Annotated in this window: 46 protein-coding genes and 1 riboswitch (2 of these 47 cut by a window edge); of the genes, 29 read left to right on the top strand and 17 right to left on the bottom strand. The window is 55.2% G+C overall.

Annotated features, from left to right (window positions below; translation table 11 throughout):
• The 3 genes in view from M2108_RS05310 to pgmB are tightly spaced (at most 25 nt apart) and all read left to right on the top strand, a layout consistent with a single transcriptional unit that may run on beyond the window.
• A protein-coding gene (locus M2108_RS05310) for a carbohydrate ABC transporter permease (protein WP_277468052.1) crosses the window boundary here: on the top strand, positions 1–124 show its 3' portion. The gene continues 992 nt to the left of window position 1, outside the view; only the last 124 of its 1,116 coding nucleotides appear in the window; its start codon lies beyond the left edge, outside the window; the stop codon is at positions 122–124.
• Positions 125–1,216, top strand: coding sequence for a carbohydrate ABC transporter permease (locus tag M2108_RS05305; RefSeq protein ID WP_277468053.1), 1,092 nt, complete (start codon positions 125–127; stop codon positions 1,214–1,216).
• A 25-nt stretch (positions 1,217–1,241) separates the two neighbouring features.
• A complete protein-coding gene (gene pgmB / locus M2108_RS05300; protein ID WP_277468054.1) occupies positions 1,242–4,271 on the top strand; it encodes a beta-phosphoglucomutase in 3,030 nt (1,009 codons plus the stop codon).
• 901 nt (positions 4,272–5,172) lie between these two features.
• On the opposite strand, the gene M2108_RS05295 is transcribed toward pgmB, so the two are convergent.
• Complete coding sequence (locus tag M2108_RS05295) at positions 5,173–6,150, bottom strand: LacI family DNA-binding transcriptional regulator (protein WP_277468055.1); 978 nt, start codon at positions 6,148–6,150, stop codon at positions 5,173–5,175.
• Positions 6,151–6,472: 322 nt separating this feature from the next.
• On the opposite strand from M2108_RS05295, the gene M2108_RS05290 reads away from it, so the two are divergent.
• Entirely contained in the window at positions 6,473–9,427 is a 2,955-nt protein-coding gene (locus M2108_RS05290) for an ABC transporter substrate binding protein (protein WP_277468056.1), read from the top strand.
• A gap of 88 nt (positions 9,428–9,515) precedes the next feature.
• On the opposite strand, the gene M2108_RS05285 is transcribed toward M2108_RS05290, so the two are convergent.
• Together M2108_RS05285 and M2108_RS05280 are read right to left on the bottom strand one after the other, a co-directional pair.
• On the bottom strand, positions 9,516–10,907 hold the full coding sequence (locus tag M2108_RS05285) for an aldehyde dehydrogenase (RefSeq protein WP_277468057.1): 1,392 nt from the start codon (positions 10,905–10,907) through the stop codon (positions 9,516–9,518).
• A 29-nt stretch (positions 10,908–10,936) separates the two neighbouring features.
• Positions 10,937–11,644, bottom strand: a complete 708-nt coding sequence (locus M2108_RS05280) for a Crp/Fnr family transcriptional regulator (RefSeq protein ID WP_277468058.1) — start codon at positions 11,642–11,644, stop codon at positions 10,937–10,939.
• Positions 11,645–11,800: 156 nt separating this feature from the next.
• Between M2108_RS05280 and hcp the strand changes: the two genes are divergently transcribed.
• Positions 11,801–13,444, top strand: a complete 1,644-nt coding sequence (gene hcp, locus M2108_RS05275; RefSeq protein ID WP_277468316.1) for a hydroxylamine reductase — start codon at positions 11,801–11,803, stop codon at positions 13,442–13,444.
• An 82-nt stretch (positions 13,445–13,526) separates the two neighbouring features.
• Here the strand turns inward: hcp and M2108_RS05270 are convergent, their stop codons facing one another.
• Both M2108_RS05270 and M2108_RS05265 read right to left on the bottom strand, forming a co-directional pair.
• Positions 13,527–14,501 carry an aldo/keto reductase gene (locus M2108_RS05270; RefSeq protein WP_277468059.1) on the bottom strand — a complete coding sequence of 325 codons (975 nt, stop codon included), beginning with the start codon at positions 14,499–14,501 and terminating at the stop codon, positions 13,527–13,529.
• Positions 14,502–14,515: 14 nt separating this feature from the next.
• Positions 14,516–15,415, bottom strand: a complete 900-nt coding sequence (locus M2108_RS05265; RefSeq protein ID WP_277468317.1) for a LysR family transcriptional regulator — start codon at positions 15,413–15,415, stop codon at positions 14,516–14,518.
• A 97-nt stretch (positions 15,416–15,512) separates the two neighbouring features.
• Here M2108_RS05265 and M2108_RS05260 point away from each other — a divergent pair, with 97 nt between their 5' ends.
• Positions 15,513–16,406 carry a DMT family transporter gene (locus tag M2108_RS05260; RefSeq protein ID WP_277468060.1) on the top strand — a complete coding sequence of 298 codons (894 nt, stop codon included), beginning with the start codon at positions 15,513–15,515 and terminating at the stop codon, positions 16,404–16,406.
• A 104-nt stretch (positions 16,407–16,510) separates the two neighbouring features.
• On the opposite strand, the gene M2108_RS05255 is transcribed toward M2108_RS05260, so the two are convergent.
• Both M2108_RS05255 and M2108_RS05250 read right to left on the bottom strand, forming a co-directional pair.
• Entirely contained in the window at positions 16,511–18,382 is a 1,872-nt protein-coding gene (locus tag M2108_RS05255; protein WP_277468061.1) for a flagellar assembly protein A, read from the bottom strand.
• Between the two features lie 31 nt (positions 18,383–18,413).
• A riboswitch (cyclic di-GMP riboswitch) is annotated at positions 18,414–18,504 on the bottom strand.
• Positions 18,505–18,836: 332 nt separating this feature from the next.
• Positions 18,837–19,937 (bottom strand): FUSC family protein, encoded by a 1,101-nt coding sequence (locus tag M2108_RS05250; RefSeq protein WP_277547155.1) that lies wholly within the window; start codon positions 19,935–19,937, stop codon positions 18,837–18,839.
• A gap of 296 nt (positions 19,938–20,233) precedes the next feature.
• Here M2108_RS05250 and M2108_RS05245 point away from each other — a divergent pair, with 296 nt between their 5' ends.
• The 4 genes from M2108_RS05245 to M2108_RS05230 are packed head-to-tail and all read left to right on the top strand — an operon-like array spanning position 20,234 to position 24,047.
• Entirely contained in the window at positions 20,234–21,355 is a 1,122-nt protein-coding gene (locus M2108_RS05245; protein ID WP_277468063.1) for an ABC transporter ATP-binding protein, read from the top strand.
• Positions 21,348–22,160 carry an ABC transporter permease gene (locus tag M2108_RS05240; RefSeq protein ID WP_277468064.1) on the top strand — a complete coding sequence of 271 codons (813 nt, stop codon included), beginning with the start codon at positions 21,348–21,350 and terminating at the stop codon, positions 22,158–22,160. The genes M2108_RS05245 and M2108_RS05240 overlap by 8 nt, the downstream gene beginning before the upstream one ends.
• A complete protein-coding gene (locus M2108_RS05235; protein ID WP_068728673.1) occupies positions 22,150–22,977 on the top strand; it encodes an ABC transporter permease in 828 nt (275 codons plus the stop codon). The genes M2108_RS05240 and M2108_RS05235 overlap by 11 nt, the downstream gene beginning before the upstream one ends.
• The gene (locus M2108_RS05230) at positions 22,974–24,047 is read left to right on the top strand and encodes an ABC transporter substrate-binding protein (protein WP_277468066.1); all 1,074 of its coding nucleotides are present in this window, start codon (positions 22,974–22,976) and stop codon (positions 24,045–24,047) included. The genes M2108_RS05235 and M2108_RS05230 overlap by 4 nt, the downstream gene beginning before the upstream one ends.
• An 860-nt stretch (positions 24,048–24,907) precedes the next feature.
• Here the strand turns inward: M2108_RS05230 and M2108_RS05225 are convergent.
• The 4 genes from M2108_RS05225 to M2108_RS05210 form a co-directional block, all read right to left on the bottom strand.
• Positions 24,908–25,582, bottom strand: a complete 675-nt coding sequence (locus tag M2108_RS05225; protein ID WP_277468067.1) for a DUF559 domain-containing protein — start codon at positions 25,580–25,582, stop codon at positions 24,908–24,910.
• A gap of 131 nt (positions 25,583–25,713) precedes the next feature.
• Positions 25,714–26,535 (bottom strand): class I SAM-dependent methyltransferase, encoded by an 822-nt coding sequence (locus M2108_RS05220; RefSeq protein WP_277468068.1) that lies wholly within the window; start codon positions 26,533–26,535, stop codon positions 25,714–25,716.
• Positions 26,536–26,661: 126 nt separating this feature from the next.
• A complete protein-coding gene (locus M2108_RS05215; protein ID WP_277468318.1) occupies positions 26,662–27,507 on the bottom strand; it encodes a 1,4-dihydroxy-6-naphtoate synthase in 846 nt (281 codons plus the stop codon).
• Between the two features lie 20 nt (positions 27,508–27,527).
• Complete coding sequence (locus M2108_RS05210) at positions 27,528–28,238, bottom strand: futalosine hydrolase (protein WP_277468069.1); 711 nt, start codon at positions 28,236–28,238, stop codon at positions 27,528–27,530.
• A 474-nt stretch (positions 28,239–28,712) separates the two neighbouring features.
• Here M2108_RS05210 and M2108_RS05205 point away from each other — a divergent pair, with 474 nt between their 5' ends.
• From M2108_RS05205 to M2108_RS05165, 9 genes are all read left to right on the top strand, one after another.
• Entirely contained in the window at positions 28,713–29,183 is a 471-nt protein-coding gene (locus M2108_RS05205; RefSeq protein ID WP_277468070.1) for a MarR family winged helix-turn-helix transcriptional regulator, read from the top strand.
• 232 nt (positions 29,184–29,415) lie between these two features.
• Positions 29,416–29,817, top strand: coding sequence for a DoxX family protein (locus M2108_RS05200; protein WP_277468319.1), 402 nt, complete (start codon positions 29,416–29,418; stop codon positions 29,815–29,817).
• A gap of 113 nt (positions 29,818–29,930) precedes the next feature.
• Entirely contained in the window at positions 29,931–30,881 is a 951-nt protein-coding gene (locus tag M2108_RS05195) for a ring-cleaving dioxygenase (RefSeq protein ID WP_277468071.1), read from the top strand.
• Positions 30,878–31,486, top strand: a complete 609-nt coding sequence (locus tag M2108_RS05190; protein WP_277468072.1) for an alpha/beta hydrolase — start codon at positions 30,878–30,880, stop codon at positions 31,484–31,486. Before M2108_RS05195 ends, M2108_RS05190 begins: the two co-directional genes overlap by 4 nt.
• Before the next feature lie 1,085 nt (positions 31,487–32,571).
• Complete coding sequence (locus tag M2108_RS05185; RefSeq protein WP_277468074.1) at positions 32,572–33,390, top strand: AAA family ATPase; 819 nt, start codon at positions 32,572–32,574, stop codon at positions 33,388–33,390.
• Between the two features lie 173 nt (positions 33,391–33,563).
• Complete coding sequence (locus M2108_RS05180; protein WP_277468076.1) at positions 33,564–34,802, top strand: multidrug effflux MFS transporter; 1,239 nt, start codon at positions 33,564–33,566, stop codon at positions 34,800–34,802.
• Positions 34,799–35,692 carry a DMT family transporter gene (locus M2108_RS05175; RefSeq protein ID WP_277468077.1) on the top strand — a complete coding sequence of 298 codons (894 nt, stop codon included), beginning with the start codon at positions 34,799–34,801 and terminating at the stop codon, positions 35,690–35,692. The genes M2108_RS05180 and M2108_RS05175 overlap by 4 nt, the downstream gene beginning before the upstream one ends.
• Positions 35,693–35,793: 101 nt before the next feature.
• Entirely contained in the window at positions 35,794–36,144 is a 351-nt protein-coding gene (locus M2108_RS05170) for a FlxA-like family protein (protein ID WP_277468078.1), read from the top strand.
• Between the two features lie 397 nt (positions 36,145–36,541).
• Positions 36,542–37,405, top strand: a complete 864-nt coding sequence (locus M2108_RS05165) for a nitroreductase family protein (protein WP_277468079.1) — start codon at positions 36,542–36,544, stop codon at positions 37,403–37,405.
• On the opposite strand, the gene M2108_RS05160 is transcribed toward M2108_RS05165, so the two are convergent.
• Positions 37,398–39,146 (bottom strand): ATP-binding cassette domain-containing protein, encoded by a 1,749-nt coding sequence (locus M2108_RS05160; protein WP_277468080.1) that lies wholly within the window; start codon positions 39,144–39,146, stop codon positions 37,398–37,400. The genes M2108_RS05165 and M2108_RS05160 overlap by 8 nt on opposite strands.
• Complete coding sequence (locus M2108_RS05155) at positions 39,143–39,955, bottom strand: ATP-binding cassette domain-containing protein (RefSeq protein WP_277468081.1); 813 nt, start codon at positions 39,953–39,955, stop codon at positions 39,143–39,145. Before M2108_RS05155 ends, M2108_RS05160 begins: the two co-directional genes overlap by 4 nt.
• Before the next feature lie 126 nt (positions 39,956–40,081).
• Here M2108_RS05155 and M2108_RS05150 point away from each other — a divergent pair, with 126 nt between their 5' ends.
• Positions 40,082–40,690 carry a biotin transporter BioY gene (locus M2108_RS05150; protein ID WP_277468082.1) on the top strand — a complete coding sequence of 203 codons (609 nt, stop codon included), beginning with the start codon at positions 40,082–40,084 and terminating at the stop codon, positions 40,688–40,690.
• A gap of 86 nt (positions 40,691–40,776) precedes the next feature.
• Here M2108_RS05150 and M2108_RS05145 read toward each other — a convergent pair whose 3' ends face one another.
• The 3 genes from M2108_RS05145 to M2108_RS05135 all read right to left on the bottom strand — a co-directional run bounded on the left by M2108_RS05145 (position 40,777) and on the right by M2108_RS05135 (position 45,282).
• A complete protein-coding gene (locus tag M2108_RS05145; RefSeq protein ID WP_277468084.1) occupies positions 40,777–42,294 on the bottom strand; it encodes an alpha-amylase in 1,518 nt (505 codons plus the stop codon).
• Positions 42,295–42,327: 33 nt separating this feature from the next.
• The gene (locus tag M2108_RS05140) at positions 42,328–43,173 is read right to left on the bottom strand and encodes a DUF72 domain-containing protein (RefSeq protein ID WP_277468085.1); all 846 of its coding nucleotides are present in this window, start codon (positions 43,171–43,173) and stop codon (positions 42,328–42,330) included.
• Between the two features lie 519 nt (positions 43,174–43,692).
• The gene (locus M2108_RS05135) at positions 43,693–45,282 is read right to left on the bottom strand and encodes a histidine kinase N-terminal 7TM domain-containing diguanylate cyclase (protein ID WP_277468086.1); all 1,590 of its coding nucleotides are present in this window, start codon (positions 45,280–45,282) and stop codon (positions 43,693–43,695) included.
• A gap of 442 nt (positions 45,283–45,724) precedes the next feature.
• Here M2108_RS05135 and M2108_RS05130 point away from each other — a divergent pair, with 442 nt between their 5' ends.
• The 6 genes from M2108_RS05130 (at position 45,725) to M2108_RS05105 (ending at position 52,427) form a co-directional block, all read left to right on the top strand.
• A complete protein-coding gene (locus M2108_RS05130) occupies positions 45,725–46,507 on the top strand; it encodes an ABC transporter ATP-binding protein (RefSeq protein WP_277468087.1) in 783 nt (260 codons plus the stop codon).
• Positions 46,508–46,509: 2 nt separating this feature from the next.
• A complete protein-coding gene (locus tag M2108_RS05125; RefSeq protein WP_090716237.1) occupies positions 46,510–47,322 on the top strand; it encodes an ABC transporter permease in 813 nt (270 codons plus the stop codon).
• Positions 47,319–48,218: an ABC transporter permease gene (locus tag M2108_RS05120; RefSeq protein WP_277468089.1), complete on the top strand. Its 900-nt coding sequence runs from the start codon at positions 47,319–47,321 to the stop codon at positions 48,216–48,218. Before M2108_RS05125 ends, M2108_RS05120 begins: the two co-directional genes overlap by 4 nt.
• Before the next feature lie 142 nt (positions 48,219–48,360).
• On the top strand, positions 48,361–49,467 hold the full coding sequence (locus M2108_RS05115) for an ABC transporter substrate-binding protein (protein WP_346780537.1): 1,107 nt from the start codon (positions 48,361–48,363) through the stop codon (positions 49,465–49,467).
• 91 nt (positions 49,468–49,558) lie between these two features.
• Positions 49,559–51,022 (top strand): CoA-acylating methylmalonate-semialdehyde dehydrogenase, encoded by a 1,464-nt coding sequence (locus tag M2108_RS05110; protein ID WP_277468090.1) that lies wholly within the window; start codon positions 49,559–49,561, stop codon positions 51,020–51,022.
• Positions 51,023–51,059: 37 nt separating this feature from the next.
• A complete protein-coding gene (locus M2108_RS05105; protein ID WP_277468091.1) occupies positions 51,060–52,427 on the top strand; it encodes an aspartate aminotransferase family protein in 1,368 nt (455 codons plus the stop codon).
• On the opposite strand, the gene M2108_RS05100 is transcribed toward M2108_RS05105, so the two are convergent.
• Positions 52,393–54,081, bottom strand: a complete 1,689-nt coding sequence (locus tag M2108_RS05100) for a PucR family transcriptional regulator (protein ID WP_277468092.1) — start codon at positions 54,079–54,081, stop codon at positions 52,393–52,395. The genes M2108_RS05105 and M2108_RS05100 overlap by 35 nt on opposite strands.
• A 329-nt stretch (positions 54,082–54,410) precedes the next feature.
• Here M2108_RS05100 and M2108_RS05095 point away from each other — a divergent pair, with 329 nt between their 5' ends.
• The 3 genes from M2108_RS05095 to hydA form a co-directional block, all read left to right on the top strand.
• Complete coding sequence (locus M2108_RS05095) at positions 54,411–55,802, top strand: NAD(P)-dependent oxidoreductase (RefSeq protein ID WP_277468093.1); 1,392 nt, start codon at positions 54,411–54,413, stop codon at positions 55,800–55,802.
• Positions 55,803–55,885: 83 nt separating this feature from the next.
• Positions 55,886–57,175, top strand: a complete 1,290-nt coding sequence (preA, locus tag M2108_RS05090) for an NAD-dependent dihydropyrimidine dehydrogenase subunit PreA (protein WP_277468094.1) — start codon at positions 55,886–55,888, stop codon at positions 57,173–57,175.
• A gap of 1 nt (position 57,176) precedes the next feature.
• Positions 57,177–57,671: the 5' end (the start) of a dihydropyrimidinase gene (gene hydA / locus M2108_RS05085; RefSeq protein ID WP_277468095.1), read on the top strand. 933 nt of this gene lie beyond the right edge of the window; only the first 495 of its 1,428 coding nucleotides appear in the window; it begins with the start codon at positions 57,177–57,179; its stop codon lies beyond the right edge, outside the window.

Here is a 57,671-nt window from a genome sequence, read left to right as displayed (position 1 = left end):
CCGGCAGTTTTTCATGTACCGCAATTTCGGGTACGGCTCGACGCTGGCCATTGTGCTCCTGATCGCAGTACTGCCTGTCATCCTGATTAATCTGCGCCAGTTCCGCAAGCAGGGGGGATTTTAAATGGTCGGTAAAAAGAAAAGAAAAGGCGGCAAAACCCTCGTTAACATCGTCCTTGGCGTAATCTGTTTCCTCTGGCTGCTTCCGACACTGGGGCTGTTTATTTCCTCCTTCCGCCCGGCGGCGGATATTCTGCAGACCGGCTGGTGGAAGGTATTCCCCCATCAGGAGTGGACGGCGGGCGAGACGCTGCAGCTGTCCAAGGATGTGGATCTGCGTGAGCCGATTGAGGTGAACGGCAAGACCTACAGCGATGATGAGTTAAAAGCGGGCGTGAAGGCGGACGACAGCCGCCTGATCTGGGAAAACCGCCGGGCGCGCACCGTTAATGTGCAGGAGCAAGGCTGGAAGACGGTTCCCGAGCTGACGCTCGACAATTACAACAATGTCCTGTCCGGAAAAGAGTACACGCTGAAGGAAGCGGACGGCAGTGAAACGAAGCAAAAGGGTACGGGCTTATCCCAGGCCTTCTGGAATACGCTGACGATTGCCGTGCCGGCGACAGTCATCCCGGTGCTGATTGCCTCTTTTGCCGCGTATGCCTTCGCTTGGCTGCGTTTCCCGGGCCGCAAAACCCTGTTCGTCATCATTATTGCGATGCTGGTTATTCCAATTCAGGTCGCGCTGATTCCGGTGCTGAAGGATTACACGGCGCTGGGGCTGAACGGCAGCTATCTGGGGATCTGGCTGGCGCATACCGCCTTCGGCCTGCCGCTGGTTACTTATTTCATGTACAACTTTATCAGCCAGCTGCCCAAGGATTTGTTCGAGTCGGCATTTATTGACGGTGCGAGCCACTTTACCATATTCAGCAGACTAATTCTGCCGCTGTCCGTTCCGGCGCTGGCTTCCATTGGCATCTTCCAGTTCCTCTGGGTGTGGAACGATTATCTGGTGTCGCTGATCTTTATCGGCAACCAGCCGTCGGTGCAGGTTATGTCGATGAAAATCGCCGATCTGGTCGGCTCACGCGGCAATGATTGGCATCTGCTGACCTCCGCCGCCTTTATCTCGATGCTGATGCCGCTGGCGATTTTCTTCCTGCTGCAGAAGTATTTTGTGAGAGGGCTGATGGGCGGTTCCGTGAAAGGCTAACAGCGAATGGAGGAGAAGGACAGTCATGAAGATGAAGCCGTATGAGCATCCGCCCGCGCTTTACCCGTACCGGGAATGGAGTCTGGGCGAGGATACCTATGAGGAGGAGCATAATCAGCGCAGCGAGAGTGTGTTCGCGCTTGGCAACGGATATATCGGGATGCGCGGGAACTTCGAGGAGGGCTATCACGGGACGGCCGGCACCACGGTGGCCGGCAATTATCTGAACGGCTTCTACGACTCGGAGCCGATAGTATATCCGGAGGGCGCCTACGGGCTGCCTGCGGTTAACCAGTCGATGCTGAATGTGACGGAGGCAAGAATTATCGGGCTGGAGATTGAGGGCCATGCGTTCCGGATGGACAGCGGAAAGGTGCACAGCTTCCGGCGGTGGCTGGATATGCAGACCGGTCTGCTGCACCGCGAGGTGGAATGGGAATCGCCCGCCGGGCAGCGGGTGAAGCTCGCGATCCGGCGTATGGTTTGTCTGCGGCACAAGCATCTGGCCGCGATTGATTACGCCGTGACGGCGCTGAACTTCGCCGGCACGCTGAGGTTTGAATCGGCGCTGGACGGGGAGATCCGCCGGCCCGAGGCCAGCGATGATCCGCGGCTCGGCTCCGGCGGTGCCGAGCCGAGCCTGCTGCCGGAGGACAGCGGCTATGATGAGGCCGCTGGGGTGTTGTGGATGCGGCAGCGGACGCGGCATACACGTTTTGCGCTGTACACGGCGGCCAGCCACAGGCTGCAGGCGGCGTCAGGCCGTGCGCTGGCGCTGCAGCTGGGCGGCCAGCGCATCTCGGCCGGCTATGCAGCCGAGGTGCAGCGCGGGGAAACCGTTATATTGACCAAATATATAACGTACCACACCTCGAAGGATTACCCGGAGAAGGAGCTGCGCGACCGGAGTGCCGGTGTGCTGGAAATGGCGGAAGGCTGCGGATTTAACGGACTTGCGGAGGAACAGCGCGCGTATCTCGATCAATTCTGGGCGCACACCGATGTGGAGATTAAGGATGATCCGGCGCTGCAGCAGGGCATCCGTTTCAATCTGTTTCAGCTGCTGCAGTCCACCGGCCGGGACGGCGTAACCAACATTGCCGCCAAGGGCCTGACCGGCGAAGGGTATGAGGGCCATTATTTCTGGGATACGGAAATGTACATGCTGCCATTCTTCACCTACACCCAGCCGGAGATTGCCCGGAAGCTGCTGGAATTCCGCTATGCCACGCTGGATAAGGCGCGGGAGCGGGCGGCCGTGCTGTCACAGAAAGGGGCGCTGTATCCATGGCGCACCATTGACGGAAGCGAGAACTCCGCTTACTTCCCGGCGGGAACGGCCCAGGCGCATATTAATGCCGATATTGCCTACGGAATTAAGCAATATGTGCAGGTGACAGGGGATGTGGAGCTCCTGGTCAGCCAGGGAGCGGAAATCCTGTTTGAGACCTCGCGCTTCTGGGCAGATCTGGGGTTCTTCAATCCGGCGCGTGGCGGGGCCTTCTGTATTAACGGAATCACAGGACCGGATGAGTATACGGCGATTGTTAACAATAATGCCTATACAAATCTGCTGGTCCAGGATCAGCTTAACTATGCCTATGAGACGGTTCACCTTCTGAAGAGGGAGTATCCGTCTGAATACGAACGGCTCCGGCAGGCGATCGGATTGATTGATGGAGAAGCGGACATGTGGAAGGAAGCCGCTGACCGGATGTTTATCCCTTTTGACGAGGAGCTGGGCATCTATGCCCAGGATGACACCTTTCTGAGTAAGCAGAAATGGGATTTTGAGCATACGCCCGCAGATAAATACCCGCTGCTGCTGCATTTTCATCCGCTGGTGATCTACCGTCATCAGGTGCTGAAGCAGGCGGATCTCGTTATGGCCATGTTCCTGCTCGGAGACAAGTTCCGTCTGATCGATAAAATCCGGAACTATCAGTACTATGAGCCGCTGACGACCCATGATTCCTCGCTGTCGCCCTGCATACACAGTATTATTTCGGCCGAGATCGGCGATCTGGCTGCGGCCTACGGTTATTTCGACCGTACGGTGCGGATGGATCTGGATGACATTAACCGCAACGCCAAGGACGGGCTGCATATGGCTGCAATGGCCGGATCGTGGATGTCAATTGTGAACGGGTTCGGCGGTCTGAGGCAGGCACGCGGTATGCTGTGCTTTGACCCGGCGCTGCCGGAGCAGTGGCAGAGCTTCCGCTTCAAGGTTACCGCCCGCGGCCGGCTGCTCGATGTCTTCATCGGCAGCGAAGCAGTGGTTTATACACTGCTGGAAGGGGAAGATCTGCAGATCAGGCACAGAGGCCAGCCTGTGCTGCTGCTTCCGCAGCAGCCGGTGAGCCTGCCGCTGGCCCGGCAGCTGGAGGCGGTAATCTTCGATCTGGACGGGGTTATCACCGATACCGCCGAGCTGCACTATCAGGCCTGGCAGGCGCTGGCCGATGAGCTGGGCATCCCGTTCAGCCGGGCGAAGAATGAACGGCTGAAGGGCATCAGCCGAATGCAATCGCTGGACATTGTGCTGGAGGACAGCCCGCTTAGGCTGACGGCTGCCGAGCGGCTGGCGCTGGCGGAGAAGAAGAACGCCAGCTACAGGCAGCTGCTTGAGCAGCTGACACCGGCAGATGTCCTGCCGGGAATCCCGGAGCTGCTGGACTCCCTTGCGCAGCGGGGCATCGCCTGCGGGCTGGCCTCGGCCAGCCTGAATGCGCCGCTGATTCTGCAGCGGCTCGGCATCGCCGGCCGGTTCCAGGCCATCGCCGATCCGGCTGCGATGCAGAAGGGCAAGCCCGATGCGGAGATCTTCCTCACCGCAGCGGAGCTGCTTGGTGTCCCGCCGCGCAGCTGTGTCGGTGTAGAAGATGCGGCGGCCGGCATCACCGCCATCAAGGCCGCCGGCATGCAGGCTGTCGGCATCGGCAGCCGGGAGCAGCTGGGCGCAGCCGATCTTCTCCTGACTTCCACAGCAGAGCTGACGGTGGAGAAGCTCCTGGTGCTGTTCAGAGATAGCGGGCTGGGAAAGCAGCAGTAAGTGGCAGTAAGTGGCAGTAAGTGGCAGTAAGTGGCAGTAAGTTGGAGTTAGTAACAGCACTGAATGAGACAAAGTAGCACCAAGCATTACTATGTGAAGAATCAATAAGTAGATTAAAGGGCCGGCTCTCCACCTGATTGTGGAGGGCTGGCCCTTGTTTACACACTGTCACTCCGTAATATACACACGTCGCTCTGCCATTCCACTTTGCAGTTTCGATCCGCGTCACGTCATTGCCCTCACTCATCCCCCTCATTCCTCTCTCTCACTCATCCCCTCCCTCTTTCTTTACAGCTTGTTTCCCCTGCTCACCGGGAGATTAGTTGGAAATTCGGCACTTAATCTGTCGCTTTTGGATTGATTAAGAAAACTAAGTGGATTTTCGTCATCTAATTTGGCTGATTTTTGGCTTTTGGGCTGTGATAGGGGCTTTTAAGTGACCTTTTTCCACTTAGTTCTAGGATGCAAGGGGAAACCGGGAATTTAAGTGCTGGTTTTCCACTTAGATTCTTCAGTGAACCGGAAGAGGCGTCAAACAGAGCGGCTCAACAGACCATTTTCTGTCTGAGCTCTGATTTTTCGCCAGAACCGGCGATTAACGTGTATTACCTGCTACTAATCCAACCGAAGCCGTCCTGCGCATTGCTCCCCTCCGCGCTCACTTTCCCGCACGTCAGCCGTTTCAGGTCATTTGGCCTAAGCGGGAGTGTTCCAGACCATCCAGGTGCCCTGTTACTCAGGCAACCACTCCTAATAATTAGGAGTGGTTGCGAAATGTACGACTAAAGATCATATGCTGTCGAAACAAGCAGCGGTGTGTCATATCCAGTACATCCGCGGTTAGAACCGCTGCGCCTCCGCCAGATTATCCTGCATCAGCCCGCCCGCAGTCCGGCAGCCCTTAAGCCGTCGCCCCTTCCTCCAGCTCGACCGGAAGGACGTACTGCGGGGAGACCGGGCCGCCGTGGACCTGGCGGATGATCAGCTCGACGGCCAGCTTGGCCATGGCTTCGATCGGCTGGCGGATGGTGCTGAGTGCGGGCCTGAGCATGCTGCGCAGGGCAATGCCGTCATAGCCGACAATCCGCACATCCTCCGGCACCCTCCGGCCGCGCTCGCGGCAGGCCTTGAGCGCATAGGCCGCGATGATGTCGCTGCCGGCGAAGATGCCGTCCGTGCCGGGCTGCTCGCGGAACAGCTGTGCCAGCAGCCGCCCGTAGGCCTCGACATCGAAGCTGTTGTCATCCGTATGCAGCAGGGTATACGGAATATTGTGTGCCCCGGCTGTAGCGGCGAATGCCTCAAACCGGAGCCCTGACAATATATTCAGGCCGGGATGGCCGCCGATATGCGCCAGCTGCCGGCAGCCTTTTTCAATCAGAAGAGTAGTGGCAAGCACGCCGCCCTGGTAGTTGTTGGAGCAGACGTAAGGGATGCCCGGCGAAATCTGCCGGTCGAAGGTGACGAGCGGCAGATTCATCTGCTGGTAGGCCTCTACCTCCAGCGTATGGCTGCCCATGATAATGCCGTTAACCCGGCTTGCGCGCAGCATATTAATGTACTCCAGCTCCTTGTGCTTGTCCTGCCTGGAATTGCAGAGCAGCAGCTTGCAGCCGTTACGGTAGGCATGCTCCTCTATGTACCCGGTGTGTTCCCCGAAAAAAGGATGCGCAACGCTGGGAATAATCAGTCCGATAATATTCGACCGTGAACGGCTGAGTGAACGAGCCAGCTCATTAGGGCGGTAGTTCAGCTCGTCCATGGCCTGGAGTACCTTTTTCTTCAGTTCCTCGCTTAAATATCCCCTGTTGTTCAGCACCCGGGAGACGGTGGTGACCGAGACGTCCGCTTTTAGCGCCACGTCTTTAACTGTAGGCATGTTAAGCCTCTTGTCCTGTGCGGTTCTTAGCAGCTTTATTCTATCGTGATGCCGGGGCTGGTGTCTAATGAAGCCTGCCATTTTTCGCGCTTTTCTTTATTTCAAAAATTAGTGTTTCACCCTATAATTAAAGATAAGAAAGTCATAAAATGCCGCACAAATCATCTACTCTCAATTAGCCTATACATAAGTGGAATTTCCTGAACATAGTGGCTTTTAACGTTTTCCCGAACGAAAGAGGATGAGGGAAGGGGTCCGGCGAAAGAGATATTGTCGAAGCCTTCCGTTTTTAACTTTGAGATGGATGAATGGGAGTGTGCAAATGGACTTAAAGCAAACCGATCTCAAGGTGTTCAAAAGCCTCCTGCTCCTGATGTTGCTCTGCGGGATCTTTTATCAGCCTGCGCAGGCAAGTGCAGAAGAGCTGCCACCAAAAAATGTGCTGGTGCTCCATTCCTATCACAAAGGGTTTGCCTGGACGGACGATCAGGGTGCCGGTATTGAACAGACCCTCAAGAGTGCGCTCGGACAGCCGCTGATCTACAGTGAGTATATGGATTGGAAACGTTATCCTGACCAAGACAATCTTGAGCACTTTTACCAGACTATCAAGCTTAAGTATCAGTCCGTACGCATTGATGCGATTATAACCACGGATGATGCTGCGCTTAGCTTTGCAATCAAATACCGCAGTGAAATTCTGGACAATGCACCGATTATCTTCAGCGGCATCAATGAACTGGGTGTGGAAAACCTGGGGAAGCCCGGCAATATTACCGGTGTAATCGAAAAGATCAGCCCGGCACGTACTATTGAAACGGCACTCGAGATTAACCCGGAAATTAAAAATGTATATATTTTATATGACAATACCGAAAGCGGCCTGTCTACCGGCAAAATGGTGATGGAGCAAATTTCGTCACTGGATCCGGCTCTGCAGCTGTATCCGTTAAACCGTCTCTCCAAACAGGAGATTATTGACCAGGTATCCGCGCTTTCCTCTGACAGTATTGTTCTGATGACTACATATTACAGCGATTCGACAGGACGCACGGTTGAATTTGACCAGTTTTCCAGTGAGCTGGGTGAGCGCAGCAGTGTTCCGGTATACCATATTTACGATTTCGGGTTAAATCACGGTGCCTTCGGCGGGAGCCTGACCAGCGGCTTGATCCAGGGTCAGACTGCAGCCGGGCTGGCCGTACGGATTCTGGAGGGGGAACGGGCCGATCAGATCCCTATCGTTAATAACAGCAGTGTACGCAGTGTGTTTGATTATAACGAGCTGCAGCGGTTCGGGGTCTCTGTCCAAAAGCTGCCGGAAGGCAGCGAAGTGATCAATAAGCCGTTTTCTTTTTATGATACGTATAAGGGCCTTGTGCTGAGTATTATCGCCGCGTTTGCCGTTCTGGTGTCCTTTATTCTGATCCTGTTGTTTTATGTACAGCTTGTGAAGAAGATCCGCAGCAATCTGGAAAAAAGCAATGAGCGCTTTGCCCTGGCGACCTACGGCTCGGATGCAGTAATCTGGGATCTCGATATGTCGAATATGGTCTACTATTTCTCGGACAGCTGGTATGAGCTGCTCGGATATGAACGGGATGAAGTGAATGAAGCCCACGGCGGCTGGAGGGACCTCATACACCCTGAGGATACAGAGGAGGAGAGCCGCCAGCGTACGAATCATCTCGAAGGCAGGACTTCTTACTACTATTGTGAATTCCGGCTGCGGGGCAAATCGGGGGAATACAAGTGGTTCCAGACCCGGGGCAAGGTGCTGCGTAATGCGGAGGGCAGATTTGTCCGGTTTGCCGGCTCTATGGTTGATGTGACGGACCGCAAGGGATATGAAAGCAAGCTGCAGATGAGCTATCAGGAGCTGGAATCCACCTATGAGGAGCTTACCGCGCTGCAGGATGAGCTTTTGGAGCAATATAACAAGGTAGTCGAAAATCAGTCGCTGCTGCAGACCAGTGAGGAAAAGTACCGGCAGCTGGCTTACAATGATGTGCTCAGCGGATTGCCGAACCGCCTGTCCCTGGCGGAAGCGCTGGAGCTGTTCATTAAGGAGAACGCCGGCGGGCATGCTGCCCTGTTCTTTCTTGATATCGATAACTTCAAATATATCAATGATACTCTGGGGCATACCTTTGGCGATGAGCTGCTGGTAAAGGTCGGTGAGCGTCTGCTGCAGCTGGGAGATGAACGCAGCAGGCATTTCCGTTTCGGTGGAGATGAATTCGTCATTCTGTTCCAGGATAACAGGGGATTCAGTGAGGTTATCGCCTATGCGGAGTCCCTCGTACAAGGCTTCAGGGAACCTTTCGAGCTGCATGCCAGCATCGTACATATCTCTACGAGCATCGGGATTGCCCAGTATCCGGAGAACGGGGTGAACGCCGAGGAGCTGCTGAAGAATGCGGACATCGCGATGTATAAGGCGAAGGAGGCAGGCAAGGGAACCTATGTGGTCTATGGCCGGGACATGCAGCAGCATTTCGACGAACGGATGGTTATCGAATCGCATCTGCGCAGCGCGATAACCAATCAGGAGCTGGCGCTGCATTATCAGCCGCTGGTGGATACCGCCTCCGGAGAAATCTGGGGATTCGAGGCGCTGATCCGCTGGAACAGCCCGGCGCTTGGCTTTGTTTCCCCGCTATCCTTCATCAAAATCGCCGAGGACTGCCGGCTGATTGTGCCTATCGGTGAATGGGTGCTCCGTACCGCCTGCCGCTTCATTAAAGAGCTGAACAGCCAGAGCCAGGGACGTTACCATATTTCCGTGAATATTTCGGTCATTCAGCTGATGCTGGAGGATTTCCCCGATATGGTGCTGGGTATTCTGCAGGAGACCGGCCTTGCGCCGCAGTATCTGGAGCTGGAGATTACCGAGTCCATCTTTATGGAATCCTTCGAGGCGATCAGCTCGAAGCTGGAGGCGCTCAAGGAGAAGGGGATCGGCATAGCCCTGGATGATTTCGGGACAGGCTATTCGTCCCTCAGCTATCTGAAGCAGCTGCCGATCACCACACTGAAGATCGACAAGTCCTTTATCGACAGTATTGATACACCCAATAACATGTCACTTGCCCGTTCAATTGTCACCATCGGACATGATATGGGGCTTAACGTTACAGCTGAAGGGGTGGAGACACCGGAGCAGCTTGCTTTTCTGGAACGGACCCGCTGTGACAAGATTCAGGGCTACTTCATCAGCCGGCCGATCCCGCAGAAGGATGTGGCGGACTGGGTGAAGGAGAGACGGGCGGGCTGAGGCCGGATTGCCTATAACAGTTGAATATTGATAGCCACGCATAATAGATAAAAGGCTGCTGTCCCTCTGAAAAGAGACAGCAGCCTTACTATTTCAAAAGCCTGCGCACCAGACTAACCTTATTGCCATAAGGCGGGTATACGATGCCCGGATCAACCTTCGCGCTTCGTTTCACAACGCTCTTGCGGTGTGAGAACAGGTCGAAGCTGTGCTTGCCGTGGTACCCGCCGATGCCGGAGTGACCGACGCCGCCAAATGGGAGACGGGAGCTGGCGACGTGACTGATCGTGTCGTTCACACAGCCTCCCCCGAAAGAAACGCTGTCCAGCACCTTCTGCTCCACCTGCTTGTCTTCGGTGAACAGATAAAGCGCCAGCGGCTTGGGCCGTTGTTTAATGCTGCTGATGGCCTCCTCCAGCCGGTCGAATGTCAGGATCGGCAGCACCGGTCCGAAGATTTCGTCCTCCATCAGGGCATCATTCCAGTCAGCCGGATAGAGCAGGGTCGGCTCAATGTACAGGTCTGCGGCGTCTACCGTCCCGCCCATAATAACCTTGGAGCGGTCCCTGTCAATCAGCCCGGCGATCCGCTGCAGCTGCCGGTCGTTAACAATCCGCCCGTAATCCGGGCTTCTGCGGGCATCCTCCCCGTAGAAGGCGGTGATCTGCTGCTTCATCAGCTCGATCAGCCGGCCGGCGACCCCGCTGTGAACGAGCAGGTAATCGGGGGCAATGCAGGTCTGCCCGGCATTAATCAGCTTGCCCCAGACAATCCGCTTCGCCGCTGTTTCCAGGTTGGCGCTTTTGTCAACGATTACCGGGCTTTTGCCGCCCAGCTCCAGGGTTACAGGTACAAGCTGCTTGGCGGCAGCTTCCATGACAATTTTGCCGACAGGGACGCTGCCGGTAAAGAAGATGTAGTCGAATTTGGCGTGAATCAGCAGGTTTGTTGTTTCCTTCTCGCCCTGGATAACGCGGATATACCCGGGTTCAAAGATTTCATTTACCATATCCTCAATAACGGCTGACACTGCCGGCGTACTCTCCGACGGCTTGAGGACTGCGCAATTGCCGGCGGCGATAGCTCCGATCAGCGGCTCAATCAGCAGCTGAAACGGATAATTGAACGGGCCGATAATGAGCACGGTACCGTAAGGCTCACTCAGGATCAGGCTTTTGGACGGAAACATATGCAGTGGCGATTTGACTCTGGCAGGCTTCGCCCAGCGCCGCAGGTGCTTCATCATATAGCCGATGCTCTCCAGGGTAAAGCCGATTTCTGTAGCATAGGCTTCAAATTCGCCTTTGTGCAGATCCTGGCGGAGTGCTTCAATAATACGCGGCTCATACCTGCGGATGGCTTCCTTCAGCTTCTGCAGCTGGAGGACCCGAAAGGCAGGCTCTTTAGTAACTCCGGTGTCAAAATACTCGCGGTGTCCGGCCAGCAGCCGGCTTATGCTGTGTTCAGTTGCTTCAGGCATAGCTAATCCCTCCAACGTGAATCAAATGTTTATTTGTCCTGGCCCGCAGACGGCTGGTCCGTACGGATGTATTCGTGCATCGCTTCCCGGTTCAGCAGGGTAATCCGGCTGCCCTTGAACTCGATCCAGCCTATATCGCGCAGATTCCCCATTTCGCGGGAGAGCGATGGTCGTGCTGTGTTCAGGTGCTCGGCCCACTCCTTGCGGCTGAACGGCAGCCGGATATGGTCCGAGGCCTGCTGTACTGCCTGCTCCAGCAGGAAATAAATCATCCGCCGCCGCAAGGGTCCTGCGGACAGTATTTCGATTTTGCGGTTGACCAGCACCAGCCGCTCGGACAGATTTTCGATAAAACGGGTCAGGATGTCCGTATCGGCGGAGAACAGCCGCAGCAGCTCATGCTTGCTGATGAACATGACCAGGCAGGGGCCGGTGGCAGTAACGGTGGCCGGAACGAGATTTTCCTTGCGGAACAGCACGGCTTCGCCAATGGTCTGCCCCGCGCTCAAATGGGCGATCGTTACACTGCTTCCGGTAGGGTGGGTCTTCTGCACCTCAACCCGTCCCGAGAGGATGATGCCGATCCGGTCTGCAGTATCGCCCTCGGCAAAGATCAGCATATTTTTCTGATAAGCAGTCACCGTATAGATCATTTTGTGCAGGAGGAGCTCCAATTCTTCCGCAGACTTGCCCCGGAACAGCAGACAGGACTGCAGGACGGCAGGGTCAGGTATCATCGGTTTCCTCCAAATTTAAATTTAATCGGTAACATCCGTTACCGATTGTATGGCGAAAGTCTACTACAATAATCAGTAACTGTAAAGGCGGGAAGAACCGGAGTCCTGCCCTGTGTGACGATATTATTTTAGAGGAGCGAACGCCAAGTGAGCAGCATGTTTTGTTTTCAATGTCAGGAAGCGGCGAAAGGAACAGGGTGTACCATCCAGGGGGTATGCGGCAAGACCAGTGAGGTAGCCAATCTTCAGGACCTGCTGGTTTATACGCTCAAAGGAATTTCCATCTTTGCCCGCAAAGGACGGGAGCTTGGCATGACCGACTCCGTTACTGATAAATTCATTATAGAGAGCCTGTTTGCAACGATAACCAATGCTAATTTTGTTCCTGAGGCCTTTACATCCGGTATCCGGAGAGGACTTCAGCTGCGTAACCAGTGGAGCAGCCGGCTGAAGCTGGCCGGGGTAACAGCAGAGCTTGCGGATCATGATGCTGCGCTCTGGACTGCTGAGACAGATGAAGAGCTGATTGCCAAGTCGGAGACTGTGGGCGTTCTGGCTACAGAGAATGAAGATGTACGTTCCCTGCGCGAGCTGCTGACCTACGGGCTGAAGGGGATGGCGGCTTACATGGAGCATGCGGCAGTGCTGGGCTTCGGCGATGCCGGCGCACATGCTTTTATGGAGAAAGGCCTTGCTTCCACGCTGGATGACACTCTGAGTGCAGGAGAGCTTACCGCTCTGGTTCTGGAATGCGGCAAGTACGGCGTTGATGTGATGGCTCTGCTGGATCAGGCCAATACAACCACATACGGCAATCCGGAAATCACCAAGGTTAACATCGGCGTAGGCCGTAATCCGGGGATTCTGATCAGCGGACATGACCTGAAGGACATGGAGGAGCTGCTGAAGCAGACGGAAGGCACCGGGGTAGATGTGTATACGCACAGCGAGATGCTGCCGGCCCACTATTATCCTGCCTTTAAAAAATACAGTCACTTTGTCGGCAACTACGGTAATGCCTGGTGGAAGCAGAACGAGGAGTTTGCCAGCTTCAACGGTCCGATTCTGATGACTACGAACTGCATCGTGCCGCCTAAGGACAGCTATAAAGACCGTCTGTATACAACAGGCAATACCGGCTTCCCTGGAGTGCAGCATATTCCGGCGGGTGAAGACGGCAAGAAGGACTTCTCGGTGATTATCGCCCGGGCCAAGGAGTGCGCTGCTCCGACAGAGATTGAAACCGGCGAGATTGTCGGCGGTTTTGCACATGCTGCAGTGATGAACGTGGCCGATCAGGTGGTTGAGGCGGTACAGACCGGTGCAATCAAGCAGTTCTTCGTAATGGCCGGCTGCGACGGCCGGATGAAGAGCCGTAATTACTACACTGACTTCGCTTCCGAGCTGCCAGGGGATACCGTTATTCTTACCGCAGGCTGTGCGAAGTACAAGTACAACAAGCTTGATCTCGGCGAGATCGGCGGTATTCCGCGTGTGCTGGACGCCGGCCAGTGCAATGACTCCTATTCCCTTGTCGTTATTGCCCTCAAGCTGAAGGAAGTATTCGGTCTGGACGATGTTAACGACCTGCCGATTGCCTACAACATTGCCTGGTATGAGCAAAAAGCGGTAATTGTGCTGCTGGCGCTGCTGCATCTGGGCGTCAAGAACATCCATCTCGGACCTACACTGCCGGCCTTCCTGTCACCTAACGTGGCTAAAGTACTGGTCGATACCTTCGGAATCGGCGGCATTACCACGGTTCAAGAGGATATGGAGCGGTTTATGGCCGTTCTATAATTCGTAGTTATGCGAAAAAAGCCTATAGCTGCGCCCCGCCGGATTCCGGCAGTGGTGGCTATAGGCTTTTTGGCGTCCAGGCTTACGGAAGCCGGTAGAAGGCAAACGGTTCGCCGCTTCTGAAGGGCCGGCTGGCCTGCTCCAGCCGCTCCAGCGTCTGCTTGTCCAGCTCCAATGCAGCGCTGTGCAGGTTCTGCTGCACCTGCTCCGCGCGTGTAGCGCCGACAATGACGGTGGATACAGCCGGCTGATGCATCAGCCAAGCCAGGGACAGGGCGGTAGGGGTCGTGCCGAGTTCCGCAGCAATCCGGCTGACTTCATCGCCCAGCTCAATCCGTTCCGGGCTGAGGAAGCGGCTGAAGTTCGGGTCTGTTTCTGCACGCGACCCGGCCGGAGCAGCGCCGCTGACGCTGTATTTGCCGGTCAGGATACCGCCGGCGAGCGGGAAATACGGGATGATGCCCAGTCCCTGATCCAGGCAGAGCGGCAGCAGCTCATTCTCGGGCGTCCGGTCAGCCAGCGAGTAACTGCACTGAATTGAGGTATATTTCATATAGTTCCGCGCTTCGCTGATACCGAGCGCCTTCATCAGCTCCCAGGCGGCATAATTGGAGGCGCCGATATAGCGGACCTTCCCGGAGGAGACCATATCATCCAGGGTGCGCAGCGTTTCGTCAAGCGGAGTATGCGGGTCAAAGGTGTGAATCTGGTAAAGATCCACATAATCTGTTTTCAGGCGGCGCAGACTCCCCTCCAGCTCCAGCATCAGATGACGGCGCGAGGAGCCGCGGCCATACGGGCCTTCAGCCCGCGGCAGTCCTGCCTTGGTGGCCAGTACTGCCTCATGCCGCCTGCCCTCCAGTGCCAGTCCGATAATCCGTTCCGATTCGGTGCCGGCATAAATATTGGCGGTGTCGATAAAGCTGATGCCCTGAGCCAGGGCGGTATGGATAATCCCGATCGAGGTTTTCTCATCGGCCCGCTTGCCGAAGGCATTGGTTCCAAGGCCGAGGGCGGATACCTGCAGCCCGCTGTTGCCTAATCGTTTAAATTTCATGTTATCGCTCCTCTTTAACGGTGTATGGGCGGATTCAGCTTCCCGTCCGCAGCAAACATATCAAGCGCAGTATCAATGAGCAGCCTGACGGCAATGGAGGCCTCCTCCAGGGAATGGACGGCGATATGGATATCGCGGTAAGCATCCGGAGACAGCTCACGGATCATAACATTCCCGGGCGGCGCAAGCAGCGACAGCTCGGACAGTACGCCGACCGCCAGACCCTCTTTGATCATGCTCAGCGCGGTGCTGTAGCTGTTAACCACATATTTTGCATTAAGCGCACTGTCTGCCCGTCTGAACAAATCAATGACCGGAGGCTCATAACCGGCTTTGCAGATCATCATGGGTTCATGCTCCAGTTCCTTTACATGGACAATCCCGTTCCGGCCGAGGGGGTGTCCCTCCGGCAGCACGGCGTACAGCTTCTCCCGGAACAACGGAATGGTTTCAAACTCCTCAAGCGGCGGGATGATCAGTCCGGCATCAATCTGGCGGGTCTCCAGCCACTCCTTCACCTCGGCGACCGAGCCTTCATGCACAGAAATGTCAATGCCCGGATATCTGTCCGTAATAGAGCGAATGATCTTGGGGACAAAGTAAGCGGCCGCCGCCGGGAAGGCTCCAATCCGGATCAGTCCCTTCTCCAGCCCCTTTTCCGCAGAAACCTCCTGCTCCACCTTGTTGAACCCGCTGAGAATCTCCCGGAAAATAATCAGGATACGCTTGCCAACCTCCGTAAGCACCAGCCCGCTGCGGCGGTCACGCAGCAGCAGCTTGACGTCAAGCTCTGTCTCAAGAGCGGAGATGGCCCGGCTGACCGCCGGCTGGGTCATGTTCAGCTCCTGACCGGCTTTGGTGAAGCTGCCGGTTTCGGCAATTTTGACAAATAAAAGAATCTGATTATTGTTCATAACAAATTTGGTATGCACCTCATGATTATTATTCATTTCAATTATGACCATGGTTATTGTATCATTTGGAATGTAAATAATACAAGAGGTGAACGCAATGTCACAACGCAGTCAAACGGTTCTGCTGCTTGCTTTTCTGGTAATTGTCTGGGGCATCAACTGGCCTCTTTCCAAAATCGCCTTAACCTATGCGCCTCCGCTGCTCTTCGCGGGTATCCGTACAGTCATTGCGGGAATCATCCTGATTATAGCCGCACTTCCCAAATGGAAGCAGCTTGAATTCCGGCGGCTGTGGCCGGTCTATCTGGCTTCGGCAGTGCTCAGTATCGTCTTTTACTACGGGTTTCAGACCATAGGGCTGCAATATGTCCCTTCCGGCCTGTTCTCGGCCATTGTCTTTCTGCAGCCTGTACTGCTGGGTATCTTTGCCTGGATCTGGCTTGGAGAGAGCATGTACGGGCTGAAAATATTCGGTCTCCTGCTTGGCTTCGCCGGGGTAGCCGCGCTCAGCATCGGCGGTTTTACCGGCAGCATCTCTGCGGCCGGTGTACTGCTGGCTCTGGCCAGCGCGCTTTGCTGGGCGCTCGGTACCGTATATATGAAGCGGAATGCGGCGCGGGTGGATATGCTGTGGCTGACAGCCATGCAGATTATGATCGGAGGCCTGATCCTGCTGGGTGCCGGCTCCGTTACAGAGAGCTGGTCGGCCATTACCTGGAGCAGCGCCTTTATTGTGAATACACTGTTTATCGCCGTATTCGTTATCGCCCTCGGCTGGATGGTGTATTTCAAGCTGATTAATGAGGGAGAGGCCGGTAAGGTGGGCTCCTTCACCTTCCTGATTCCGCTGATTTCCATCGGCTCGAGTGTCGTGCTGCTGCATGAACGGATTACGCTTAATCTTATCGCGGGGATGGTGCTCATCGTTGGCAGTATTCTGCTGGTGAATATAAATCTTGGGCGTAAGCGGCGGCTGAAGCCTTCACTCTAAAAGAGATGCTCCGCCAGGGGGTCCCTGGTTATGATCAGACAAAAGAGCCTGCCGGCTGCCTTTGTGCGGCATTCTGCAGGCTCTTTCGTATGGGTCAGTATGGGTCAGGTCCGGTTTCTCAACCGCAGGCTCTGGGCGGTGAAGACGGACTCTCCCGCAGGTAGAGTGAACTCGGCGGTATGTTCGCCAATGGTTATCCGGGTATCTTCTATATGGCGGACGCTGATTTTGCAGCCGGCGGCAAGCACAGACTGCCGGCCTGCTGCAGCTCCGGCCTGCTGCAACGCTATGGAGTCGCCGGCTTCGACTTCCGAACCGCTGCATACGGATTGTGCCATCAGGAAGCGGACATTGCCCGCTGCCAGCAGTGTGCTGTTTACAGTGCCCTCTCCATGAATACAAAGATCGCCTCCGGAATGGAGCAGACTGTCCTCCGAGCAGGCAAGATCAAGCCGGACATTCCCCTCATGCATATGAAGAATCCCGTCACGAAGCTCCTTAAGCAGGCCCAGAAAGGTTGCAAGCACGGCATCATTAATAAATTCAGTGAACTGTCCGGGATGCAGGAAGATATCCAGCATATGCTTCAACTGTCCGTAGTCAACTGGAGCTGCAGGCTCGCCATCGGCAAGCAGCCCCTGCAGCCCCTGCATCAGGCCGGGAAGGTGGACGTATTTGCTCTCCAGCAGTAGCAGTACGACCAGCCCGTATTTTACAGGCTGCTGACGGGAGCGTAGATTCTCCTCCAGCTGAAGGGCGGCGTTTCTAAGCAAGGTCAGCTCATCGATCAGCTCTCCGGGAAGTTTATACAGCCGGTGCTGTCTTGCTCCGCAGTCGCCGCAGTAAATGTGGCTGTCCGTAGCGTTGCCGCGGATGACTACACTTCCGGTAGCGGCGATGACGGCATGGCGGACATCACCGAATATGTATACGTTTCCTAATGCCTCTATCGTGCAGTGTTCACCGATTCCACCCGGAAACATTACATCTCCTGCAAACCAAACTGCACTGTTAGCGGTGATCATACTCTTCTGTACTACATGCATATCGGGAAAATCAATGCTCATCATCCGGGTTCCCCAGCCTGTAATCCGCGGCCGGCCGTCACGGCGCGCAGCAATATCCCCGTTCGGGAGCAGGGAGTAGCATTCAGCAGGCTTCAGGATGATATCCTCGGGCGGGGGAGAGGGCAGAATGCTGCCGTACACGTCAGCCCCGGGCAAGCCTTCCTGCGGAGGCAGCTTGCGCGCCAGTATCCCGCCTGTCCGTACAGAAGGGACCCCTGGATAATCAAGTATATTCTCCGGATCAGGGACTTCACTGCTGCTGAATACTTCAGCCATGGACAGTCCGGTTAGGGGCTCAAGCCGTCCGTCCGTTCCCGGCAGCGGCGGTTTGCCCACTGCGATGCAGACCGGGAGATAAGTCGGATTATTCAGCTCGGCATACAAGGCAGGGATGTTGAGATTGGGAATGAAGGAGCTATTGGAGAGTTCGGCCAGAATCTGATTAACGGTCAGCCTGGAGAGCAGCAGATCATAGTTCGGCTCCGCCCGGACACAGACCTCAGCCGAGGCCGGGCAATTGACCAGCCTCCAGGCATACTTTTCGACCCGGTAGAGGGTAAAGTAGGCGCTCAGCCCGTCTTCGGAAACAGTAATCTGGTATTGCGGCTTCTCGCTGATTTCCCAGCTCAGATGGTCGGAGGAAGTAATAGCAACAGGATCAGCGGCTCTGATCCTGTTAATCTTGAGGACAACGGGGTGAAGGGCAGAGATAACGGCAGCCTTGCCGCCGGGTAAGGGAGGCGTTATAAAGATCTGGTCATTTTGCACGATGATTCTCCCATTCTTGTCCTCATTTCCGGCCGCTTCAAACGGCTTGGAACGGATGGAGGAGTGATTGGGATCAGCAGCACTGAAGGCAGGCATTATGCTGAACGCATGCCGTGGCTGTTCAAGAGTGTGGTTCGGCATTGTTATAACCTCGCTTTTAGGATTATCAGAAAGCGGCGGCCTGGCAGCCATAAATGCAGCAGAGCATTGTTAGGCCCATTGCTTTGCGTCCTGCCCTTTCGGACAGTTTGCCATTATACATGAGACATTGATAAACGTTCAGCATGAGGTCATTTATTCGACCAGAATCGGCAATAAAAGATTCATAACTGGTTCTATAGTACTGAATTCCGACAAATGCTGCAAATAATCCTAATTTTAATACTTGTGCAGTGAGTTTTCAACTGTAATTTCAACAGAAAATTGCAGCCGGAGTACGGTGTAAGAGCCGCCAATGGGTCTTTATCTCCAGTCAGGTTCCAGGACGTCAAAAAAACCCGCAAAGCGGGCCATTAACTTGGAAGCCGGCTCCGGACCTTTGTGGAGGCATTAAGGGCGATAAGTTCTTATCCTGAAAAAAAAGACCCTCCCAAGCTTAAAGCTTGTGGGAGAGTCCTTTGCTGCCGAGACGGATGCTGCGGGCGGATCCGCTTCTTACCGGCAGCGCCGCTGCGGAAACGGCTGTGTAATCGGCCTGCTCAATAACATCAAGCACCCGGTTCAGATGTGAAAAGACGGCGCCTAGATCGCGGATGGCTGTCAGCGGACATTCCGCCTGCAGCTCGGAGAACCAGGTGAGCTGCAGCTCCCGGGCCCGGCGCAGACATTCCGGCAGCGGTCGCCGGGCTTCGGCATCAGAAAGCGTCCGGGTTCCGTAGAGAGCGACACAGTCGGCTGCAGCGGCCATTACCTCATTCATCCGGTCCGAACCGGCGTAGTGGGCAGGCAGCAGGGTCAGCTCTTCAGCGATTTCCTGAATATAGAAGTGAACCTTCTGCAGATGCGCCGTAGCCTGGGTCAGCCCGCGCAGATCCTTGCGGCACGGATAGTGCGACAGGGTGTACAGCAGCTCCTTCTGCAGGCTGCTGCTCTTCGTCAGCAGAACGCCGGAGCGCTTCAGCATGTCACGGGCCGGTTCACCGTTTCTGCCTCCTGAAGCGAGTCCGCTTAATGAATCGGCCAGCAGCAGGCTTCCTTGAAGCGCCAAGTCCCTAACCTTTGCGAAGCCCTTGGGCGGGACAATAATCATATTAATTAACAGGGCGATTAGGACACCGATCAGTGTCTCCGCCAGTCTCCATACAACATAATGGTCATGGTAGAAGGTAAGCGCGAGTACAGAGGTTACGCCGACCTGCGAGACGGCCTGGATGTTAATCCGGCAGGCGGTTGCAACGCCTATGCCGATCAGCAGAATCAGCAGGAGGGAGACAATCCCGACATCCAGAAAACGTCCCACAATCAGGCTGACGGTTCCGCCAAGCACGATCCCAAGCAGCCGGTAGCAGCCTTTTTCCAGGGAAGCCTTGACGGTGCCCTGTGTAATCAGAATGGCAGCCAGCGGAGCGAAGTACAGGTAGTGATCTCCATACAGGCTGTGGACGGCTAGCCAGGATAGGGAGGCAGCCAGGGTTATGCGTATCATATAAAGGGATAATCCAAATTTCTCAAGGCGGTCCTGTAACCCCTCGTTCATGTCGGTCATCTTCTTTCGTAAAAGGAGGAATTTTCAAGCTGTTTTCAGCCGTTTTCATTATAGCATTTCAACCGGAGCGTGAAGCGTATATATTTTACGAACTTGTTAAGATTCAGCCAGAGTTTTTACAATCTATGTTATCGCATATATGGGATTCATCCGATATGCTATATAATATGAAATGTTGTCGAAGCAGGGGCAGGATTGTCGGTACAGGCGGGGCTCCGCCAGGAAGGAGCCGATTGCGCACTGCCAGATAAGGGTAAAATAGGTTGTAATACATAAGGTAAGGGAGGTTGTTAGCTATAGCTACCCCGGAAGGCACTATTATTTCTTTTGACCAGGTTACTAAGCAATATGATGATGAGGAGGCCGTGTTGAAAGGCGTCAGCTTCGAGATCGAACGCGGCAAATTCTATACACTTCTGGGCCCCTCCGGCTGCGGCAAGACAACCATTCTGCGTCTGATTGCCGGCTTTGCTGAACCGACAGAAGGCTCCATTTATCTGAACGGTAAAATGATCAACCACATTCCCGCCAACGAGCGGCAGGTCAATACGGTATTTCAGGATTATGCCCTGTTTCCGCATCTGAACGTGTTCGAGAATGTGGCCTTCGGACTGCGCATCAAGAAGCTTAAAAAGGATGTTATCACTCAAAAGGTACAGGAAGCGCTGCGCTTCGTTAACCTGGTCGGCTACGAACAGCGTGCGATCAATGAAATGTCGGGCGGCCAGAGACAGCGTGTGGCCATTGCCCGTGCGATCGTCAATGAGCCGCAGGTGCTGCTGCTGGACGAGCCGTTGTCTGCGCTTGACCTGAAGCTGCGGACCGAGATGCAGTATATCCTGCGGGAAATGCAGCAGCGGCTCGGGATTACATTTATTTTTGTCACGCATGACCAGGAAGAAGCGCTGGCGATGTCGGACTGGATCTTTGTCATGAACAAAGGGAAGATCGAGCAGAGCGGCACGCCGAACGATATTTATGATGAGCCGATCAACCGGTTCGTCGCTGACTTCATCGGGGAGTCGAATATTGTGCCGGGCGTGATGATCGAGGATTATCTGGTTGAGTTTAACGGCCACCGGTTTGAATGTCTGGACGCCGGCCTGCGGCCGAATGAACCGGTGGAGATCGTTATCCGCCCGGAGGATCTGGAAATTTCCACACTGGAGCAGGGCAAGCTGAAGGTGCGCGTCGATTCCCAGCTGTTCCGCGGCGTGCACTATGAGATCAGCTGTTATGACGAATCCGGCCACGAATGGCTGGTTCACTCCACCCGCAAGGCCGAGGTAGGCAGCGAGATCGGGCTTTATTTTGACCCGGAAGCCATTCATGTTATGCGCTTCGGTGAAACGGAGGAAGAATTCGACAGACGTCTGGAAGCTTACGGCGGGGTAGAGAGCCATGAATAATAAGGGCCGTTCGTATTATCTCATCCCTTACTACTTATGGATCGCCTTGTTTGTCATAGCGCCGGTGCTGCTGGTCATTTATTATTCCCTGTTTGATCTGGACGGAAATCTTACACTGGACAACTACGCGAATTTCTTCACCCCGGTGTATATGAAAATGATGCTGAACTCCTTCTGGTATGCGTTCCTGATCACGGCGTTCTCATTGCTCGTTGCTTACCCCGCGGCTTATCTGCTGACCCGCACGAAGCATAAGCAGCTGTGGCTGCTGCTGATTATCCTGCCGACCTGGATCAATCTGCTGCTGAAGACGTATGCGTTCATCGGGATTTTCGGCACGTTCGGGCCGGTCAACAGTCTCTTTGATGTCCTGGGGATCGGGGAACAGCAGATTCTGTTTACCGGATTCAGCTTCGTGTTCGTTTCAGTGTATATCTTCATCCCGTTCATGATTCTGCCGATCTTCAGCGCCCTGGAGGAGCTGAACCTGTCGCTTGTGGATGCTGCCCGCGATCTCGGTGCTTCCGGATGGACGACGTTCCGGCGGGTTATTTTTCCGCTGACGATTTCCGGGGTGCGCTCCGGCTGTATGGCGGTATTCATTCCGGCGCTGTCGCTGTTTATGATCACGCGTCTCATCGCCGGCAACCGGGTTATTACACTGGGCACCGCTATTGAGCAGCATTTTCTCGTTACGCAGGACTGGGGCATGGGCTCGACCGTTGCCGTGTTCCTGATCGTAATTATGGCGCTGTTCATGCTTCTGACCGGCAGCTCGCGGAAAGGAGTGCGGCATGAAAAATAAAAACGGAATCGCCAATATCTATCTGGTACTGGTCTTTGTCGTCCTGTACGCTCCGATCTTCTACCTGATGTACTATTCGTTCAACAGCGGCGGTACGATGCATAAATTCGAGGGCTTCACGCTCGATTATTACCGTGAGGTGCTGCAGGATACGCGCCTGATCATTATTGTGATCAACACGCTCGTTATCGCGCTGCTCTCCTCCTCAATCGCTACCGTGATTGCGGTTATCGGGGCATTAGCCATTCACCGCAGCCGCAGACGGCGTTCAAAGAACGCTTTGCTGTCGCTGAATAACGTGCTGATCGTCAGTCCGGACGTTATCATCGGTGCTTCGTTTCTGATCCTGTTCACGATTGCCGGCATTCAGCTTGGCTTCACTTCTGTGCTGCTCTCCCACGTGGCGTTCAGCATCCCGATTGCTGTGCTGATGATTCTGCCGCATCTGCAGGAGATGAGCCCGACGCTGACCGATGCTGCCCGTGACCTCGGGGCCAGCCGGATGAGTGTCCTCACCAAAGTAATTCTGCCGATTATCAAGCCGGGGATTTTCAGCGGATTCTTTATGGCGCTGACCTATTCCCTGGATGACTTTGCGGTAACGTTCTTTGTAACGGGCAACGGATACTCAACCCTTCCTGTGGAAATTTATTCCCGGGCGCGGCAAGGGGTATCGCTGTCAATCAACGCACTGTCAACCCTGATCTTCCTCTTTACCATCCTGCTGGTCATCGGCTACTATTTCCTGAACCAGCGGAAGAACAAGCCGTCCGCCATAATAGCGGAGCCGGCTCTGGAAGCGGGGGTGCCTAGATGAAACAGCTGGTAAATGCTTTTCTGGCGATTCTGCTGGTTGCCTTCGGTCTGATGTTTCTTGCAATGCGCCTGAACTCGGCTGAGGGATATACCGGCGGCAATACGCTGACGATTTACAACTGGGGTGACTATATCGATCCCGATCTGCTGGAGCAGTTCCAGGAGGAGACGGGCATTACGGTCATCTACCAGACTTTTGATTCCAATGAAGCCATGCTGACCAAGGTGGAGCAGGGCGGGACGGTGTTCGACGTTGTCGTTCCTTCCGACTATGCCATCGCCAAGATGCGTGAGGAGAACCTGCTGCTGCCGCTGGATCACGGCAAGATTCCGAATCTGGCCAATATTGACTCCAGCTTCATGGATTTGTCCTTCGATCCGGGCAATGTGTATTCTGTACCGTATTTCTGGGGGACGGTAGGCATTATTTACAACCCGGAGATGACCGGGGATATTGATTTCAGCAGCTGGAATTCCCTTTGGGACAGCAGGCTGAACAACAATATCTTTCTGGTAGACGGAGCCCGCGAAGTGATGGGGATGGCCTTGAACAGTATGCATTACTCGGTTAACGATACCGATGAGGCCCATCTGCAGGAGGCGTTGACCAAACTGAACAAGCTCTCCCCTAACGTAAAAGCCATCGTGGGTGATGAGATCAAGATGCTGCTGGCCAATGAAGAAGCGGCTGTGGGGATTGTCTGGTCCGGCGATGCCTCGGAGATTATGGACGAGAACGACAAGCTTGACTATGTGGTGCCTGAAGAAGGCTCAAACATATGGTTCGACAACATGGTCATTCCGAAGACAGCGGCGAATGTAGAAGGGGCGCACCAGTTCATCAACTTCATGCTCCGGCCTGAAGTCGCAGCCCAGAACACCGAGTACGTGGGGTACTCCACCCCTAACACCTCGGCACTTGGGCTGCTGCCGAAAGACATATCCGGCGACGAACGCTTCTACCCGCCGGCCGAGATCACCGATCGCCTTGAGGTCTACGACAACCTGGGCAAGCGCATGCTCGCCCATTACAACGAGCTGTTCCTGAAGTTTAAGATGAACAAGAAGTAGGAATGTTACAGCTGGAGGTTTGACCACCACCTTGGACATAGCACCGCGCGCCGGAAGGCACACGCGGTGCGGAAAAAACAAACAGGCGCCTGAACGCGGTATGACTGCGGTTGGGCGCTTGTTTTGGTGTGGACGGGAGTGGCTACGGGATTGAATGGGGTTGGGGACTGGACTGGGGGGGACCCGCCCGTACCCCGTAACCTGTACCCCGTACCCCGTACCCCGTAACCGTACCCCGTAACCGTACCCCGTAACTCCCATGTAACTGACACCCTAAACAAACTAGCTTAGACTAAGTGGAAAAACGTCACTTAATTCTGCTCAAAACACCGAAACTGAGAATCTAGGTGGAAAAAGGACACTTAATTCAGCCGGATTCGCTCCTACAATGGCATATTGCCCAAACTAAGTAGCGATTTTCCACTTAAATGCGTAAAAGTTACTCTACACGGCTAAATAGATTGCTTTTTTCCACTTAGATGTTGCTGGTGATATGCGGATTGCGCTAAGTGTTACAGTTCTAGATCCCGCCAGCATGCAGACTGCAAACCGCAAGCCGTAACGCACACCACAGGACGCTCCTCACACCGCAACCGCCAGCTAACGCTAAGTGGAAAAACGTCACTTAATTCTGCTCAAAACACCGAAACTGAGAATCTAGGTGGAAAAAGGACACTTAATTCAGCCGGATTCGCTTCTACAGAGGCATATTGCCCAAACTAAGTAGCGATTTTCCACTTAAATGCGTAAAAGTTACTCCACACGCCTAAATAGATTGCTTTTTTCCACTTAGTGATGAGGGGGCGTTATACGTTAGAGTCGGAAACCGGATACGTACACCAACAGCGGCTGATCATCGCTTAATGAAAATAATCCAGCACACCATGCGCCAGCTCATAACGGATCACCCGCTCGTGTTTGCCTTTGTAGGAAGGCCGCAGCCAGCCTTTATCACACAGGCTGCGCAGAGTCCGGACTGCTGATTTGTAGTCAACATCAAAATGCTGCTTAACATCCTGGGGACGGACAGCTCCGGCAAGCTGGATGGCCAGGCGGATGGTCTCCTGCTCCATAAGCTGCAAACGTGAAGCGGGAGCATCAGACGCCTTGTACCGGCTCAGTAGCATTTGCAGCAGAGTCATGCACAACTCGGGCCGCTGCTCGATATCATCGTAGGCAAAGGAGATTACTCGGTAGCCCATCGCCTGCAGAAAGGTTTCCCGGTTTAGCTCGTTGCAGTATTTGGTGCGGTCCATATCGCGGACATGGGTGGCATAACCTTTAATCTCGATGAGCAGTTTGATGTACCCCGGAGTCCAGGCGAAGTCGGCAAAATAAGACCTGCCGCGCCAGTCTGTCACCTCATATTCAGGATGCAGGTTGGAGAAATCTCCTCTCAGTGGCCACCATACATTGCGCAAAAAGAGTGCCTCAGCATGCTGATGCCCCCGTTCCAGCCGTCCCCGGCGTTCTCCCGCTGGTCTTGCAGCCAGATGACTTCCGATAAATTGCCGATGTGCGTCTTCAAAAAACATATACTCACGCTCCCTGTAAAAATAGAAAACGTCCCGGCTCCCCCAAAGGTTAGCCGGGACGTTCTTCGTCTCGTTGCAGTCAGTATAAGCTATATTCGCTAAAATGACCAGATGAATCAGCGCAGCGCAGGTTATTTGATTCCGATCCGCATCCGGTAGCTGATCAGAACAGGCAGGGTACGGCCGTCAAAATATTGCTCCACCTCTGCAGTGAACTCGGCAATAGCCTCATTCAGCAGCGTTGAACCCAGCTTCAGCACCGTTTGCAGCCCGCCCTGGCTGAGCATCAGACCGACGTAACGCGCCGCGTCACAGGTCTCGGTATTATGAAACACAATTTCCCGGGCAAACGTAAAATGACCACTGGCCTGGATCCTTGCCAGATGCCCCTCTTTGTCCCATTTAAAAGCACGCTCGGCCTCCGGCTGCAGCTCATCCAGCAGGCTGTCGGAGGAGGTGATCAGGCGGTTGTACCGGGTTTCGATGTCTGCCTGCAGCGCCAGTGGCCAGTCGCAGTCGTAGGCGGCAAAAACACCGCCGGGACGCAGGCAGCGGGCGATCTCCTGCAGGGTGCTGGCCGGCTCCATCCAGTGGAAGGACTGGGAGCAGGTGATAATGTCAACACTGCCTGGTTCGAACGGTAGCTGGTTGGAATAACCCTGCTGGAAGGACAGGGATTGCGCATTGCTGTCCTGCTGCAGCTTTTCCACAGCTTTACTCAGCATATCGGGATTCGGCTCGATGCCGTAAACGGTATCGGCGGCATTTTTCCATACAAAGGTGGATAGTCCGGTTCCGCAGCCGATATCGGCAACGACAGCAGGACGTGTTCCCAGATAGCTGCTGAGCAGGCTGGTAACGATTGGCGGTGCCTCCGGACGGTAACGGTCATAGTCGTTCTGGTAGCCCAAAAAACGGTCAATATTCTGTTTGCTGTTGCCAGAAGGAATCATTAAATCCTCTCCCATTCATAATGATTAGACCTGTTTAACAGCCGATTACTTCCTTAGTCCTTATGAAACAAGCCGCTCCAAAGGCAGGTCAGGGAATCCTGCTACTGCCGGCAAACTTTGAATAGGTTAACGCAGCAGCTCAGGGTCAACCGCCGGTACGAGCCCTTCGGCAGCTGCGCGGTTCAGCAGGGCAGAGATCGCTGCATAGCCCTCCTCGCCGAGATCCATGGAGAACCCGTTCACATACAAGTCGATATGCGACTTGGCCACCTCAGGGGACAGCTCCTGGGCATGACTGAGCACAAACTCGCGGCAGCCGCTATCGGCGGGATGATCCCAGGCGAACTGCAGCGAGCTTCTGATCCAGCCGGCAATAGCCTTGTCATCAAGATCACGGCGGGCAATGATCGCTCCCAGCGGGATCGGCAGGCCGGTGTCGCTTTCCCACCAGCTGCCGAGGTCGGTCAGCATGTTCAAGCCGTACGAGCTATAAGTGAAGCGCGCTTCATGAATGACCAGACCGGCATCAATTTGTCCGTCCCGGACGGCCGGCATGATCTCATCGAACGGCATGACGACAATCTCGCCGGGACCGCCCGGCACCTGCTGCGCAGCCCACAGCCGGAACAGGAGATAAGCCGTGGAGCGCTCGCTGGGCACGGCGATCCGCCGGCCGGACAGATCCGCCGGCAGGCGGATCCCACCCTGGCCGCCGGCCGTCAGCACAAGCGGGCCGCAGCCACGGCCAAGTGCACCGCCGCAAGGCAGCAGCTTGTACCGGTCGAGCACCCAGGGGAGGGCGGCGTAGGAGATTTTGAGCACTTCGGGTCCGGCGCCGTCTGCGGCCAGCCCGTTGGTAATATCAATATCCGCAAAGGTCACGTTCAGCTTCGGTGCACCCGGTACCAGCCCGTGTGCCAAAGCGTAGAAAACAAAGGTGTCGTTCGGACATGGGGAAAAGGCTATGTTCAATTGCTCAGTCGTTGCTTGCATTATAGCACCTCCAATAGTATAGCGGCGGCTGCCGCTAGCGCGTCGAGCGCTGCAGGGATTTGCCACGCGGCCCGGTCGCGCGGGCCGACCGGGTTCGAGATCGCGCGCAGCTCGAGCGCCGCGATCCCGAACCGCTGGGCGGCCACGGCGACCCCGTGGCCTTCCATCGCTTCCGCGACGGCACCCGGATGCCGCGCGGCAAGGGCGGCGGCCGTTCCGGCGGTGCCGGTCGCCGTCGATACGGTCAGCACAGGTCCTGTGCTGACCGTAAGGCCGGCCGCTGCAAGCGCGGCCGCAAGGGCCTCTGCCGTGCCGTGCGCCGCCGGCACGGTATTGCTGCCGAAGCCGAGCTCGGCAGCGCTGCGGAAGCCCTCCGGCGTCTCGGCCCCGAGGTCGGCGGCGATCATCTCGCTGGCGACGGCCAGCGAGCCTACGGGCGCCCGCCCGGGAAAGCCGCCGCCGATCCCGGCGCTGATGACGCAGCCGTAGGCCCCGGCTGCCAGGGCGGCGGCCGTGCCGGCCGCGGCTTGAGCGGTGCCGGCCCCCGCTGCAATCACCTCGAACCTGGCGCTGCCGCCCAGGCCTCGGAGGATGGCCTCGCGCTCGGCCGCGACTGCCGTCACGATCAGCACGCGCGTAGCCGGGTCTTGTCCTGCGGCAGACCCGGAGCGGGATTGAATATTATCGTTCACTGAGAGGTCTCCTTTCATAAAAGAGAATAGAATGTATTTGGGAAATGAAGACTTTTAATAAGGCTTGCGGTTTATAAGCTGTAGAGGGCCGGAGCTTCATTTGAAAAAGTATAAGAATTTATATGTTCTACGCTATCAATACTCCTTATATTTCTCGCAGAAACGGTTGCTGCCTCCCCTGAAGGACGGAGAAGCCGTTTCTACTTGTGACGGCTCTTGTTTGTCCCTGCCGGCTCCGGGTATTTGAGGTATAGCAGATCCTCAGGCTCCGGTCCGCAGCAGCCGGCCTCTGCAGCACGTATCCAAAAGGATACGCCGTTTTGATAGGGAGGTCAAACCCGGACAAGATTAATTTTGCAATCAACGGTTGACAATAGAGAATGGATGGCGTATATTTATCTTAACTTAAAGATAATTAACTTAAAGACATAACGGATGAGCGGTTCACCCGCAAGAAGTGACCGGCATGTACGAGAAATGGAGGTGTGCAAGATGAGCGACTATAATGAACTGATTAGCAAAACAACCGGCAGCCCCGACCTGGATCAGGCGGCATCACTGAAGCTGTTCGTTGTTTTGTCCAAAGCATATAAGAGCCTAATGGATCACGCAGTCAGGGATATGAAGAGCCATGGTCTGGCATCAGCTGAATTCATGGTGCTGGAGGTGCTGTACCACCGGACACGGATTCCGCTTCAGCAGATTGGAGAGAAGATTCTGGTAACCAGCGGAAGCATTACCTATAATATCGACAAGCTGGAGAAACGGGGACTGCTGAAGCGTGTGCCTTGTGATGAAGACCGCCGGGTGACCTATGCCGAGATTACAGAGGCGGGCCGCGAGCTGTTTGACGATATTTTCCCCAAGCATGTTGCCTCGATTCACGGCCTGATGGGCGGACTTAGCGAGGACGAGAAGAAGCAGACGATCGAACTGCTCAAGAAGCTGGGCAAAGGCGTGTAGAATTTCTTTGGGAATTGTACGGCTGGGCGTGCTGGCATACCCGGTTTGGAGCATGCTCTGATAGTAAAGCTCAGCCGGTGCCGGTATCTCTACGGTAAGTTAGTGTGAGACAGTTTAGCAGACTAACGATGTGCGGGATTAAGAAAGATATATATCTGGCTTATGCCAAAAAAATTTAGTCTATATCTTAATGTTAAGATAATTAAAAAGAAGAGAATGGAGCGTGTTTAAAATGGTTAGTGTAGGATTATTATTGTTGAGAGTGGTTATCGGGGTTGCTTTTATCGGTCATGGTGCACAAAAGCTGTTCGGCTGGTTTGGCGGCTATGGTCCTAAAGGAACTGGAGGCTGGATGGAATCCATCGGAATCAGACCGGGAGTTGCGATGGCAGTTGCGGCCGGAATTATGGAGCTGGTTGGCGGGGTGCTGTTCGCAGCGGGATTGCTGACACCAGTGGCGGCGGTGTTGATTGCGGCAACGATGCTCGGGGCGATTATTAAGGTTCATGCTCCGAACGGCTTCTGGTCGACGGCCAACGGAATTGAGTTCCCGCTGACAGTCCTGGTTGTTGCAGTAGCGGTGGCGTTGACAGGTCCGGGTTCGATTTCGCTGGATGCCCTCTTTTTTAACTGAGCCGGGGAATGTCTCCCGTTAGCTAATACAGGTTGCATAACATTTTCGGAAATGCTGAACGTCTTTGCATAAAACTTATCAATTCACAAAAAACCTTTAAGGAGATTGATGTTATGACCCTTCAGACTGCAGGGATTCACCATATTACCGCTTTTGTCAGAGATGCGCAGCAGAATGCTGACTTTTATGCCGGAATTCTTGGACTCAGACTTGTAAAAAAGACGATCAACTTTGATGCGCCTGAGGTGTACCATCTCTATTTCGGGGATGAGCAGGGCTCTCCGGGTACGATTATCACTTTCTTTCCTTGGGCAACCGGACGCAAAGGCAGAATCGGCGGCGGCCAGGTCGGAGTGACTACCTACGCTGTGCCGGCAGGCTCGCTGGGCTTCTGGGAGCAGCGGCTGGCTAATTACCGGATTCCAGTGACCAAAGTAACGCGGATTGGGGAAGCGTATCTGTCGTTTGCCGATTATGACGGGCTGCGGATCGAGCTGGTGGAACGTGAAGCCGGCGCGCTCAGCACCTGGTCCTTCGGGGGAGTGTCTGCCGAGCATGCGATTAAAGGCTTTGGCGGCGCAGTGCTCTACAGCATGAATCCTGATAAAACAGCCGATACGCTGACCCGCACGCTGGGTCTTGAGCAGATCGCCGAGGGCGACGGGTATATCCGTTACCGTTCTTCTGCAGACATCGGCAACATTATTGATCTCAAAACTACACCGGTACCGCAGGGCGGCGGCGGCACAGGCACTGTGCATCATATCGCCTGGCGCGCCAAAGATGATGCCGAGCAGCTTCAGTGGGGCCGCACTGTCCAAAGCCATGGCTATCAGCCTACGCCGGTGCAGGACCGCCAGTATTTTAACGCTATTTACTTCCGCGAGGAAGGCGGCATCCTGTTCGAGATTGCTACCGATCCTCCGGGCTTTGCCCGCGATGAGGAGCCGGATAAGCTGGGCCAGAAGCTGATGCTGCCGGTCTGGTTCGAACCGAACCGTGCCGTAATTGAAGCCAATCTGAGTCCTTTTGAAATCCGTGAAGTGGAGGCGAACCGCGTATGATTCATATTTTTAAAAAAGGTACAGATGCCAGCCGGCCGACCCTTATATTGTTCCATGGCACCGGAGGCAACGAGCATGACCTGCTTCCGCTGGCGGAAATGCTGTCTCCCGGCTCCTCGGTGCTGGGCATCCGGGGAAATGTACTGGAAAACGGCATGCCGCGTTACTTCCGCCGTCTCGCTGAAGGTGTATTCGATGAGGAGGACCTCGTCTTCCGCACACATGAAGTGAAGCAGTTCCTGGACAGTGCAGCGGAGCAGTACGGCTTCGACAGCAGTAATCTCGTTGCTGTAGGTTACTCCAACGGAGCCAATATTGCCGGCAGCCTGCTGCTCCATTACGGGCCGGTTTTCCGCTCGGCGGTGCTGCTGCACCCGATGGTTCCGCTGCGCGGACTGGTATGGCCTTCCCTGGCAGGCGCCGCTGTCTTCATTGGCGCCGGCACCAATGATCCGCTGATCCGGGCCGAGGAAACCCGGGAGCTGGAGCAGCTGCTGCAGGGCGCCGGGGCTGAGGTTGCCACCCATTGGGGCAACCAGGGTCACCGCCTGAGCACGGCTGAGGTCGAAGCGGCCAGAAACTGGCTTGGGCAGCAGCGGAAGTAAGGTTTGGCGTACAGGTGCTTGCGGAGAGTATAAGAGTTGCAGTACCGGTAGCACCGGTAACACCAGTAACACCAGTAGTCCCGGAAAGCAAAAACCAGTAACATAAGAACCAGTAGTACCAGAACCAGTAACACAAGAAGCAGTAACACAAGAAGCAGTAACACAAGGGGCAGTAACACGAAAATCAAAACACAAAATTCAAAACACAAAATTCATTGACACGAGCAATAGAATAACCAGCAAATCTAGTACGCCAGCAGCACAATTACAGGTGAAATTGGTAACACCAGCAACACCATTGGCACAATGCTTGTGACGCAACTGCCCGCAGAGCCGCCGACAAGAGGGGAATGAACTCTTGGGAGCTCCTGCGGGCAGTTTTTTACTTTTTTGTCCCTCTAAAATGCACACTCAGCCGCGCTGCCCCTGCTAATAAAGGGATTTTTCCCACTAATGGAGCAAACGTAGCCCACTTCTGGTGCGAATAAAGGGATTTTTCCCACTAACGGAGCAAACGCAGCCTGCTTCTGGTGCGAATAGAGGGATTTTTCCCACTAATGGGGCAAACGCAGCCTGCTTCTGGTGCGAATAGAGGGATTTTTCCCACTAATGGGTCAAACAGAGCCCACTTCTGGTGCGAATAAAGGGATTTTTCCCACTAATGGGTTAAACGCAGCCCGCTTCAGGTGCGAATAGAGGGATTTTTCCCTCTAATGGGTCAACCCGAGCCCGCTTCTGGTGCCAATAGAGGGATTTTTCCCACTAATGTGTCAAACGCAGCCCGCTGCCCCTGCGAATAGAGGGATTTTTCACACTAATGGGTTAAACGCAGCCCGCTGCCCCTGCGAATAGAGGGATTTTTCCCACTAATGGGTTAAACGCAGCCCGCCACCGGTGCCATTAGTGGGATTTTTCCCTCTAATGTGTCAAACGCAGCCCGCCACCAATGCCATCAATAAAATTTGTCTTTATAATTTCCGCATCCAGCCCCGAGTAGCATTTTGCTCCAAACTCTGATATGATTTAATCGTAATTATTACTATTACGTCGCAATCAGACTTTAACTATAAGGAGCATACTATAACGTGAACAGCAGCAAGAAAAACAACAGCCAGGCCCGGCTCCCGCGGGCCAAGGGGCTGGATATGGCAAGCGTGTATACGCCGAAGGAATGCGCGCGGAAGGCGAGGCACATTGTGCTGAGCGGGCAGAACCGCACAATTGTCGATGAGTTCATTACGATTCTCAGTATGAAGGAGCGGTTTGCAGCAGCAGATGTGCCTCTGCCCAATAAGCTGGTCATGTTCGGGCCTCCCGGTACGGGTAAGACGCTGACTGCTTTTCACCTGGCTCATCAGCTGGACCTGCCGCTTGTCCTGGTCCGGCTGGATACGGTGATTCACAGTCATTTGGGGGAGACGGCCAGCAATGTGCGGAAGATTTTTGACTATGCAGCCGGGGTGCCATGTGTGCTGTTTCTTGATGAATTTGATGTGCTGGGGCGGATGCGCGACTCCGGGGATGAGGTCAAGGAGATGGCCCGTGTGGTAAATACGCTGCTGCAGTGTCTCGACGAGTTCGCGGGTGACAGTGTGTTTATGGCCGCAACCAATCTTGAGGAGGAGCTGGACCCGGCGGTGTGGCGCCGTTTTGATACGAGGATGACCTATTCATCTCCGGGTGAGGAGGACAGGCGGCTGTACATCGGGCTGCTGCTCGGCAGGGAGCAGGAGGCGCAAGGGATCGTGGAGGAAACCGCAGGCCTGCTGGCCGGCTGCAGCTTTGCCGATATGGAGCAAATTGTGCTGAAAGCCAGACGCAAAGCGATCATAGCAGACACTGCGCTGGCATACGGACTGATCTGCGAGGCATACACCGAATATAATCTGTGCAGGGTGCAGTAGGCGGCAGGGCTCCTTTCGGGAGTCCTTTTTCTATGTCCGGCTGAACGAAGCAAGAACGCTGCAGTCCGGCTCCGCTTAAAAAGCATTGAATCTTTCCGCCCCGATCAGTTAGTATGAAGATTACTAAAAACAGGCTGTTAAGGCTGCTGGAGAAAGGTTGGCGTCATAGAAAAATGATTAGAGAAAAGATGGATAGCCGCATGCTTGCGGCAGAGGGCCCGTCCCGCAGCCAGCGGCTGCAGCTGGCAGTTATACTGGGGGCGATTGCTACAATCGGCCCGCTGTCGATCGACATGTATTTGCCGGCCTTGCCGGAGCTGGCCCGTCATTTTGAGACGAGCGCAGCGCTGGTACAGCTTAGCCTGACCTTCTTTCTGCTGGGACTGGCCTCCGGGCAGCTGGTGGCGGGTCCGCTGAGCGATGTTCACGGCCGCCGCGGCCCGCTGCTGATCGGCATGCTGATTTATACCGTATCCTCCTTGCTGTGTGCCTTCAGCCCGTCGATCGGCCTTTTGATTGTGCTGCGTTTCATCCAGGGGCTGGCCGGCTCGGTAGGTGTGGTTATCTCGCGCGCTGCGGTCCGTGACCTGTATAGCGGCTCCGAATTAACCAAGTTCTTTGCGCTCCTGATGATTGTTAACGGGCTGGGGCCGATTCTTGCGCCGATTATCGGCGGACAGCTGCTGAGAGTAACGACCTGGCAGGGTGTGTTCTTTGTGCTCTTTGCGGCCGGTCTGCTTTTTTGTGCAACGATTCTGCTGCGCCTGCCGGAGACGCTGCCCAAGGAACGGCGCGTAAAAAGCGGCCTGAAAGGCACGCTGCTCACCTTCCGCGGTCTGCTCCGCAACGGACGGTTTATGGGCTATGCGCTATCCCAGAGCTTTGTAATGGCGGCCATGTTCGCGTATATTTCCGGTTCTTCCTTTGTGCTGCAAAATATGTTCGGAGTGTCGCCGCAGATGTATAGCCTGATCTTTGCCGTTAACGGGCTCGGCATTATTATTACCGGACAAATCGCCGGCAGATTGTCCGGCAGGTACGGCGAGCGCAGGCTTCTGGCCAGCGGTCTGCTGCTCTGTGCGCTCGGCGGAGTCCTGCTGCTGATTACGGTTCTGTCTGGCGGCGGCATATGGCCGATTCTCATCTGCCTGCTTGCTGTTGTGTCCAGCGTCGGGATGATCAGCACAACGACCTTTTCACTGGCAATGCAGGATCAGGCGGAGACGGCAGGCAGCGCTTCGGCGCTGCTCGGACTGCTCCCGCTGCTTCTTGGCGGCTGTGTCGCTCCGCTGGTCGGTATCGGCGGAGATGAAACGGCGCTGCCGATGGCCGTTGTGATCGCCTCCGCCGGTCTTTTGTCCGTCCTGTCTTACCTGCTGCTCTGCAGAGGCCGAGAAGGAGGACGGCAATGAGCCGAAAAGACTTTACCGTCCTGCTCCTGCTCGCCTTTGCCTGGGGCGCATCGTTTCTGTTCATGCGGATCGCCTCTCCCGAGCTGGGTCCGGTGTTTACAACCGAGCTCCGGGTGGCGCTGGCGGCGGCCGCTTTGCTGCTGTATGCGAGGATAACCCGCAGGCAGCTGGCGCTTCTCCGGCACTGGAAGCCGTTCCTGCTGCTCGGTGCCTTGAACGCTGCACTGCCGTTCACGCTGATCTGCATGGCGGAGCTGGAGCTGAACGCTTCGCTGGCGGCGATTCTTAATGCTACGACCCCTATGTTCACAGCGCTTGCCGCCTGGGGCATCCGGGGCGAGAAGCCGGGCCTGTCCAAATCCATCGGTTTGGTTATCGGTCTTGCAGGGGTAGCGGTTCTGGTCGGCTGGAGCCCGGTACCGCTGGCCGGAAAGACGCTGCTGTCCGTCCTTTTTTCACTCGGGGCAGCACTGGCCTATGGCCTTGGCGGTCTCTACGCTTCGCGGGTCGGCCGTGATCTGGCGCCGCTCACGCTTGCAGCCGGCCAGCAGCTCGGTGCTGCTGTTGTCTTGTTCCCGCTGGCGGTTATTTTCGCTCCCCGGCATCTGCCGTCTGCTGCAGCAGTATACTCCGTGCTCGGCCTGTCTCTTGTTTGTACGGCAGTGGCGTACCTGTTGTATTTTTACCTGATTCAGAGTGTGGGTGCAGTGAAAACCGTAAGTGTTACCTTTCTGGTGCCGGTCTTCGGCCTGATGTGGGGTGCGCTGTTTCTGAATGAGCCCGTTTATGCTAATACACTGGCAGGTCTGGTCATTATTCTGCTGAGTGTAATGCTGGTCAACCGGAAACCGCGGCCTGCCGCAGCCCCAGCTCTGGACGAGCAGGCGTAACGGACCGTCGCCCCTTTTCTTACTTTCAGCAAACTTTCAGCCCATTTTAACGTTCTATTGGGGCTAGAGGTATATATTGAAAGGGAAAAGGAGGAACAGGCATGAATATTTCATCCGCGACATCCGCAGCTTCCGCTTCTTATTCATCCGCTGCGACCGACACCAGCGCACTTGAGAAGCAAAAAGCAAAGCTGGAGGCCGAGCTCGAAAAAGTCGAAGCCAGCAAGGATGACGAGAAGACCAAAGAAACCAAGACGAAGCAGCTTGAGCAGCAAATTAAGCAGATTGAAGCGCAGATCGCCCAAAAGTCGAACAGCAGCAGTTCTTCTTCGGCGGCTCAAAGCGCACAGCCGGAAAAACCTGCAGACACCAATCTGCTGAAGGCTGCAAGCAGCGCACAGATTGCCGCAGCCACAACCGACAGTGAAGGAAGATTCGATATCCGGATCTGATCTGCACTGCAATAAGCCATTTCAAAAAGAGGACATCCTTTGCCGTGAGGGAGGTCCTCTTTTTTTTGAAAAATCCGGTTCTACTAGACAGCAAGCCTTGTGTTTCTGTAATTGGTAAAATGGATACAAAATACATTTTGTCCTCAGTTGTGGATAAGATGTGTATAACCTTGAGAATAAGTGGGGGTAAGATGTGATTAACTTTCCTAAGAGGTCTCAGATTACCCGAGGCGGCTATGCATCAACTCGTGAAAATGTTAAAATTAGGATGTGAAAAATGGTACGATCTGCAATGATTCAGTAATCCGGACAATCAGCATTGTACCGGTAGGCAAGATGTTGATTCTGAATTTAACGCATTAACGTAACAGTTAATATAGTGAAAGGGGCTGTACCTATGAATATGGCGGTAATGGATATTATTGAAAAACGTAAGTCTGTACGCACCTATGAGACGACCCCGATCGGAGAAAATGCGTATGCATCCATTATGGATTATCTGGGGCAGGAGGAGAATCTGCGCGGTCCCTTCGGCGGAACGGTCCGGATCGAATGGGTCTGGGCCAAGGGAGGGGACGGGGATGGCAAAGCTGTCAGGCTTGGCGCTTATGGCGTTATCCAGAATCCGCAGGCCTATCTGGTAGGTGTGGGTCAAAATGACCAGAAGGCACTGCTGGAGTTTGGCTATATTTTTCATAAGCTGGTTCTGTATGCTACAGGCCTTGGCCTTGGCACCTGCTGGATCGGCGGGACCTTTAGCCGCAAATCGTTCGCGCGTGAGCTGGAGTTACGTCCGGGGGAGATTATTCCCTGCATTACACCGCTTGGTTACCCGCGTGAGAAGCAGCGGCTGCTGGACGCGACTATGCGTTATGTGGTCAAGGCGGACCAGAAGAAGCCCTGGCGGGAGTTATATTATGATTCCGGCTTCGGACAGCTGCTGGCACCGGAGTCCGCGGGAAGGCTGGCTGCTGCACTGGAGATGGTCCGGCTCGGCCCGTCGGCATCCAACAAGCAGCCGTGGCGGGCTGTGCTGTCGGCAGACCGGCAGCAGGTTCATTTCTATCTGCAGCATACCCCGAATTACAGCGGGAATAAGCTGGGGTTTGAAATGCAGCGGATCGATATTGGCATTGCCGCCTGCAATTTTGAGCTTGCCTGCCGGGAGCTGGGCATTCAGGGAGCCTGGACCGTGCATGATCCGCAGCTGGGTGTGATCGACCAGCATACGGAATATATGCTGAGCTATACACTCAGCTGATGAGCGAGAACCACCATAGCAGAGCTGTAGTAAGAACAACACAAGCCAGCGCCAGCGTGTCCGCGGACTTCCAGTTCAGCGAGTATGCCGGTGTCCTGGCTTTTTTGGGGTCGTAGCCCCGGGACTCGACAGCTGTGGCCAGCTCATCGCCCATACTGATGACAAGGATCAGGAGCGGTACGATAAGCATCGCGATCTGGCGGGGGGTCCAGCGTGCAAGTCCCTGCCGGGGTTTGCCGCGTGACTTCAGCGCCAGCTGCAGCTGATCCAGCTTGCCGAGAATCCAGGGGACAAATTGCAGGGTAACGGATACGGCCAGTGACCAGCCCCGGGTACGGAGGCCAAGCTTCTTGAGCGGGGTAAGGCCCCATTCCAGCGCTTCGCGCAGCGGCGCACCGGTTGTTGTCTCCGTGAACAGGAAGCCAAGGGCGATCAGCAGCAGAAAGCGCAGCACATTAAGCCCTCCCCGTGCCATTCCCTCCACGCTGAAGCCGGCAGGTCCGATTGAGAAATCAGGGGAGGTCCAGTCCAGCGCAGACAGCAGCCACAGGAACAGGAACATCAGCAGGAAGGGACGGAAGTACCGGACCGTCCTGCTCCAGGGAACCGCAGCCGAACCGATTAATCCGCAGATAATGAGGCTTGCCGGCAGCACTGGTGGAAAGCTGCCCATACTCAGTACAACGAGTGAACCAAGCAGCATCCCCAGCCACTTCACCCGGGGGTCCAGCTTCTGCCACCGTATCCGGCGTGAAGCCTTCCGGCTATGCGTCTCCGCCGTACCTCCGTCCGCAGTACCGATAGGCATATGCGACTCTGCCAAATCTCCGCCTGCACCACCTCCAGGCAAGTGCGACTCCGCCGTACCCCCGTCCGCACCACCGCCAGACATGTGCGGCTGCGCCATTCCTTCGCCCGTAACGCCGGCTGCGGAAGGCGCCGGCAGCGGCAGCGAAGCGAGCCTGGCCAGCAGCTCTCCAATGCTGGCGGGCTGCTCCGCCAGCAGCCCCTGCCGGCGGAGCCTGTCCCCGATGCGCGAGTAAGCAGGCGGTTCCAGCCCGGCCGACCGGAGCAGCTGGTGATCCGCTGCAAGCGGAGCGGCCGGTCCGTTGTAATGCACAGTTCCCCTGTGCATTACGACCGCCTGATCAGCCAGCGGGAGCAGAGTATCCAGCTCATGTGTGCCGATGATCAGGGTGATGCCCTCTGCCCGCAGCTGCTGCACCAGCTGCAGCAGCGAGTGAGCGGACTGCGGATCGAGCCCCGCGGTCGGCTCATCGAGAATCAGCAGCTCCGGTTGCACGGCAAGAGCGGCGGCGATGCACAGCCGCCGCTTCTCTCCTCCGCTGAGCAGAAAAGGGGACCGCCCGGCGAATATGTCATAGGGCAGCCCGGCCCTGGACAAAGCGCTGCGGATCAGCTCCAGGCGCTGTGCCTTAGGCACGCCATGCTGCTCCAGGCCATATTCCATTTCTTTGTGTACACTGCCGGCGAACAGCTGGGTCTCCGGCTGCTGGAACACAATAGATACCTTGGGCGTCCCGCCTGATCCGCCGGCATATACAATCCTGCCTGACGAGGGCGTGTCCAGCCCGGCCAGCAGCCGCAGCAGGGTCGATTTGCCGCTGCCGGTCACGCCGCAGAGAACAGCCAGGGTGCCCCGGCTGATCTCCAGATTAACATCCTGCAGAGCAGCGGTACTATCGTACAGGTAAGCTACCTTTTCTGCCCTTATGCTCATAGCACCGCCTCCAGTTCCTGCTCGGATAGCGGGAGCTGCCCGAGGGGCCAGCCGCGCGACTGCAGCAGCCGGCCGATACGGATGACCGGCGGCGGCTCCCAGCCCAGCAGCTCCGGGAGCCCGGAGCTGTAGAACAGTGTGCGCGGATCGCCGTCATAGCGCAGCGTTCCCTGCTCCATTACGGCGACCCTCGGGCTCTCCGCGAGCTCCTCCGGCCGCTGGGTAACCCACAGGATCGTCGTCCCCCGGCGCCACAAATCTCTGGCCAGCGCCATAATGCGGCTCCGCCCCGCAGGGTCCAGCATCGATGTGGCCTCATCGAAGATAATCATCTCCGCCTCCAGCGCCAGGCAGCAGGCGACAGCCAGCCGCTGGCGTTCCCCGCCGGAGAGAGTGGTGATATCATCCGCCCATTTATGGGCCAGTCCTACCTGCTGCAATACCCGGCGGATCTGTGCATCCATTTCATCCCGGGCCAGCCCCCGGTTCTCCAGCCCGAAGGCAATATCCTCGTAAGGCGTGGAGCCGATGTTCTGGGATTCGGGATTCTGGAATACAAGCTGGATGTGCTGCTTCACGGCTGTACGGTTCACTGCAGACCGGAGATCAAGACCGGCAGCATGCAGACTGCCGGCGGCCGGAATATTCAGTCCGTTGAACATCCGCACCAGAGAGGACTTGCCGCAGCCGTTCGCTCCGGTCAGGGCCACCCATTCGCCGCGGCTGATATGTATGGAAATCCCCTGCAATACCGGCAGCCGGCGCTGGCCGTCCCGGTACGAGAAGGATATATTTTGCGCTGTAATCATCGTTATACCTGCTTCCTTTGACGCCATTCGTCCACAATTGCTCTTGATTATAGCAAAAATTTAAACATTGATGTATACAGACCGGGATGTTATAGTAGTTTCAAAAAAACGGGGGGCCTTCTTTCAATGAAAAAATGGACGACTCGCGGCCTGATCTTCAGCGCGTTATTTGCCGGAGTCATGATTGCACTCAGTTTCCTCAAGATCTATTTGCCTATTTCGGCCGTGCCGATTACACTTCAGACACTGGCAGTGATGCTGGCCGGCGCGGTACTTGGAGCACGCTACGGAACGCTGGCTGTGCTTATCGTCATCGGCCTTTGTGCAGCCGGATTTCCTGTTATGGGCGGCAGCGGCGGAGTGGCGGTACTGGTGGGCCCGACGGCAGGCTATATTTTCTCCTGGCCGGTTGCCGCTTTCCTGATTGGGCTGTGCTCCCAGCGTATGCGGCAGGATAAATATACGTTTCCCAAACTCGCGGCTGCCAACATTGTGTTCGGCGCACTGCTGGTCTATCCCGGAGGTGTATGGTGGCTGGCCCATTCTACAGGAATGGACTCCCTTTCCAAGGCGCTGACAGCAGGAATGTGGCCGTTCATCCCGGGCGACCTTGTCAAAGCGGTTCTCTGCGCAGGCGTTGTGACTGCTGTACGGCAGGTGTATCCGATCGAGCGGATCCTGAACAGCGATAATACGGGCTGGGCCGAAGGCGATCATCCGACTATCAGCAGCTAAGCGGCTGATATCAGCAGAGTTTACAGGATTACAATAACAAAACAGCCGCCGTCCCGATCCGGACGGCGGCTGTTTCTATTTCGTTATTAATGATTCTCCGCATTGTCAGCGCTCTGCTCCTGAGCGGAATCCTCCTGATCCGTACTCTCCTGATCCGGCAGCGCCCAGACCGATACACTGCCGCCGTTTACAGGGAATACAGCCCAGCCGTCTTCACCGATGGTTACGGTCTCCCCACGGTTACGGGTGAAATCCTCCCAGACCTCTCCGGCCCGTTCTTCGCCGAGGAACATCCGCTTCTCGCCGTTGTCGCCGTTCGAGATGACTACAGCACAGCCGGAGCCGGGCAACTCTTCCACACCGCGGCGCACCCAGCCGATGGTGTTGGGATGATCGAAATAATCATCCTGATCGCCGTAGGCTTTGTGATAACGGGCATACAGCAGTGGATCAATGGCAGCTTTCTTCGGTTCTACCGGGGCCGGGCCGCCAATTCCATAATAATCGCCATAGAAGACGACAGGGTAACCGTCACGCCGGAGCAGAATGAGTGCATACGCGCTCTGTTTGAACCAGTCGCCGACCCAGGATTCCAGCGCCTCATGAGGCTGTGAATCATGGTTGTCCACGAAGGTTACGGCATTCAGCGGATGGGTCTGGACCAGCGTATCCTCAAAAATCTTCGTCAGATCAAAATCCCGTCCGGCAAGTGAAGCGGAATAGAGCTTGTAATGCAGGGATACATCAAATAAATCGATCTGATAATCAACCGTATTGAGGAACTCGCGGCAGGCTTCAAGGTTCGAATTCCAGAACTCACCGACGATATAAAAGTCCTCGCCGCGCTTTCTTTTCATTTCCTGGGCGAACTCCTTAATATACTCATGGTTGATATGCTTGATGGCATCCAGCCGGTAGCCGCTGCACTGCAGGGTATCGACCAGCCATTTTCCCCAGTCCAGCATCTCCCGCTTGACATCTTCGTGGCTGTAGTCAATGTTAGCGAACATCAGATAATCATAGTTGCCGAATTCGTCGTCAACATTCTGGTTCCAGGCCCTGTTCTGGCCGTTGATCCGGAATACCCCGGTCCGGCCTTCTTTGGCGTCAAAGTCTGTACCGTTAAAATGGGTGTGATCCCATTTGAAGGCGGAATACTCCTCGCCGCGCCCCGGAAAGGTGAATTTGGTCCAGCCCTCAATCTCGAAAGGCTCGGAGATATCCTTGGTGCGGTCGTTCGGATCCACCTCAATTACCTCGAATGTCTCTGTCTCATCTGCACCGGCTTTATGGTTCATAACGAGATCAACGTAGACCGCGATGCCGTTCTTCAGGCACTCGGCAATCGCCTCGATCAGCTCCTGCTTCGTGCCGTATTTGGTCCGGACCGTCCCTTTCTGGTCGAATTCGCCCAGATCATAGAGATCGTACACCCCATACCCGGTGTCCTCGCCGGAGACAGCCTTGGTTACAGGCGGAACCCAGACCGAATCGATATAGGCTGCCTTGATATCCGGGGCCATCTCAGTCAACCGCTTCCAGTGCTGCCCGTCCGCTTCAACATGCCATTCAAAAAACTGCATCATCGTATGGTTTCTCTTCATCTCTATAACCTCCTATATATGTAGACCGGGTAATCAGTTAAACAGGTCCAGCTGAAGCGGGGCGAGGCCGCCGTCAATGCCCAGCAGGGCCTGCAGCTCTTTGGCATTGGGAGTAGCATCACCGGCGGAGTTATTGTTGAACACCACATAGAGCTCGCGGCAGCTTTTTTCCAGCTCCAGCAGGCGGTCCCGCCATTCCGTAAGTTCCTCCGTGCTGTAACGGTACAGATAGCGAAGCTTGCGCCAGTCGGGATGGCTGCTCTGGTTCCAGCCCTGGACGTTGCGGCCGTGCAGCCGGATATACGTGATATCAGGATTAGTCGCTACAGGTACAATCGGGATGGAGCCTGAGCCCGCCTGCGGCTCATCGGCAACGGTGTGAATCCAGCCCTCACGTTCCAGAAATCCGAGCGTTCTGTCGCGCATTTCCGGGCTGTACCAGGACTCATTGCGGAACTCCACCGCTGAAGGGACATCCGTCATCCGTTCTTTGACCTCACGCAGAAAATCCACGTTCTCCTTGGTACAGTCAAACCACGGCGGGAACTGGAAGAGAGCCATGGCCAGCTTGCCGGCCTCGCGTACGGGGGCAATGGAATGATGAAATGCCTCGTACATTTCAGCGGTGGAATCGTAGTAATTTTTTTTACCGCGCAGATGTCCGGTCATTCCCTGATAGGCTTTTACAATAAACTGGAAGTTATCCGGGGTTTGTGAGGCCCATTTCACATAATTCCGGACCGGCTGTACCGCATAGAAGGAGCTGTCAATTTCCACGATGGGAAAATGGGCGCTATAGGCAGGCAGACGTTCGGCGGGCTTGATTTTGCCGTATAGCTCATCGTGGTCACCGAAGCCGGTTAGCCCGATCTTGATCATTGCATTTCCCTCCTTGCGGTTGTCTTTATACAGGAGCGGGGGAGATTAGCTATTCTCTTATTAAACTCAAACCCTGCTTCTGCAAACAAGCGAGTTGATTAATCCTCTAAATAAGGCAACATGAAGGGGAAGAGAGCTCAGGCGACGGGCATCCGGTCAGAACGCTATGGGTGCTGTTATCGCCAAAAGAATGCGCGGATATACTTGGTGGCCTGCTTTATTTGCCTGATGAACGTTACTGCTTGCTTCGGAATGAATGCCTGGAATGTACCGGTTATCGCCCATGAGAAAACGGCAGAGGTACTGGGCAGTTTAAGCAGACGGGGCTGGTCGGATGATGAGATGGAGGAGCTGATGCAGACAGGGACCATCAGCTTAGAAAGTGTACAGCATATCCGTTTGGAATACAGTGAATCCGGGCAGATTTCGGTCGGGAAACCGGATATTCAGGATAAAGACAGCCCCGTTCCGGCCGGAACGGGGCTGTTCAGCATAGCCATATTAAGTTGGGGTCGGCTGTCAGGGTCTGAAATGCGTGATTGCTGCTCCGCTGGATATATGCACCGCGTTGCGTCCGTTTCGCTTGGAGGTGTACAGGGCATGATCGGCTTCGGAGAGCAGCTCCTCAAGGGATACATCGTGCGGGAGAGACTCCACTACACCGAAGCTGGCGGTTACATTAATCTGACCGGACACCGTATACATGGGGCTGCGTTCCACATCGCTGCGGATCTGCTCTGACAGCAGGGCTGCCTGCTTCAGCGGGGTATCCGGCAGGCATATTACAAATTCCTCTCCCCCATAACGCCCGAATACATCCCTTTCCCGGATATGCCTGGAGCATACGCCTACGACATGCTGCAGTGCCATGTCGCCGTACTGGTGGCCGTAACGGTCATTGATGTTTTTGAAGAAATCGATATCCAGCAGAATAATCGAAAAGGGACTCTTGCTGTCTTGCGCCTGAATCAGCAGCTCCCGGCTGAGCTCCATGAAATGAGTCCGGTTATATATACCGGTCAGATTGTCAATTGTAGCAAGCTGCCGGAGCTTGTCCTGCAGCAGAGTCCGTTCGGTTACATCGATCAGCATGATCATCCTGCCGGCAACGCTCCCGTCCTTCTTGAGTACAGGGGAAGAGCGGACCTCATAATAACAGGTGCTTCCGCCTATATTCCAGGCCAGCTCCCGTTCCCCGCTCAGCAGCGGGTCGGCACTCATTACGTAATCGACGGCATCCTTGCCCGCAGGCAGAAACAGCTGGGCCAGCGAGCGCCCGACTGCGGAGGAGTCCAGGCCCTCCATCATCCCTGTGGCAGCCCGGTTGTAATCAATCAGCATATCAAAACGGTCCGTGACCAGCACTCCGTCGCGCATGCTCTCGAACAGATTTTCCCGGGCGATAGGAGCTGCGGTCAGCATTCCTCTGGACAGGATGGCCCAGAAGTACAGGGTCGAGGTTACGCTCATAATGACCGGGACAGGGTCCATGCCATAAGGGGTCTTGTCTATTAAATAGAGGAATGCCCCCATGGCCGGCAGAAACTGCCCGACAAAAATGGTGATCATCTGCCGCCGGTACACCCGCTTCATCCGGTTCCACTGCCAGAGGATCAGGCACATCCCGGCAAGCATAGAGCCGAAGGTCATGCTGCCCTGCACGATATACCAGGGGCCCATCACAACATCAACCACCAGGGAAGGTGCCCCTTCCCGGAACACCATTGATTTGTAGAACAGATGGTGATACTCATTGGTCCATACCAGCAGTGTGGAAATAATAGGTACAGCGAAGAGCGGAACCAGCAGCTTCTTGTTAATCAGGCGCTCCAGTCCCACGAAATGCATGATCATAAGCAGGCTGCAGGGGGCGATAAAAGGCATGCCCAGATACTCCACCTTAATCCAGAATCCGATTTCCTGCATGGAGTTGCCCGACAGCTCCAGAGCAAAGCCAAAGATGTAAATGGCCGAGAAAAAGGAGCTGCAGACAAAAGCCCGGATTCCGGCAAAATCAGTCTTCTTATAAAAGGCAAACAGTGCAAGAAGCGCGTTCAGCACCCCGGATACAGATACGATAACAATGTAATTTGAAATTAAAGATCCCATGGCTTCGGCCTCCTCACAGGGCAGGCGTCCATTGCCGGTTCGGCTGAAACAGGCCGAGGCCTGTTAATATAAGTGCTCCGCATCGGCGAATTTTCTCCTGTTTGATCAAGGATATACATAAATAGTATCACAGTTTGTTATGGATAACATTCGGCCTCCGGGCTTACCCGCTTAGTCCGCAGTGTCCTGGCGGGGGAGTGAAATCCCCCCCTCTATGTATATCGGCATCCGCCGTATTCTTCAACAATCCCGGTCCCGCGCCTAGACAAAGTGACGGAATTTCACAGGCGCTATTTTACTTTTTGTCTAGTGAGTGTCCGGACAGCAGAGTGTAAGATGTTAGTTAATCCTACATTGAATCTTTAATCATTTATAAAAAACGAATTATATGTTATTTTATTTAACATTGATATCCGAATCAGGAATGAAGGGGGAACGGGATATGTCACTTGTAGCGGCAAAGATTCCTGAGATACAGCTGCAAAACGTCGAAATGCGTTATCAGACAGAGAGTGCCGATGTGCTGGCGCTGCATCAGGTTAGCCTTAATATTGCCAAAGGCGAATTCGTTTCTTTGCTGGGCCCCTCAGGCTGCGGCAAAACAACACTGCTGAGACTGATGGCAGATCTTCTGACACCGACTGCGGGCAATGTCACGGTAGCGGGAAAAAGTGCCAAGGAAGCGAGGCTGGCCCAGAAGTACGGCATTGTTTTTCAGAGTCCGGTGCTGTATGACTGGCGCAAGGTCAAGCACAACATTACGCTTCCGCTTGAACTGATGGGAGTCAAGAAGGCGGCCCGTGAGGAAAAAGCATTGGAACTGCTGGAGCTTGTCGGGCTGCGGGGCTTTGCCGACAAGTATCCGTGGCAGCTCAGTGGAGGAATGCAGCAGCGTGTGGCTATTGCCCGCGCGCTCTCGATGGAGCCGGAGATTCTGCTGATGGATGAGCCGTTCTCCGCACTGGATGAATTCACGCGCGAGCGCCTGAATGAGGAGCTGCTCTCCGTCTGGAGTAAGGTGCAGAGCACCATTGTGTTTGTAACCCACAGTATTCCTGAATCTATCTTCCTTTCGGACAGAGTGTTCGTGTTATCCCCGCATCCGGGCCGGTTATCGGCTGTTGTCGATATTCCGCTGCCGCGCCCGCGTACGGCGGAGATGCGGGACAGCCCGCAGTTTTTTGAACTGATCGCCCGTATCCGCGACAGTTTTGAAGGGGTGTAGCGATGAAGGCGAACAGCTTGCTCCGCAGCCGTTATCTGCCGCTGCTCGTCTGGATCTGCGGTCTGCTGGCGGTTTGGGAGGCCGTCTCCTGGTTGCTGCTCCATGTGGTGAAGACCCCGCTTGCCCAATCCAAGCTGCCTTATGTGCATGAGGTGGCGGCAACCTTGTGGAAGTACAGCGGCACATTGCTGAAGGAGGGCGGAGCAACCTTCGGCAATGCCGGTATAGGCTTCCTGATCGGGGCCGCCGCCGGAGTGCTGCTCGCTGTGCTGATGAGCCTGTCCAGAACAGTTGAACGGCTCGCCTTCCCGTACGCGGTTGCTTCACAGATGATTCCGATTCTTGGACTCGCGCCGATTATCTACGGGATTGTACGCGATGAGCAGGTATCGCGGATTATCATCTCCGGGTATATCACTTTCTTTCCGGTTGCCCTGAACATGCTGCGCGGCCTGCGCAGCGTTGATCTTCCCGCTGTGGAGCTCATGCACTCCTATGCAGCCAAGCCGTGGGCAGTCTATTGGAAGCTGAAGCTTCCGGCTGCATTGCCGGGACTGTTCAGCGGCCTCAAAATCGCGGCTCCGCTCGCGGTAACCGGGGCCATACTGGTTGAACTGATGGGGGCCCAGCATGGCATAGGGGTCATTATGCTGCGGAATCTGTATTATGGGCCTTCCCATACGTACATGTTCTGGTCTACGGTTCTGGTCGGGGCGCTGCTGGGTATCGCCAGCTACTGGCTGATGACGCTTGTCGAGCGTCTGGTTGCGCCGTGGCAGCCTGAGTTCCGGCCGAAGGGAGGAGAGCGCTCATGAGCAGCAATTCAGTGCAGGAGCCTGCGTATATCGCTGCATCTGGAAGCGAAGGTCAGCCTTCATCTCTTATAACAACGATAAATAGTGTTTCATCAGGCCCGGAGAAGCAGAGGGGAAGACGGCGCCTGCCCGGATGGCTTAATGCGGGTGTGCTTTTGCCGCTTGCAGCCGGTGTAATCTTCCTGCTCCTCTGGGAGCTTCAGATGTTTCATAAGCTGTTTGACCTGAAGAAATATCAGCTTCCGCTGCCTTCCGCTATCTGGGAAGCCATGCGGGAGAATTACAGCCTGCTGCTGTCTTATACCGGCTATACCCTTACCGAAGCAGTAGCCGGCATGCTGATCGGCTCGGCCGGCGGCTTTCTGATTGCCCTGGCTGCAACCGCCTGGCCGCGCTGGGGCGGCGGCAGCCTGACTCTGGTGGCGGCGCTCAATGCAGTGCCGATTGTGGCGCTGGCCCCGATTATGAATCTGTGGTTCGGTGACGGCATCGGCTCGCGGGCAGCTATCGTTACTGCAACCACAATGGCGGCGATGGCCATTAATGCCTACAAAGGAATGTCGGCAGTCGACCCCTTGGCGCTCGATCTGATGCATTCCTATGCTGCCGGCAAGTCTGCGGTATTCCGTCATTTGCGGATTCAGAACAGTCTGCCGTACGTATTTACCGCTCTCAAGATCAATACTACCGCGAGTATGATCGGAGCCATCGTCGGCGAGTTTTTCTTTTCCTCCAGAGGGCTTGGTTATCTTCTCTCAAACTCCATCAAGGTGGCGAAGATGCCGCTCGGCTGGTCCTGTATTGTGCTTGCAGCCATCGCCGGAGTGTTGTTTTATCTGATTGTAGAACGGCTGGAGAAGGTATTTATCAGATGGCATCCCTCCCGGCGTTCGTGACCTTTTTTTACCCGTTACATCCGGACCTTGCGCGGGGGAGACAGAGAACCTGACCGCGGGCCGTATGGATATAGGCACCATGATGGCAACCATACTGTGCTGTGCAAGAACTACAAACTCAAAATGGTAGGGGGAGTTGCATTTGAAGAACGGGAAAAAGGGTAAATCGCACGGCGGGCTATTACTGGCGGCAATGATTATGCTCATCTCTCTGCTGGCCGGCTGCGGAGGAAACAACAATGCCAATGCACCTGTCGCTGAAGCGAATACGGCTGCAGAGGCTTCCGCTTCACCGGGAGCGGCAACGGCAGAGCCTGCTGCAGAGCCGGTTACGGTCAAGCTGCAGCTGAAATGGGTGCCCCAGGCGCAGTTCGCCGGTTATTTTCTGGCACAGGATAAGGGTTATTATGCCGAGGAAGGGCTGAACGTTGAAATTTTGCCCGGCGGGCCTGACATTGTACCGGAGCAGCAGGTGGCCGGCGGATCGGCAGACATCGGGGTGGATTGGGTGGCAAGCCTGCTGACCAGCCAGGAGCAGGAAATGCCATTGGTACAGATCGCACAGATTTTCCAAAAGAGCGGCCTGGTCCTGGTGTCCAAGAAAGATGCTGGAATTAACAGTCCGGCTGATCTGAAGGGTAAAAAGGTCGGAAACTGGATGGGCGGCAATGAGTTTGAACTGCTGGCGCTATTCGATAAGTATAAGCTCGATTCCAACAAGGATTTGAATTTTACGAAGCAGGGCTTCACCATGGACCAGTTCCTCGGCGGTGAAATCGATGCTGCTTCAGCCATGACCTACAATGAATATCAGGTTGTGCTGGAATCGGGAGTAAAGGCTGAAGATCTGAATGTTATTGATATGAACGATGAGGGGGTAGCCATGCTTGAGGATAACCTCTTCGCCAATAAAGAATGGCTGGCGGATAATAAGGAGACTGCAGCCAAGTTCGTCCGCGCTTCACTCAAGGGCTGGAAGGATGCAATCGCCGATCCGGAAGCGGCTGTGGACAGCGTAATGAAGCTGGCTGAGGAAGGCAGTACAACCCGCGAGCATCAGCTGACTATGATGACAGAAGTAGCCAAGCTGATTCAGCCGGAGGGCTTCGATATTGCCAAGCTGGGCTATACCGATGCTGCCGCATTCCAGCAGACGGCGGATATTGCCCTCAAGTTCGGAGTAATCAAGGAAGCAGCCGATGTGAATGAAGCCTATACGAATGAGATTGTCGAGATGACAGCAGAGTGAGTTTCCGTCCATAAATAACACACAGATGACCGCCGGTGAGGCGGTCATCTGTTATCATCGGCAGCCCAGATCAAGAAAGAGGTGAGGAATCATGTCTCTGGTAGTGAGGCAGGCAGAGAAAATCAGAAACTATGTGAACGGCAGCTGGGTGGATTCACCCTCCGGACAGGAAGAGGAGGTGTTCAATCCGGCAACCGGCGAGGTGATCGCCTATGTTCCGATCTCGAGCAGGGAGGAAGTGGATGCTGCAGTCCATGCGGCGGCAATTGCCTATCATTCATGGAAAAGGGTTGCCGTTCCGCGGAGAGCCCGCTATTTCTTCCAGTACCAGCAGCTGCTGGTGCAGCACCGGGATGAGCTGGCCGATCTGATTACGCTGGAGAACGGCAAGAGCCGAGAAGAGGCGCTGGGTGAGGTACAGCGCGGCATTGAGTGCGTGGAATTCGCCTCGGGAGCTCCTACACTGATGATGGGCAGCCAGCTGCCGGACATCGCTTCCGGGATTGAATCGGGCATGTACCGCTATCCCCTGGGCGTAATCGGCGGAATTGCACCGTTTAACTTCCCGATGATGGTGCCCTGCTGGATGTTTCCGCTGGCCGTTGCCTGCGGCAATACCTTTGTGCTGAAGCCGTCGGAGCGTACGCCGCTGCTGGTCAACCGGCTGGCGGAGCTATTCGGCGAAGCCGGGTTTCCGCCGGGTGTGCTGAATGTGGTGCATGGTGCGCATGAAGTGGTGAACGGCCTGCTGGAGCATGAGGATGTGAAGGCCATTTCCTTTGTCGGCTCACAGCCGGTGGCGGAATACGTGTATAAGCAGGGGACAGCTCACGGCAAACGTGTGCAGGCGCTGGCCGGTGCCAAAAACCACTCGATTGTGCTGCCGGATGCCGATCTGGACAACGCCGTAAAGAATATTACCGCAGCTGCTTTCGGCTCGGCAGGTGAGCGCTGTATGGCCTGCTCGGTTGTAGTTGTGCATGAAGCTATCGCCGATGAGCTGGTTGGCCGGCTGATTCAGGCTGCTGACGGCCTGAAGATCGGGGACGGCAGGGAGGACGGTGTATTTCTCGGGCCGGTTATCCGGGAGGCGAATAAGGAGCGGACGATCCGGTACATTGAAAAGGGGATCGAAGAGCAGGCGGAGCTGGTACGCGACGGCCGGAAGGATAGCGCAGCAGCAGGTGCCGGCTATTTCCTGGGGCCGACCATCTTTGACCGTGTGCAGCCGGGAATGACCATCTGGCAGGATGAGATTTTTGCTCCGCTGCTGTCTGTGGTACGCGTTAAGGATCTTGCCGAAGCGATAGAGATTACGAACCGCTCATCGTTCGCGAACGGCGCCTGTCTGTATACAGACAGTGCCCGCGCGGTCCGTGAGTTCCGGGAAGAGATTGAAGCAGGGATGCTTGGTGTGAATCTTGGTGTGCCGGCACCGATGGCGTTTTTTCCTTTTTCCGGATACAAGAAATCCTTCTATGGTGACCTGCATGCCAACGGGCGTGACGGTGTTGAATTCTACACCCGCAAGAAGATGATTACTGCACGTTATTAGTGTTCTATACAACATATTTCGGAGAGGGGAACTTGCCATGCAGAGCCTGGGCAAAGAGAGCGAAGCGGCTATAAAGAAGGATCAGCGGTATTTATGGCATAACATTACACCATACAGTGAACAGAGCCCCCCGATGATCGCGGCTTCGGCCAGCGGGTCGTGGGTTACCGATATTGACGGCAATAAATACTTGGACGGGATGTCCGGGCTGTGGTGCGTAAATGTCGGGTACGGGCGAAAAGAATTGGCTGACGCTGCCTACAATCAGCTGCTCAGCCTGCCGTATTTCCCGCTTACCCAGAGCCATATGCCGGCCGTTGCGCTTGCCGAGAAGCTGAATGAGTGGCTGGAAGGTGACTACGTGATCTTCTTCTCCAACAGCGGCTCTGAAGCGAATGAGGCGGCCTTCAAGATCGTCCGCCAGTACCATCAGCAGACCGGCCAGCATTACCGCAGTAAATTCATCGCCCGTTACCGCGGCTACCACGGCAGCTCGCTCGGGGCTTTGTCTGCCACGGGCCAGGCGCAGCGCAAGTACAAGTATGAGCCGCTGGCTGCGGGGTTCCTGCACGTAGCGCCGCCGGACAGCTACCGCCGCCCTGCAGGCATGACTGTGGAGGCATTCAATCTGCAGTGTGCACAGGCGATCGAGGATAAGATCGTATGGGAGGGCGCAGAGACGGTTGCTGCTGTAATCATGGAACCCGTCATTACCGGCGGCGGCGTCATTGTGCCTGAGCAGGTCTATCTGGACCGGGTGCAGGAAATCTGCCGGAAATATGGCGTACTGCTGATTATGGATGAGGTCATCTGCGGCTTCGGGCGTTCCGGGCGAAAGTTCGGCCATCAGAACTTCGGGATCAAGCCGGACATCGTCACCATGGCCAAAGGGCTGACCAGCGCCTATCTGCCGCTGTCGGCAACTGCGGTGCGCAAGGATATTTATGAGGCTTTCAAGGATAACAGCGACGGCTACGGCCACTTCCGTCATGTGAATACCTTCGGCGGCAACCCGGCAGCCTGTGCACTGGCCCTCTGCAATCTGGAAATTCTGGAGCAGGAGCAGCTGGTGGAACGTGCCGGTATTCTGGGGCAGAGGCTGCACAGCGGGCTGTCCGGGCTGCTTGATCACAAGCTGGTTGGCGATATCCGCAGCTTCGGATTGATCATCGGCATCGAGCTGGTGGCAGACAAGGCTACCCGGCAGCCTGCCGATCTGGATACTGTCAAAGGCATTATTGCCGAATGTAAGGCTAAAGGGCTTATCATCGGCAAGAACGGGGACACCGTGGCGGGCTACAACAATGTGCTGACACTCGCGCCGCCGCTTTCGTCTACGGATAGTGATATACAGTTCATTGTTGATACGCTCACAGCTGTGCTGAACGGGAGCTGGGGAGCGTGAGCTTGTCGGGATACAGCAGCTGATAGGCGCGCAGGGCAACCTGAATCGAGATGCGATTCTCGGGGAGCATGAAGTCCTCGCCCAGCAGCTCGGTGATTTTGTCCAGCCGGTAGTAAAGGGATTGTCTGACGATGAACAGGTTGCGGGCGGCGATTTGCTTGGAGCCGTCATGATCGAGGAACACGCGCAGTGTCAGCAGCAGCTCGCTGCCCTTCGACTGGTCGTGGTCAATCAGCGGTCCCAGATAGCTGCGGATGAAGTTCTCCAGTGTCTTGCCGTCATTCAGGTTGAGGAGCAGCTGGAACACACCCAGCTCTTCGTAGAACAGTACCGGTTTCTGATAACAAGAATAGAGCGACAGGGATTGTACCGCTTCCTGATAACCGGCATATGCCTGCTTCAGGCCTTTGTGGGACTTGCTGACTCCGGTGACGAGCTGCAGGTCCTTCAGCTTTTCATCGGCCCGGATGTGCTGCAGTGCATCCAGCGCCTGCTGCAGGCGCAGCTTGCCGGGAAGTCTGGACTGGATATCGAGTGCAATTACGGTAAGCCGGTTATTTTTCAGGGTAATCAGAGGCCGCAGGGAGTATTTCTCGAAGAGGGACCTGATGATAAGCGAAAGGTGGAAGGTGATGGATTCCCAATCGTTCTCCGAGCTGTTCCATTTCACATCACGCGGATTCTCGATTTCAATCAGACAGACCCGGTAGCTCAGCTCGTTCACCATATTAAAGTCGGGGCCGACCAGACCCTTGAGCCGGTTGTCATCTTCGATACGTCCGCTGATCAGCTCATCGACCCACAGATTCTCCGAAAACAGCTTGCGTTCTTCCATATAACGGGTACGCAGCAGCTCCTGTGCAATCGAGAGTGATGCTGAATCCAGCAGCAGACAGTCGAATTCCTGCGGCTTATGATTGCTGATCATCATAATATAAGCCCAGGTCTGGTCGAGCGCCCCTACCGGCTTCAAGGCGATCTTTCTGTGTCCGAACTCACGGATGCAGGGTGCGGCATCGGGCTGTATGCCCTCAAGCTCATCGTCAAGCGATTCGAAGAAGCCAAGCAGCGGGAGCTGCTCCTCCGGCGGAAGCGCCGGGAAAAACAACGGCTTGCCTTGGAGCTGCATATAGACAATTTGGGTGCGGGTGCTTTTGCATAACAGCTGCAGTACCTTCAGCGTTCCCTGGGAGGTCAGGGTAAGGCGGTGGAATTCACGGGAGATACTCTCTAGCTCCTGCAGCATCTTGTGGTGGCGGTTGATGATGAGGGAGTGCAGGTCGAGCGTAATGTCTACGAAGCGTACGGTGCGGGTGAATACAATTAGCGGAAAATCATGGCGGCCCGCAAGCTCGATCATCTCCTGGGGAATCGTGCTGAAGTAAGCCCCGAGCTCGATGCACAGACAGGCGGCGTTTTTATCAATCAGATTTTGCAAAAAGGCCAGGGAAGCCGCGATGTCTGCGCTGGCTCCCATACCTGTTGTCAGAATCATTTCCTCTCCGTGGATCAGACTCTCGAAGCTGGCGCTTTCCAGTACATGCACCCAGCGGATTGCCCGGTTCAGCCCGTTTTTCCCTCCGACGATCACGGCATCTGCAAACAGCGGTCTTCTCAGTGCGTCCCGCACCGTAAATACAAGTTCCCAATCCATATGCTTTCCCCCTCGCTCTTTATCCTGCTTGCTATCTCCGGCGTAAAAAATACACTTTTGAAATTAGACAATGTGTCTAATGTAACAAAAAAACGAAATGGATATAGTTTGATTATAATATGTTAGGAAATATGACTTAGTGTGATGTGGAATAAACGGCCTTATTAGGTTTGAAGTATATTTTACTACATAAGGCCCGGAGTGTAAGCAAAATATTAAGGAGATTATCGTAATAATGTAATAATATATAACATTTAACTGTCTTAGAGAGCGTGTTAGTCATTTTATTCTTTCGAGGCAGGTAATGAATTTAAAGGGAGGGATAACTGATGGAGCACTCTTCTCCGTTAACTGCATTTACACCTGATATGTTTATGCGCAATTTCGCTGAGGCGGAGCCCGGACTCAGCCGCAAGGGCGCAATGGAGGAATCCAACCGCTGTCTCTATTGCTATGATGCGCCCTGCATCAAGGCCTGCCCTACAGGTATCAATATTCCTTCCTTTATTAAACGGATTGCCACCGATAATCTGAAGGGCTCAGCCATGACGATCATGGAGTCCAATCCGGTCGGCGCCAGCTGTGCACGGGTCTGTCCGACCGAGGAGCTCTGTGAGGGGGCATGTGTACTGAACGATGCTTCAGCGCCGATTCAGATCGGACTGCTGCAGCGTTATGCCACCGACTGGGCCGTTAACAGCGGAATCCAGCTGTTCAAAGCGGGTGTGCCAAACGGCAGGAAGGTTGCTGTCATCGGCGGCGGTCCGGCAGGCTTGTCAACTGCCAGAGAGCTGGCACGCGAAGGGTTTGCCGTGGTGGTCTACGAGGCCAAGCCGCTTGCAGGCGGACTGAATACACACGGGATCGTGTCCTTCCGGCTGCCGCAGTCGATCTCGCTGTGGGAAGTGGAACAGGTTGAGAAGCTGGGTGTGCAGATCTTAACCGGAGTCAAGGTTGGAGTGGACATTACTGTGGAGGAGCTCAGGGAAAATTATGATGCCATAGTGCTCGCAGCCGGAATGGGCTATGTGCCGCCGCTCGGCATTGAAGGCGAGAAGCTTTCCGGTGTTTATGATGCCATAGAGCTGGTTGAAACGACCAAGACGGGGGTTCCGACGCTGGAGCTGATGGGACAGCGCGTCGCCGTAATCGGCGCAGGCAATACCGCCATTGATGCGGCTACCTGCTCGGTGCGGCTCGGAGCCGAGAGTGTCAAAATGGTCTACCGCCGTACCCGGAGTGAGATGACCGCTTATGACTTTGAATATGAATTCGCCAAGCAGGAGGGCGTGGAATTCAACTGGCTGACACTGCCCAAACGGATTGTCGGCGATGCACTGGGCAATGTGACCGGACTGGAATGCGTCCGGATGAAGCTGACCGGCGAAAAAGACAAGGACGGGCGTCTGGCGCCGATGCCGGTTGAAGGCTCGGAATTCGTAATGCCGGTTGATGCTGTAGTCATGGCAATCGGACAGAAGCGGCGGATTGACCTGATTGAGTCGCTGGGGCTGGAGCATGACCGGGGCGTGGTGAAGATTGACCGGAAGACCGGACGGACCTCTGATCCGATGATCTATGCTGCCGGCGATATCGTCTTCGGCTCCGGCAACGGTGAGGCGATGGTTGTATCAGCCGCCCAGCAGGGCAAGGATGCGGCTTATGCAATAGTCAGGCAGTTATCCGGTCTGCAGGACAGTGTAGTAGGTTCTGCCGTTTAACCGCTGCCTGGCAGACAGGCAGGAATATGCAATGCAGGCCCGGCGGGTATCCCCGGACTACTTATGACAGGGAGGGAACAACTATGGCAGATCTGCGAATTGATCTAGCAGGAATTAAATCACCCAATCCGTTCTGGCTGGCTTCCGCGCCGCCTACCAATACAGGCTATCAGGTGCAGCGGGCCTTCGAGGCCGGCTGGGGCGGCGCCGTCTGGAAGACACTGGGCGATCCGATCATTAACACCTCGTCGCGGTTTGCGGCAGTTCATTTCAACGGGCAGCGCGTAGCAGGCTTTAACAATATTGAGCTGATTACGGACCGGCCGCTGGAGGTAAACCTGAAGGAAATTTACGAAACGAAAAAGAGATTTCCCGGCCATGCGGTGATTGCCTCCCTGATGGTAGAGCCCAAGCGGGAGAAATGGCATGAGATCGTCAAGCGGGTGGAGGATGTCGGGGTTGACGGGCTGGAGCTGAACTTCGGCTGCCCGCACGGGATGGCCGAGCGCGGAATGGGTGCTGCTTCAGGCCAGCAGCCTGATCTCGTACAGGCACAGACGACCTGGGTCAAGGAAGTGGCGACCACACCGGTAATTGTCAAGCTCACTCCAAATATCACTGACATTACCGTTGTTGCCCGCCATGCGGCCAAAGGCGGCGCAGATGCAATCAGCCTGATCAATACGATTAACAGCCTGGCGGGAGTGGATATCCACAGCTGGAACACCATTCCGCATGTTGGCGGACAAGGTGCACACGGCGGTTATTGCGGACCTGCAGTCAAGCCGATTGCCCTGAGCATGGTGGCTGAATGCGCGCGTGACCGAGGGGTCGGCATTCCGATCTCAGGAATCGGCGGCATCTCCACCTGGCAGGATGTAGTTGAGTTCATGCTGATGGGGGCGACCGGCATCCAGGTCTGTACGGCGGTCATGCATCATGGCTTCCGGATCGTGGAGGAAATGATAGACGGCTTGAATAACTATCTGGATGACAAGGGGCTCGCATCGGTAACAGAGCTGATTGGCAAATCAGTACCGAAATACTCCAACTGGGGCGACCTGGATCTGAATTATAAAGTTGTTGCACGGATCAATGAAGACAGCTGCATTAACTGTAACAAATGCCATATTGCCTGCGAAGATGCTTCGCATCAATGTATAGATATGCTCACGAATGCTGACGGCAAGGCGGTTCTGCAGGTGCGTGAGGAAGACTGTGTAGGCTGCAACCTGTGCTCCATTGTCTGCCCGGCTGACGGCGCAATTGATATGGTCGCGCTGGACAGCGGGGCGGCGCCGATGACCTGGAACCAGCGGCAGCAGGTAATCAGCACCCTGAACGGCTCATATTCAGAAGCGGAGGTGGTCTAGGATGGCCAAAATCATTAAGAACGGAACGATCGTCACTGCTGCAGACACGTATACCGGGGACGTCCTGATTGAAAACGGGATTGTAACCGGAATCGGCCTGAATCTGGAAGTGCCGGGTGCTGAAATTGTGGATGCCTCCGGCTGCTATGTGTTCCCGGGGGGGATAGATCCGCACACCCACCTGGATATGCCTTTTGGAGGAACGGTCACCGCCGATGACTTCGAGAGCGGGACGATCGCCGCTGCCTACGGCGGTACGACAACCGTAATTGACTTCTGTCTGACTACCAAAGGCCAGCCGCTTCAGAGCGCTGTGGATACGTGGCATAACAAATCACAGGACAAAGCTGTGATTGACTATAGCTTCCACCTGATGGTGTCCGAGCTGAATGACCGTGTGCTCGGCGAGCTGCCGCAGATTATCGAACAGGAGGGCATCACTTCACTGAAGGTATTTATGGCCTACAAGAATACCTTCCAGGCTGATGACGGCGTA

Origin of the sequence: Paenibacillus sp. PastM-3 (genome assembly GCF_029893965.1) — a bacterium.
GTDB lineage: Bacteria > Bacillota > Bacilli > Paenibacillales > Paenibacillaceae > Paenibacillus_AQ.
Note: the sequence above shows the minus strand (reverse complement) of the source record. Positions and strands in the feature narration are given on the sequence as shown.

Excerpts from the sequence above, each read along its gene's own strand:
- M2108_RS05305 (WP_277468053.1), top strand. The coding sequence starts at position 125 with ATGGTCGGTAAAAAGAAAAGAAAAGGCGGCAAAACCCTCGTTAACATC.
- pgmB (WP_277468054.1), top strand. The coding sequence starts at position 1,242 with ATGAAGATGAAGCCGTATGAGCATCCGCCCGCGCTTTACCCGTACCGG.
- M2108_RS05295 (WP_277468055.1), bottom strand. The coding sequence starts at position 6,150 with ATGCCTACAGTTAAAGACGTGGCGCTAAAAGCGGACGTCTCGGTCACC.
- M2108_RS05290 (WP_277468056.1), top strand. The coding sequence starts at position 6,473 with ATGGACTTAAAGCAAACCGATCTCAAGGTGTTCAAAAGCCTCCTGCTC.
- M2108_RS05285 (WP_277468057.1), bottom strand. The coding sequence starts at position 10,907 with ATGCCTGAAGCAACTGAACACAGCATAAGCCGGCTGCTGGCCGGACAC.
- M2108_RS05280 (WP_277468058.1), bottom strand. The coding sequence starts at position 11,644 with ATGATACCTGACCCTGCCGTCCTGCAGTCCTGTCTGCTGTTCCGGGGC.
- hcp (WP_277468316.1), top strand. The coding sequence starts at position 11,801 with ATGTTTTGTTTTCAATGTCAGGAAGCGGCGAAAGGAACAGGGTGTACC.
- M2108_RS05270 (WP_277468059.1), bottom strand. The coding sequence starts at position 14,501 with ATGAAATTTAAACGATTAGGCAACAGCGGGCTGCAGGTATCCGCCCTC.
- M2108_RS05265 (WP_277468317.1), bottom strand. The coding sequence starts at position 15,415 with ATGAACAATAATCAGATTCTTTTATTTGTCAAAATTGCCGAAACCGGC.
- M2108_RS05260 (WP_277468060.1), top strand. The coding sequence starts at position 15,513 with ATGTCACAACGCAGTCAAACGGTTCTGCTGCTTGCTTTTCTGGTAATT.
- M2108_RS05255 (WP_277468061.1), bottom strand. The coding sequence starts at position 18,382 with ATGCCGAACCACACTCTTGAACAGCCACGGCATGCGTTCAGCATAATG.
- M2108_RS05250 (WP_277547155.1), bottom strand. The coding sequence starts at position 19,937 with ATGAACGAGGGGTTACAGGACCGCCTTGAGAAATTTGGATTATCCCTT.
- M2108_RS05240 (WP_277468064.1), top strand. The coding sequence starts at position 21,348 with ATGAATAATAAGGGCCGTTCGTATTATCTCATCCCTTACTACTTATGG.
- M2108_RS05235 (WP_068728673.1), top strand. The coding sequence starts at position 22,150 with ATGAAAAATAAAAACGGAATCGCCAATATCTATCTGGTACTGGTCTTT.
- M2108_RS05230 (WP_277468066.1), top strand. The coding sequence starts at position 22,974 with ATGAAACAGCTGGTAAATGCTTTTCTGGCGATTCTGCTGGTTGCCTTC.
- M2108_RS05225 (WP_277468067.1), bottom strand. The coding sequence starts at position 25,582 with ATGTTTTTTGAAGACGCACATCGGCAATTTATCGGAAGTCATCTGGCT.
- M2108_RS05220 (WP_277468068.1), bottom strand. The coding sequence starts at position 26,535 with ATGATTCCTTCTGGCAACAGCAAACAGAATATTGACCGTTTTTTGGGC.
- M2108_RS05210 (WP_277468069.1), bottom strand. The coding sequence starts at position 28,238 with ATGAAAGGAGACCTCTCAGTGAACGATAATATTCAATCCCGCTCCGGG.
- M2108_RS05205 (WP_277468070.1), top strand. The coding sequence starts at position 28,713 with ATGAGCGACTATAATGAACTGATTAGCAAAACAACCGGCAGCCCCGAC.
- M2108_RS05200 (WP_277468319.1), top strand. The coding sequence starts at position 29,416 with ATGGTTAGTGTAGGATTATTATTGTTGAGAGTGGTTATCGGGGTTGCT.
- M2108_RS05195 (WP_277468071.1), top strand. The coding sequence starts at position 29,931 with ATGACCCTTCAGACTGCAGGGATTCACCATATTACCGCTTTTGTCAGA.
- M2108_RS05190 (WP_277468072.1), top strand. The coding sequence starts at position 30,878 with ATGATTCATATTTTTAAAAAAGGTACAGATGCCAGCCGGCCGACCCTT.
- M2108_RS05180 (WP_277468076.1), top strand. The coding sequence starts at position 33,564 with ATGATTAGAGAAAAGATGGATAGCCGCATGCTTGCGGCAGAGGGCCCG.
- M2108_RS05175 (WP_277468077.1), top strand. The coding sequence starts at position 34,799 with ATGAGCCGAAAAGACTTTACCGTCCTGCTCCTGCTCGCCTTTGCCTGG.
- M2108_RS05170 (WP_277468078.1), top strand. The coding sequence starts at position 35,794 with ATGAATATTTCATCCGCGACATCCGCAGCTTCCGCTTCTTATTCATCC.
- M2108_RS05165 (WP_277468079.1), top strand. The coding sequence starts at position 36,542 with ATGAATATGGCGGTAATGGATATTATTGAAAAACGTAAGTCTGTACGC.
- M2108_RS05160 (WP_277468080.1), bottom strand. The coding sequence starts at position 39,146 with ATGAGCATAAGGGCAGAAAAGGTAGCTTACCTGTACGATAGTACCGCT.
- M2108_RS05155 (WP_277468081.1), bottom strand. The coding sequence starts at position 39,955 with ATGATTACAGCGCAAAATATATCCTTCTCGTACCGGGACGGCCAGCGC.
- M2108_RS05150 (WP_277468082.1), top strand. The coding sequence starts at position 40,082 with ATGAAAAAATGGACGACTCGCGGCCTGATCTTCAGCGCGTTATTTGCC.
- M2108_RS05145 (WP_277468084.1), bottom strand. The coding sequence starts at position 42,294 with ATGAAGAGAAACCATACGATGATGCAGTTTTTTGAATGGCATGTTGAA.
- M2108_RS05140 (WP_277468085.1), bottom strand. The coding sequence starts at position 43,173 with ATGATCAAGATCGGGCTAACCGGCTTCGGTGACCACGATGAGCTATAC.
- M2108_RS05135 (WP_277468086.1), bottom strand. The coding sequence starts at position 45,282 with ATGGGATCTTTAATTTCAAATTACATTGTTATCGTATCTGTATCCGGG.
- M2108_RS05130 (WP_277468087.1), top strand. The coding sequence starts at position 45,725 with ATGTCACTTGTAGCGGCAAAGATTCCTGAGATACAGCTGCAAAACGTC.
- M2108_RS05125 (WP_090716237.1), top strand. The coding sequence starts at position 46,510 with ATGAAGGCGAACAGCTTGCTCCGCAGCCGTTATCTGCCGCTGCTCGTC.
- M2108_RS05120 (WP_277468089.1), top strand. The coding sequence starts at position 47,319 with ATGAGCAGCAATTCAGTGCAGGAGCCTGCGTATATCGCTGCATCTGGA.
- M2108_RS05110 (WP_277468090.1), top strand. The coding sequence starts at position 49,559 with ATGTCTCTGGTAGTGAGGCAGGCAGAGAAAATCAGAAACTATGTGAAC.
- M2108_RS05105 (WP_277468091.1), top strand. The coding sequence starts at position 51,060 with ATGCAGAGCCTGGGCAAAGAGAGCGAAGCGGCTATAAAGAAGGATCAG.
- M2108_RS05100 (WP_277468092.1), bottom strand. The coding sequence starts at position 54,081 with ATGGATTGGGAACTTGTATTTACGGTGCGGGACGCACTGAGAAGACCG.
- M2108_RS05095 (WP_277468093.1), top strand. The coding sequence starts at position 54,411 with ATGGAGCACTCTTCTCCGTTAACTGCATTTACACCTGATATGTTTATG.
- preA (WP_277468094.1), top strand. The coding sequence starts at position 55,886 with ATGGCAGATCTGCGAATTGATCTAGCAGGAATTAAATCACCCAATCCG.